Source organism: Micromonospora sp. LOL_021 (genome assembly GCF_048060215.1).
GTDB lineage: Bacteria > Actinomycetota > Actinomycetes > Mycobacteriales > Micromonosporaceae > Micromonospora_E.
Genome location: NZ_JBHMIN010000021.1, coordinates 1 through 56,279 on the forward strand (window position 1 = coordinate 1; position 56,279 = coordinate 56,279).

The 56,279-nt window shown below is 71.4% G+C and carries 51 protein-coding genes (1 of these 51 running past the window's edge); 20 read left to right on the plus strand and 31 right to left on the minus strand.

Annotation, left to right across the window (positions count from 1 at the left end; genetic code table 11):
* Window positions 1-2,272: Tex family protein (locus tag ACFHWT_RS15610; protein WP_416595324.1), on the minus strand; the 2,272-nt coding region annotated here is incomplete at its 3' end.
* Window positions 2,273-2,453: 181 nt separating this feature from the next.
* Window positions 2,454-3,140 (minus strand): GOLPH3/VPS74 family protein, encoded by a 687-nt coding sequence (locus tag ACFHWT_RS15615; RefSeq protein ID WP_416595325.1) that lies wholly within the window; start codon window positions 3,138-3,140, stop codon window positions 2,454-2,456.
* A gap of 215 nt (window positions 3,141-3,355) precedes the next feature.
* Between ACFHWT_RS15615 and ACFHWT_RS15620 the strand changes: the two genes are divergently transcribed.
* Window positions 3,356-4,951 carry a deoxyguanosinetriphosphate triphosphohydrolase family protein gene (locus ACFHWT_RS15620; protein WP_416595326.1) on the plus strand — a complete coding sequence of 532 codons (1,596 nt, stop codon included), beginning with the start codon at window positions 3,356-3,358 and terminating at the stop codon, window positions 4,949-4,951.
* Window positions 4,952-5,009: 58 nt separating this feature from the next.
* Here ACFHWT_RS15620 and ACFHWT_RS15625 read toward each other — a convergent pair whose 3' ends face one another.
* The 3 genes from ACFHWT_RS15625 to ACFHWT_RS15635 form a co-directional block, all read right to left on the minus strand.
* Window positions 5,010-5,342 (minus strand): zinc ribbon domain-containing protein, encoded by a 333-nt coding sequence (locus ACFHWT_RS15625; RefSeq protein WP_281554388.1) that lies wholly within the window; start codon window positions 5,340-5,342, stop codon window positions 5,010-5,012.
* Window positions 5,343-5,447: 105 nt separating this feature from the next.
* Window positions 5,448-5,846, minus strand: coding sequence for a PaaI family thioesterase (locus ACFHWT_RS15630; RefSeq protein ID WP_416595327.1), 399 nt, complete (start codon window positions 5,844-5,846; stop codon window positions 5,448-5,450).
* A 45-nt stretch (window positions 5,847-5,891) separates the two neighbouring features.
* A complete protein-coding gene (locus ACFHWT_RS15635; protein WP_416595328.1) occupies window positions 5,892-7,049 on the minus strand; it encodes an acyltransferase family protein in 1,158 nt (385 codons plus the stop codon).
* Window positions 7,050-7,308: 259 nt separating this feature from the next.
* On the opposite strand from ACFHWT_RS15635, the gene ACFHWT_RS15640 reads away from it, so the two are divergent.
* Complete coding sequence (locus tag ACFHWT_RS15640; protein WP_416595329.1) at window positions 7,309-9,630, plus strand: putative bifunctional diguanylate cyclase/phosphodiesterase; 2,322 nt, start codon at window positions 7,309-7,311, stop codon at window positions 9,628-9,630.
* Here the strand turns inward: ACFHWT_RS15640 and ACFHWT_RS15645 are convergent.
* A complete protein-coding gene (locus tag ACFHWT_RS15645; protein WP_416595330.1) occupies window positions 9,606-10,157 on the minus strand; it encodes a hypothetical protein in 552 nt (183 codons plus the stop codon). The two genes, ACFHWT_RS15640 and ACFHWT_RS15645, sit on opposite strands and share 25 nt — an antisense overlap.
* Window positions 10,158-10,361: 204 nt before the next feature.
* On the opposite strand from ACFHWT_RS15645, the gene ACFHWT_RS15650 reads away from it, so the two are divergent.
* Complete coding sequence (locus tag ACFHWT_RS15650; protein ID WP_416595331.1) at window positions 10,362-11,471, plus strand: hypothetical protein; 1,110 nt, start codon at window positions 10,362-10,364, stop codon at window positions 11,469-11,471.
* 5 nt (window positions 11,472-11,476) lie between these two features.
* On the opposite strand, the gene hrpA is transcribed toward ACFHWT_RS15650, so the two are convergent.
* The 3 genes from hrpA to ACFHWT_RS15665 form a co-directional block, all read right to left on the minus strand.
* Entirely contained in the window at window positions 11,477-15,451 is a 3,975-nt protein-coding gene (hrpA, locus tag ACFHWT_RS15655; protein WP_416595332.1) for an ATP-dependent RNA helicase HrpA, read from the minus strand.
* A 66-nt stretch (window positions 15,452-15,517) separates the two neighbouring features.
* The gene (locus ACFHWT_RS15660) at window positions 15,518-15,784 is read right to left on the minus strand and encodes a hypothetical protein (RefSeq protein WP_416595333.1); all 267 of its coding nucleotides are present in this window, start codon (window positions 15,782-15,784) and stop codon (window positions 15,518-15,520) included.
* Between the two features lie 495 nt (window positions 15,785-16,279).
* Window positions 16,280-16,702, minus strand: a complete 423-nt coding sequence (locus ACFHWT_RS15665; RefSeq protein WP_416595334.1) for a hypothetical protein — start codon at window positions 16,700-16,702, stop codon at window positions 16,280-16,282.
* A gap of 157 nt (window positions 16,703-16,859) precedes the next feature.
* Here ACFHWT_RS15665 and ACFHWT_RS15670 point away from each other — a divergent pair, with 157 nt between their 5' ends.
* The 3 genes from ACFHWT_RS15670 (at window position 16,860) to ACFHWT_RS15680 (ending at window position 18,880) form a co-directional block, all read left to right on the plus strand.
* A complete protein-coding gene (locus ACFHWT_RS15670; RefSeq protein WP_416595335.1) occupies window positions 16,860-17,678 on the plus strand; it encodes a helix-turn-helix domain-containing protein in 819 nt (272 codons plus the stop codon).
* A complete protein-coding gene (locus ACFHWT_RS15675; RefSeq protein ID WP_416595336.1) occupies window positions 17,638-17,835 on the plus strand; it encodes a DUF397 domain-containing protein in 198 nt (65 codons plus the stop codon). The genes ACFHWT_RS15670 and ACFHWT_RS15675 overlap by 41 nt, the downstream gene beginning before the upstream one ends.
* 358 nt (window positions 17,836-18,193) lie before the next feature.
* Complete coding sequence (locus ACFHWT_RS15680) at window positions 18,194-18,880, plus strand: hypothetical protein (protein WP_416595337.1); 687 nt, start codon at window positions 18,194-18,196, stop codon at window positions 18,878-18,880.
* Between the two features lie 23 nt (window positions 18,881-18,903).
* On the opposite strand, the gene ACFHWT_RS15685 is transcribed toward ACFHWT_RS15680, so the two are convergent.
* Together ACFHWT_RS15685 and ACFHWT_RS15690 are read right to left on the minus strand one after the other, a co-directional pair.
* The gene (locus tag ACFHWT_RS15685; RefSeq protein ID WP_416595338.1) at window positions 18,904-19,749 is read right to left on the minus strand and encodes an RluA family pseudouridine synthase; all 846 of its coding nucleotides are present in this window, start codon (window positions 19,747-19,749) and stop codon (window positions 18,904-18,906) included.
* 82 nt (window positions 19,750-19,831) lie between these two features.
* Entirely contained in the window at window positions 19,832-20,512 is a 681-nt protein-coding gene (locus tag ACFHWT_RS15690) for a hypothetical protein (RefSeq protein ID WP_416595430.1), read from the minus strand.
* 212 nt (window positions 20,513-20,724) lie between these two features.
* Between ACFHWT_RS15690 and ACFHWT_RS15695 the strand changes: the two genes are divergently transcribed.
* A complete protein-coding gene (locus ACFHWT_RS15695) occupies window positions 20,725-21,570 on the plus strand; it encodes an alpha/beta fold hydrolase (protein ID WP_416595339.1) in 846 nt (281 codons plus the stop codon).
* 40 nt (window positions 21,571-21,610) lie between these two features.
* Window positions 21,611-22,129, plus strand: a complete 519-nt coding sequence (locus ACFHWT_RS15700) for a hypothetical protein (RefSeq protein ID WP_416595340.1) — start codon at window positions 21,611-21,613, stop codon at window positions 22,127-22,129.
* Window positions 22,130-22,230: 101 nt separating this feature from the next.
* Here the strand turns inward: ACFHWT_RS15700 and ACFHWT_RS15705 are convergent, their stop codons facing one another.
* Together ACFHWT_RS15705 and ACFHWT_RS15710 are read right to left on the minus strand one after the other, a co-directional pair.
* Entirely contained in the window at window positions 22,231-22,431 is a 201-nt protein-coding gene (locus ACFHWT_RS15705; RefSeq protein ID WP_416595341.1) for a DUF397 domain-containing protein, read from the minus strand.
* Window positions 22,422-23,207 carry a helix-turn-helix domain-containing protein gene (locus ACFHWT_RS15710; protein ID WP_416595342.1) on the minus strand — a complete coding sequence of 262 codons (786 nt, stop codon included), beginning with the start codon at window positions 23,205-23,207 and terminating at the stop codon, window positions 22,422-22,424. Before ACFHWT_RS15710 ends, ACFHWT_RS15705 begins: the two co-directional genes overlap by 10 nt.
* Before the next feature lie 169 nt (window positions 23,208-23,376).
* Between ACFHWT_RS15710 and ACFHWT_RS15715 the strand changes: the two genes are divergently transcribed.
* Complete coding sequence (locus ACFHWT_RS15715; protein ID WP_416595343.1) at window positions 23,377-23,745, plus strand: hypothetical protein; 369 nt, start codon at window positions 23,377-23,379, stop codon at window positions 23,743-23,745.
* Window positions 23,746-23,759: 14 nt separating this feature from the next.
* On the opposite strand, the gene ACFHWT_RS15720 is transcribed toward ACFHWT_RS15715, so the two are convergent.
* Both ACFHWT_RS15720 and trmB read right to left on the minus strand, forming a co-directional pair.
* The gene (locus ACFHWT_RS15720) at window positions 23,760-26,279 is read right to left on the minus strand and encodes a DEAD/DEAH box helicase (RefSeq protein WP_416595344.1); all 2,520 of its coding nucleotides are present in this window, start codon (window positions 26,277-26,279) and stop codon (window positions 23,760-23,762) included.
* A gap of 53 nt (window positions 26,280-26,332) precedes the next feature.
* The gene (trmB, locus tag ACFHWT_RS15725; RefSeq protein ID WP_416595345.1) at window positions 26,333-27,016 is read right to left on the minus strand and encodes a tRNA (guanosine(46)-N7)-methyltransferase TrmB; all 684 of its coding nucleotides are present in this window, start codon (window positions 27,014-27,016) and stop codon (window positions 26,333-26,335) included.
* Window positions 27,017-27,131: 115 nt separating this feature from the next.
* Here trmB and ACFHWT_RS15730 point away from each other — a divergent pair, with 115 nt between their 5' ends.
* The 3 genes from ACFHWT_RS15730 (at window position 27,132) to gndA (ending at window position 29,922) form a co-directional block, all read left to right on the plus strand.
* Complete coding sequence (locus ACFHWT_RS15730) at window positions 27,132-27,629, plus strand: hypothetical protein (protein WP_416595346.1); 498 nt, start codon at window positions 27,132-27,134, stop codon at window positions 27,627-27,629.
* A 30-nt stretch (window positions 27,630-27,659) separates the two neighbouring features.
* Window positions 27,660-28,277, plus strand: a complete 618-nt coding sequence (locus tag ACFHWT_RS15735) for a class F sortase (protein WP_416595347.1) — start codon at window positions 27,660-27,662, stop codon at window positions 28,275-28,277.
* A 211-nt stretch (window positions 28,278-28,488) separates the two neighbouring features.
* Window positions 28,489-29,922 (plus strand): NADP-dependent phosphogluconate dehydrogenase, encoded by a 1,434-nt coding sequence (gndA, locus tag ACFHWT_RS15740; RefSeq protein ID WP_416595348.1) that lies wholly within the window; start codon window positions 28,489-28,491, stop codon window positions 29,920-29,922.
* A 106-nt stretch (window positions 29,923-30,028) separates the two neighbouring features.
* Here the strand turns inward: gndA and ACFHWT_RS15745 are convergent, their stop codons facing one another.
* Together ACFHWT_RS15745 and ACFHWT_RS15750 are read right to left on the minus strand one after the other, a co-directional pair.
* A complete protein-coding gene (locus ACFHWT_RS15745) occupies window positions 30,029-30,796 on the minus strand; it encodes an exodeoxyribonuclease III (protein WP_416595349.1) in 768 nt (255 codons plus the stop codon).
* A gap of 75 nt (window positions 30,797-30,871) precedes the next feature.
* Entirely contained in the window at window positions 30,872-31,789 is a 918-nt protein-coding gene (locus tag ACFHWT_RS15750; RefSeq protein ID WP_416595350.1) for a proteasome assembly chaperone family protein, read from the minus strand.
* A gap of 436 nt (window positions 31,790-32,225) precedes the next feature.
* Here ACFHWT_RS15750 and ACFHWT_RS15755 point away from each other — a divergent pair, with 436 nt between their 5' ends.
* Window positions 32,226-33,182, plus strand: coding sequence for a hypothetical protein (locus tag ACFHWT_RS15755; protein WP_416595351.1), 957 nt, complete (start codon window positions 32,226-32,228; stop codon window positions 33,180-33,182).
* A 92-nt stretch (window positions 33,183-33,274) separates the two neighbouring features.
* Here ACFHWT_RS15755 and ACFHWT_RS15760 read toward each other — a convergent pair whose 3' ends face one another.
* From ACFHWT_RS15760 to ACFHWT_RS15785, 6 genes are read right to left on the minus strand one after another with little or no spacing between them, the layout of a single operon-like run.
* Window positions 33,275-34,132 carry a GDSL-type esterase/lipase family protein gene (locus ACFHWT_RS15760; RefSeq protein ID WP_416595352.1) on the minus strand — a complete coding sequence of 286 codons (858 nt, stop codon included), beginning with the start codon at window positions 34,130-34,132 and terminating at the stop codon, window positions 33,275-33,277.
* A 38-nt stretch (window positions 34,133-34,170) separates the two neighbouring features.
* Window positions 34,171-35,139, minus strand: coding sequence for an NAD-dependent epimerase/dehydratase family protein (locus tag ACFHWT_RS15765; RefSeq protein WP_416595353.1), 969 nt, complete (start codon window positions 35,137-35,139; stop codon window positions 34,171-34,173).
* Window positions 35,136-36,269 carry a cytochrome P450 gene (locus ACFHWT_RS15770; RefSeq protein WP_416595354.1) on the minus strand — a complete coding sequence of 378 codons (1,134 nt, stop codon included), beginning with the start codon at window positions 36,267-36,269 and terminating at the stop codon, window positions 35,136-35,138. The genes ACFHWT_RS15765 and ACFHWT_RS15770 overlap by 4 nt, the downstream gene beginning before the upstream one ends.
* Window positions 36,262-37,728 (minus strand): class I adenylate-forming enzyme family protein, encoded by a 1,467-nt coding sequence (locus ACFHWT_RS15775; RefSeq protein WP_416595355.1) that lies wholly within the window; start codon window positions 37,726-37,728, stop codon window positions 36,262-36,264. Before ACFHWT_RS15775 ends, ACFHWT_RS15770 begins: the two co-directional genes overlap by 8 nt.
* A 25-nt stretch (window positions 37,729-37,753) precedes the next feature.
* On the minus strand, window positions 37,754-38,542 hold the full coding sequence (locus ACFHWT_RS15780; RefSeq protein ID WP_416595356.1) for a glycosyltransferase family 2 protein: 789 nt from the start codon (window positions 38,540-38,542) through the stop codon (window positions 37,754-37,756).
* Window positions 38,539-39,567, minus strand: a complete 1,029-nt coding sequence (locus ACFHWT_RS15785) for a 3-oxoacyl-ACP synthase III family protein (protein WP_416595357.1) — start codon at window positions 39,565-39,567, stop codon at window positions 38,539-38,541. Before ACFHWT_RS15785 ends, ACFHWT_RS15780 begins: the two co-directional genes overlap by 4 nt.
* 121 nt (window positions 39,568-39,688) lie before the next feature.
* Between ACFHWT_RS15785 and ACFHWT_RS15790 the strand changes: the two genes are divergently transcribed.
* The 4 genes from ACFHWT_RS15790 (at window position 39,689) to ACFHWT_RS15805 (ending at window position 42,690) form a co-directional block, all read left to right on the plus strand.
* Window positions 39,689-39,955, plus strand: a complete 267-nt coding sequence (locus ACFHWT_RS15790) for a hypothetical protein (protein WP_416595358.1) — start codon at window positions 39,689-39,691, stop codon at window positions 39,953-39,955.
* Between the two features lie 302 nt (window positions 39,956-40,257).
* On the plus strand, window positions 40,258-41,445 hold the full coding sequence (gene tuf / locus ACFHWT_RS15795) for an elongation factor Tu (protein ID WP_416595359.1): 1,188 nt from the start codon (window positions 40,258-40,260) through the stop codon (window positions 41,443-41,445).
* 168 nt (window positions 41,446-41,613) lie between these two features.
* Window positions 41,614-42,228, plus strand: coding sequence for an ATP-dependent Clp protease proteolytic subunit (locus ACFHWT_RS15800; protein ID WP_416595360.1), 615 nt, complete (start codon window positions 41,614-41,616; stop codon window positions 42,226-42,228).
* Window positions 42,229-42,255: 27 nt separating this feature from the next.
* Complete coding sequence (locus tag ACFHWT_RS15805) at window positions 42,256-42,690, plus strand: helix-turn-helix domain-containing protein (RefSeq protein ID WP_416595361.1); 435 nt, start codon at window positions 42,256-42,258, stop codon at window positions 42,688-42,690.
* Here the strand turns inward: ACFHWT_RS15805 and ACFHWT_RS15810 are convergent.
* Window positions 42,668-45,724 (minus strand): glycoside hydrolase family 9 protein, encoded by a 3,057-nt coding sequence (locus tag ACFHWT_RS15810; RefSeq protein ID WP_416595362.1) that lies wholly within the window; start codon window positions 45,722-45,724, stop codon window positions 42,668-42,670. The two genes, ACFHWT_RS15805 and ACFHWT_RS15810, sit on opposite strands and share 23 nt — an antisense overlap.
* A gap of 311 nt (window positions 45,725-46,035) precedes the next feature.
* Here ACFHWT_RS15810 and ACFHWT_RS15815 point away from each other — a divergent pair, with 311 nt between their 5' ends.
* Window positions 46,036-46,779, plus strand: coding sequence for a PP2C family protein-serine/threonine phosphatase (locus ACFHWT_RS15815; protein ID WP_416595363.1), 744 nt, complete (start codon window positions 46,036-46,038; stop codon window positions 46,777-46,779).
* 123 nt (window positions 46,780-46,902) lie between these two features.
* Here the strand turns inward: ACFHWT_RS15815 and ACFHWT_RS15820 are convergent, their stop codons facing one another.
* Window positions 46,903-47,694 carry a SigB/SigF/SigG family RNA polymerase sigma factor gene (locus ACFHWT_RS15820; protein ID WP_416595431.1) on the minus strand — a complete coding sequence of 264 codons (792 nt, stop codon included), beginning with the start codon at window positions 47,692-47,694 and terminating at the stop codon, window positions 46,903-46,905.
* 302 nt (window positions 47,695-47,996) lie between these two features.
* Window positions 47,997-48,233 carry a hypothetical protein gene (locus tag ACFHWT_RS15825; RefSeq protein ID WP_416595364.1) on the minus strand — a complete coding sequence of 79 codons (237 nt, stop codon included), beginning with the start codon at window positions 48,231-48,233 and terminating at the stop codon, window positions 47,997-47,999.
* Between the two features lie 550 nt (window positions 48,234-48,783).
* Here ACFHWT_RS15825 and ACFHWT_RS15830 point away from each other — a divergent pair.
* Window positions 48,784-49,773 carry a pirin family protein gene (locus tag ACFHWT_RS15830; protein ID WP_416595365.1) on the plus strand — a complete coding sequence of 330 codons (990 nt, stop codon included), beginning with the start codon at window positions 48,784-48,786 and terminating at the stop codon, window positions 49,771-49,773.
* Between the two features lie 35 nt (window positions 49,774-49,808).
* On the opposite strand, the gene ACFHWT_RS15835 is transcribed toward ACFHWT_RS15830, so the two are convergent.
* The 5 genes from ACFHWT_RS15835 to ACFHWT_RS15855 all read right to left on the minus strand — a co-directional run bounded on the left by ACFHWT_RS15835 (window position 49,809) and on the right by ACFHWT_RS15855 (window position 55,606).
* Window positions 49,809-49,943 carry a hypothetical protein gene (locus ACFHWT_RS15835; protein ID WP_416595366.1) on the minus strand — a complete coding sequence of 45 codons (135 nt, stop codon included), beginning with the start codon at window positions 49,941-49,943 and terminating at the stop codon, window positions 49,809-49,811.
* Between the two features lie 283 nt (window positions 49,944-50,226).
* Window positions 50,227-50,829, minus strand: coding sequence for a general stress protein (locus ACFHWT_RS15840; protein ID WP_416595367.1), 603 nt, complete (start codon window positions 50,827-50,829; stop codon window positions 50,227-50,229).
* A gap of 126 nt (window positions 50,830-50,955) precedes the next feature.
* Window positions 50,956-52,368, minus strand: coding sequence for a glycoside hydrolase family 6 protein (locus ACFHWT_RS15845; RefSeq protein ID WP_416595368.1), 1,413 nt, complete (start codon window positions 52,366-52,368; stop codon window positions 50,956-50,958).
* 165 nt (window positions 52,369-52,533) lie between these two features.
* Window positions 52,534-53,316, minus strand: coding sequence for a VOC family protein (locus ACFHWT_RS15850; protein ID WP_416595369.1), 783 nt, complete (start codon window positions 53,314-53,316; stop codon window positions 52,534-52,536).
* A 121-nt stretch (window positions 53,317-53,437) separates the two neighbouring features.
* A complete protein-coding gene (locus ACFHWT_RS15855) occupies window positions 53,438-55,606 on the minus strand; it encodes an ATP-binding SpoIIE family protein phosphatase (protein ID WP_416595370.1) in 2,169 nt (722 codons plus the stop codon).
* A gap of 144 nt (window positions 55,607-55,750) precedes the next feature.
* Between ACFHWT_RS15855 and ACFHWT_RS15860 the strand changes: the two genes are divergently transcribed.
* Window positions 55,751-56,279: the 5' portion of a mechanosensitive ion channel family protein gene (locus ACFHWT_RS15860; protein ID WP_416595372.1), read on the plus strand. It continues 359 nt past the right edge of the window; 529 of the gene's 888 nt are visible here — the first part of the coding sequence; it begins with the start codon at window positions 55,751-55,753; the stop codon falls past the right edge of the window.

Genomic DNA, 56,279 nt, shown 5'->3' on the forward strand with positions numbered 1-56,279 from the left:
GACGACAACTCGCCGGACGGAACCGGGGCGGTCGCCGATGAGCTGGCTGCGGCCGACGGCCGTCGCGCTGACTCGGTGCGCGGCCGGCACCCGGCTCGTCGCCCAGCCGCAGCGTCAACGAGATCCGTTTGCGGGCGACGTCCACATCGAGCACCTTCACCCGGACGATGTCACCGGGCTTGGCCACGTCGCGCGGATCCTTGACGAACGTCTTCGACATCGCCGACACGTGCACCAGACCGTCCTGGTGCACCCCGACGTCAACGAACGCGCCGAACGCGGCCACGTTGGTCACCACGCCCTCCAGCACCATGCCGGGCCGCAGGTCGGCCAGGGTCTCCACACCGTCGGCGAAGGTGGCGGTACGGAACGCCGGTCGCGGGTCGCGGCCCGGCTTCTCCAGCTCGGCGAGGATGTCGGTGACCGTCGGCAGACCGAACACGGCGTCGACGAACTTCTCCGGCCGGATCCGGCGCAGCGTCTTCGTGTCACCGATCAACGTCCGCAGGTCGCTGCCGGTGTCGGCGAGGATCCGACGGACCACCGGGTACGCCTCCGGGTGCACACTGGACGAGTCGAGCGGGTCGTCGCCGTCGCGGATGCGCAGGAAGCCGGCGCACTGTTCGAACGCTTTCGGCCCCAGCCGGGGCACGGTCCGCAGCGCCTCCCGGGACCGGAACGGCCCGTGCGTGTCGCGGTGCAGCACGATGTTCTCGGCCAACCCGGCACCGATGCCGGAGACCCGGGTCAGCAGCGGCGCCGACGCGGTGTTCACGTCCACCCCGACCCCGTTGACGCAGTCCTCGACCACGGCGTCGAGCGACCGGGACAGCTTCGTCTCGGAGATGTCGTGCTGGTACTGCCCGACGCCGATCGACCGAGGGTCGATCTTGACCAGCTCGGCGAGCGGGTCCTGCAGCCGGCGGGCGATGGAGACCGCGCCCCGCAACGACACGTCGAGGTCCGGCAGCTCCTGGGAGGCGTACGCCGAGGCCGAGTAGACCGACGCGCCGGCCTCGGAGACCATCACCTTGGTCAGCTTCAACCCGGGGTTCCGGGCCATCAGGTCGGCGACCAGTTTGTCGGTCTCCCGCGACGCGGTGCCGTTGCCGATCGCCACCAGGTCCACCCGGTGCGCGGCGGCCAACTTCGCCAGCGTGTCGATGGAGGCGTCCCACTGCCGGCGCGGCTCGTGCGGGTAGACCGTCTCGGTGGCCACCACCTTGCCGGTGGCGTCGACCACGGCCACCTTCACCCCGGTGCGTACGCCCGGGTCCAGACCCATCGTGGCCCGGCTGCCGGCCGGCGCGGCCAGCAGCAGGTCCCGCAGGTTGGCGGCGAACACCCGGACCGCCTCGTCCTCGGCCGCCTGCCACAGCCGCATCCGCAGGTCGGCGCCGAGGTGGATCAGGATCCGGGTACGCCACGCCCAGCGGACCGTGTCGGCCAGCCACTTGTCCGCCGGCCGGCCCTGGTCGCTGATGCCGAACCGGCCGGCGATGATCGGTTCGTAGCTGCTCGGCCCGGCGACGGCATCGGCCGGCACCTCCTCCGGCTCCATGGTCAGGTCGAGGACCTGTTCCTTCTCCCCCCGGAACATGGCCAGCACCCGGTGTGACGGCAGCCTGGTGAACGGCTCGGCGAAGTCGAAGTAGTCGGCGAACTTGGCCCCCTCGGTCTGCCGGCCCTCGCGTACCCGGGAGGTGAGCCGCCCCCGCGACCACATCCGCTCCCGCAGCCCACCGATCAGGTCGGCGTCCTCGGCGAAGCGTTCCACCAGGATCGCCCGCGCGCCGTCGAGCGCCGCCGCCGCGTCGGCCACACCCTTGTCGGCGTCGACGTAGCCGGCGGCAACCGCCCGTGGATCCTGGGTCGGGTCGCCGAGCAGCAGATCGGCGAGCGGCTCCAGGCCCGCCTCGCGGGCGATCTGTGCCTTGGTCCGCCGCTTCGGCTTGTACGGCAGGTAGATGTCCTCCAGCCGGGCCTTCGAGTCGGCCGCCATGATCTGCGCGGTCAGCGCCTCGTCGAGCTTGCCCTGGCTGCGGATCGACTCCAGGATCGCGTCGCGGCGCTCGTCCAGCTCGCGCAGGTAGCGCAGCCGCTCCTCCAAGGTACGCAGCTGCGCGTCGTCGAGCATGCCGGTGGCTTCCTTGCGGTACCGGGCGATGAACGGCACCGTCGCGCCGCCGTCGAGCAGTTCGACGGCGGACGCTACCTGCCCGGCCCGTACTCCCAGTTCTTCGGCGATCCGCTGATCAATCGCTGTGGTCACGTCGCGTGCCCCGCTCCAACTCCCCGGCTGCCGGGCGGGGGTGCTCCCGCCCGGCCCGATGCCTGGCCCGGCACCCGTCGTACTGCCGGTGCCGGGGACCACGGTGGGTGGTCCGGGGAGCATTCTGCCGGCTACCGGCAGTCGGTGTCGCGCCACCACGCGACCCGGTCGACGGCGCAGGTCACCAGGCGATCGACGTGTCCCGCTGCGGCCACAGCCGCACCGCCAGCCGGGACCGTGGCACCGGGTGGTTGATCGCGTCGACCACCGCCGTCAGCTGCGGGTCGAGCCGGCTCGCGATGGCCGCCAGTTGCCGACGCACCGTCGCCCCGTACATGGTCACGAACCAGCCTTCGGTGCCGGTGGCGCGGACGATCTGGGCCAGCGCGGCGGTCCGGGCGTCCACCGCGACGACCCGGCCGAGGGCGTGGCCGAGCCGGACCCGGGGGCCGACCGCGCGGACCGGATCCATCGCCGGGAACCGGGTCGTCATCCGGCGGGTCACCGGATGGCGGACCAGTTCGGTGCGCAGCACGCCGAGCGTCTCCAGGTCCTCGGCGACCACCCCGGGCAGTCCTGGTCGCATCAACGCGATCCAGTCCGGCACCGGTTGGCGTTGTTCCAGCCGCAGCTCGGCCAGCAGCGGGTCGGCGACCGGGTCACCGAGCGGCAGCCCGTCGACCGGGACCAGCAGGCCGTCGCGGACCTCGGCACGACCGGCGAGGATCAGCGTGACGATCGCGGTGCCGGCGAGCCCGGCACCGAGCAGATCCCGGCCGACCGTCGGCCGGCCGGTGCTGTCGTCGAGCGCAACCAGGAAGAACTCCTCGGTCAGCGTCAACTCCGTCGGAGTTCGAGCACGGCGCATCGAGTATTCCCCTGCGGCGGTTTCTGGTGCGCGAGCCGAGCAGGACCGCAGGAACGGCCCGGCAAGGTGGATGACCTTGCTGAAGCGGAACCTTACGACGCCGGACCAATCAGCTCAAGCCATTCCTTTGTTGGAAACTGGTGAATGTTCCTTCGACAGCGCCGAAATGCCACCCCGGACCAGGTACGGCACCGGTGCCGGGTTAGCGTCTGCTGGTGGACCCGGCACCAGCAGCAGTCCGGTCGGCCACCCCGCCGGCCGGGGACCGCCGCGCCCGCCGCCTGTTCGGCCGACGGGCCGCCGCCGCCAGCGATCTGGCGGCGAGTCCGTTCCGGGCCGACCGGGACCGGATCGTTTCCTCACCGTTCTTCGCCCGGCTCGGCGGCGTGACCCAGGTGATCAGCCCGGGCGGCTCCGGCCTGCTGGTGCACAACCGGCTCACCCACAGCCTCAAGGTGGCCCAGGTGGGCCGGGCCGTCGCCGAGCGACTGACGGCCGACGAACGGCACCGGACCCTGCTCGACGAGCTCGGCGGCTGCGACCCGGACGTGGTCGAGGCGGCGGCGCTCGCCCACGACCTCGGCCACCCGCCGTTCGGGCATCTCGGTGAACGGGTGCTGGACCGGGTGGCCCGGCACCGGCTCGGTCTGCCGGACGGTTTCGAGGGAAACGCCCAGTCCTACCGGATCGTCACCAGCACCGAGATCCGGGGCGAGGCGGCCGTCGGTCTGGACCTGACCGCGGCGGTGCGGGCCGCCATGCTCAAGTACCCGTGGACCCGGCGCACCTATCCGCAGCCGCATCCGAGCCTGCTGCGCCCGGCGCCGCGGGGTGCCGCGGTCGCGCCCGACGATCCGGCGGTCGGGTCGGTCAAGTTCGGCGCCTACACCACCGAGGCGGCCGACCTGCGGCAGGCCCGGGCACCGTTCGCCGGGGTGATCGAGCCGTGGCAGCAGACCGTCGAAGCGTCGATAATGGACACCGCCGACGACATCGCGTACGCCATCCACGACGTGGAGGACTTCCACCGGGTCGGCGTACTGCAGCAGGGCCCGGTCGCCGGTGAACTCGTCACCTGGCAGCGCTCCGCCGCCGAGCTGCGGGAGCTCGCCGACGCGGAGATCACCGCCAGCGCGCACCGCCCCGGCCGGTCCATCGAGCGGCTCCGCCGCCAGCTGCACCGCAAGGACAGCTGGATCGCCTCCGACGAGGCGTTCGCCGCCGCCGTCGAACACGTCCGTCAGGAGCTGGTGGACGGCCTGCTGATGGTGCCGTTCGACGGGTCGATCGAAGCGGAGGAGAGCATCAGCACGTTCTCCGCGCGGTGGACCCGGCGGCTGGTCGGCGCGATCGGCGTCACCGCCGACCCACCGGTACGCTCCGGCCACGTGCTGCTGGCCACCGCCCAGTGGCACGAGGTGCAGGTGCTCAAGTTCGTGCACCACCGGTTCGTCCTCGCCCGGCCGGACCTGGCGCTGCATCAGCGCGGTCAGGCCGATCTGCTGGCCACCCTGGTCGACGCGCTGCACGCCTGGGTGACCGACCCGGACGAGCAGGGGCGGCTGCCCCGCCGACTGCACGACCTGGTCGAGCTGGCCGAGGCGGAGCTGGCGGCGACCACCGGCACGGGCGCCATGGACGGGGCGAGCGGCACCCCGGGCCGCGGTCGGGTGGACGGCCTGGTCGCAGCCGCTCAGGGTCGGGCGATCGTCGACTACGTCGCCTCACTCACCGACGGCCAGGCGGTCGCGTTGCTGGGCGCGTTGACCGGCCGGTCCGGGCAGCTGTGGACCGACGCGTTCGTGCTGTGACCGAGCGTTCGTGCTGTGACCGGCCGGTTCGGGTGGTGAGTGCCGGTCCTGGCGGCGGTCAGTCCCGCCAGCCGTAGTCCAGCCCCACCAGGCTGGTGCCGACGGTGACCCGGGCCAGTACGCCGACCAGCGCCGCCCGCCGCTGGTCGCGACTGACCACGTCGGCGGCGTCGGCGTTCAACTGTACGTACCGCTGCCACACTTGCTGTTCGATCTCCTCGGCGTTGATCAGGGAACGGTCACATTCCGTGTCGGGGCAGGCATAGTGGCGGGTGCCGTCGTCGGTGCTGGCCGGAATCAACAGGCGGTCACCGCACCACAGCAGACCGCGCAGGATGTAGAGGTCGGAACCGGTCGTGTCACGGCGTGCAGGGTTGACCATGATGCCCATGTCTCATCGCCTCCTGCCAGTGTGTACGGACCGGAGAGCTGCCCGGTTCGCCGGATCGCCGCGGCAACGGGCGGGCTGTGGTGCCCGGGCGGGCAGCGGGCGGTGTCAGGAGCGGCGGCCGCCCCCCGGCCGGAGGTTCTGCAGCCGCACCTGACCCCGGGCGACCAGTTGTCCGTCACCGTCGGTGATGTGAACCTGCCACAGCTGTTGGCTGTAGCCGCGGTGGACCGCAGTACCGACGGCGAACAGTTCCCCGCCGGAGACCGCCTTCAGGAAGTCGGTCTGATTGGCCACCCCCACCACCCGGCCCTCGTCACCGAGCCAGGTCGCCGCGCCGATGCTCGCCGCGCTCTCCACCAGCGCGCAGTACACCCCGCCGTGCACGATCCCGAACAGCTGGTGCAGCGCCGGGGTCACCGGCAGCCGCAGCTCCACCCGCTCCGCGGAGATCTCTTCGGCCCGCACGCCGAGCTGTGCGTCGAACCCACCCACTGGCATGTCCATGGTGCCTCCCGTCGGCGGGCGGTCCCGCCTCGTCGGCGAGCGTAGTCAACCGGTGAGAGCGTCCTGCCGGTGATCCGGCCCGGTCTGCCGCCGGTCCCGCGTCGGCGGTTCCGGTGGTCCGGGCGGAGTTGCCGGCGGAGTCGGCCTGAGTCGACGCATCGCCGGCAGCTCGACCCACCGGTGCAGCGGCACCGCCAACAGGTAGGACCCGACCAGGAACGCCAGAGTCAACCCGACCGCCTGCCCGTTGGTCCACTCCCGGTCCCGGCCGACGAGGTGCATCACGGTCACGATCACCACCAGATGCAGCAGGAAGAACGCGTACGACACCTCGCCCAGGTGGACCGCGACTCGGTGCCGCCACCAGGACGGCCGGCCGTGCAGGTCGGCCAGTGCCGCCGCCGGGACCAGCAGGCCGATCGTCACGATCGTCGCCGCGGTGTCGCGGGTCTGCGCCGGCAGCCACTCGACGGCGAGGTAGTTCGCCACCCACAGGGCGGTGGCCACCGGTAGTCCCGGCCCCCGCCAGGCGCCCCGCCGCACCAGCAGTGCCAGCACGATGCCGAGCAGAAACTCCAGCATCCGTACCGGCGGGAAGATGTAGACGAACCAGCGGCGGTGTTCCGCCGCGATCAGCAGATCGGCCACCACCGGCATCAGCCAGACGGCGGCCGGCAGGGCGACGGCGGCGACCCGCAGCGCCGTCGTGCCGAGCCGGCGCAGTGCCGCGTACAGCAGGGGGAACGCCAGGTAGAACGCCATCTCGCAGGATAGCGACCAGGTGACCGGATTGATGCCCAGGTAGTACACGTCCGACGGATGCCAGGCCTGCGCCAGCGGCACCGAGAAGGCCAGCAGCCGCGGCCAGATGTCCGGCAGCCGTGCCGTCAGCACCATGCCGACGACGGCCGGTAACAGGGCGACCAGATGGGCCGGGTAGACCCGCGCCAGGCGTCCCCACCAGAACCGGCCCGGCCGGTAACCAGGGCGGACCGACCAGGTGAGGACGAAGCCGGACAGCACAAAGAAGAACGAGACGCCCAGGTCACCGCCGTTGAACAGGACGCCGGCGATCCGATCGTCCTGCGGGTCAGCCAACGGGATGAACGAGTAGGCGTGCACGCCGAAGACCAGCAGCGCCGCGGCGAACCGCAGTCCGGTCAGCGACGGCAGCCGGCCCGGCGAGGGAGGGGTGGCAGGCACCGGGCCAACATATCCACCGACTTCGCACGTCAAACCGGCGATATCCACCCGCGCCATACGCCAAGTGGACGATTGGCCGGCATCGCCGTGGTGACCATCAGTCGCGACCAATCGCCCCGCCGTGGCAGGCCCGGCCTGACCAGGCTGACTGCCCCGTCACCTTGGTATGGTGTCGGCCTGTTCGACGAATCAGCCGGTGAATGACATGTGCGCAGGGGCCATTGTGACGCGACCCGCGGCGCCGGGGACGGGACGGGCCTTGTCGTCGTCGTTGCCGGCACTGGTGTTCCTGGCGTTCGGTGTCGTCGCCGCTGCGCTCTACGCGGCGTTCGACACGCCGCTGATCGCCGGACCGGCCTTCACCGTCGCCGGGGTCGGTGGCGCGCTCGCCGTGACCCTGGGCCCCCGTTGGCACCGGGCCCAGCCCCGCTGGGCCTGGCGGCTGCTCGCCGTCGCCTGCGTGTGCTTCCTCACCGGGGCGCTGGCCCGGCCGTGGGCGGTCGAGCAGGACGGGCCGTACGCATTGACCGCCGACGCCGCCACCGTGCCGGGTTACCTGTTCATGCTGCTCGGCCTGGCCGGGCTGCTGCGCACCCGGGGCCGGCTGCCGTCACACGCGGTGATCGACGGTCTGATCGTCTTCATCGGTGCGGCGCTGTGCTCCGTACTGCTGCTGGCGGTGCCGGCGGGCAGCATCACCGACCGGCCGGCCCTGGTCTCCGCCCTCGCCGCGCTGTATCCGATCTTCGACGTGATCCTGATCCTGCTGCTGGTCAGCCTGGCCTTCACCACCGCCGTACGGCGGCCGAGCTACCTGCTGCTGGTCGCCTCCATGAGTCTGCTGGTGGTCGGCGACGTGCTGTACGCCATCATCGGAGTCTCCGGTCAGCTCACCGGATCCCGGCTGCTGGATCTGCCCTTCATGCTCGGCTTCCTGCTGATCGGCGCCGCCGCCCTGCACCCCTCCGTGGTCGACCTCGGCCAGGCGGCCCGGCTGCCGGTGCAGGCCTGGTCGTGGCAGCGGCTGCTGCTGATCGGCCCGGCGCTGGCCGCGCCGTTCGTGCTCACCGTCTTCGTCTCCGGGCGATCGACGGCCGACCGGCTGGTGCTCGGCGTAGGCGGTGCCGCCATGGTGGTGCTGCTGATGATGCGGGCGGTCTCCGCCGTCCAGGGGTACGCCGCCGCGCAACGCCGCTACGAGCACCGCGCCACCCACGACCCACTGACCGGCCTGCCGAACCGGTTGATGCTCGCCGCCGAGGTGCGCCGGCTGCTCACCGCCGGTCGGCCAGCGGACGCCGGGGTCTGGGTGTTCTTCCTCGACCTCGACGGGTTCAAGCTGGTCAACGACTCGTGGGGTCACCACGCCGGTGATCAGCTGATCGCCCAGGTGGCGGCCCGACTGCGGGCGGCGCTGCCGGCCGCGGCGACGGTCGCCCGGGTCGGCGGGGACGAGTTCGTCGTGGTCCAGTTGGGCAGCCGCGCGCAGGCCGTGGCGCTGGCCGACCGGATCATCGACTGCGTGCACGAACCGCTGCGGATCCGGCAGGTCGAGGCGGTGATCACCGCCTCGGTCGGGATCGCCGGGACCCAGCTCGACGATGGTGGCGGTGGCGACGATCCGCCGGTGACCGCCGACGCGTTGCTGCGTGACGCGGACACGGCCATGTACCAGGCGAAGGCGGATGGTCGCGGCCGCTGGGTGATGTTCGACGCGTCGATGCACGAGCGGGTCCGCGAGCGGGTGGAGATCGAACAGGCCCTGCGGATCGCGCTCAGCGAGGACGATCTGCGGATCGCCTTCCAACCGATCGTCGACTTGGAAAGCGGCAGCCTGATCGGCGCCGAGGCGCTGCTGCGCTGGGAACATCCGGTCCGGGGCAACATCTCACCGGCGGTGTTCATCCCGATCGCCGAGGACACCGGACTGATCGGCCCGATCGGACGGTGGGTGCTCGACCGGTCGTTGCGGCAGCTGTCGCAGTGGCGGGCGGACGGCACGGTGACGGCGGATTTCTGGATGTCGGTCAACGTGTCGCCCCGCCAGCTGCGTGACCCGGGTCTGATCCGGGCGTTGGACGATGCGCTCGACCGGCACCGGGTGCCGGCCTCCGCCGTCGTCCTGGAGATCACCGAATCGGTGATGATCGACCCGACCAGCGTCACCGGCCAGGTTCTGGCGGACCTGCGGCAGCGGGGGATCCGGATCGTCGTCGACGACTTCGGCACCGGGTTCTCCGCGCTGGGCTATCTGCGCAAGCATCCGGTCACCGGGGTCAAGGTGGACCGGGCGTTCGTCGCCGGCCTCGGCCATAGCGCCAAGGACGAGGAGATCGTCCGGGCGGTGGTGGCGATGAGTAGCGCCCTGCACCTGACCGTGGTCGCGGAGGGAGTCGAGACGCCGCTGCAGCAGGGCGTGCTGGCCGTCCTCGGCGTGCTGTTCGGGCAGGGCAGGCTCTGGGGAGAGCCGGTCGGCCCGGCTGAGTTCGCCCGACAGTGGGCAGGCCGGCCCGCCGACCCGGTGGACGGGCCGGCGGTGCCGGCTGCCGGGCAGGTTCAGGGGCGCGGCGGCAACTCGTAGAGCCAGAACGTCTGCTCGTCCAGCCGGGTCGCCCGCGCCCCCTCGGTCAACGACCCCAGGGTCTGATGGATCGCCCGGCTCAGCCCGATCTGGTCGTTGCGGCGGCAGATGTCCAGCGCCGCGACACCCTCGCTGTCCTGCACCCGTTGCCACATGTCGGCGATCACTGACTCGAAGATGCCGCTGCTGCGGTACTGCGGATGGACGGCGAAGAAGCCGATGTACCAGATCCGGCGCTGCGCGTACAGGTCCGGCCAGCGGTGGGCGAAGTAGTCCGGGGAGATCAGCGGCATCGAATCCAGCTCGTTGGTGAAGGTGGCGAGCGCGGTCAGCAGATCGGGGGACCGGTCGTCGCGCCCCAGATACTTCAGCACCCGGGCGTCGCTCAGCACCTGGTCGAACTCGGCCCGGTCCATCACGTGCCGTTGGACCGCGGTGACCCGGAGTTCGTCGAACGCGGTGGTGTACAACTGCCAGGTCGGTTCGGACAATTCGGGTGGGATGCTCGTTTCGACCTGAATGCGCATCACTGTCCTCCGGGCTCGCGCCGGGTAGGCGGGGGTGGACGCGAGCCCTGCCACCGAGTATGAGTGACCGCTGAGCCCAAGGTCAGGCTGCGGCCGGCATCCGAAACTTTCCGGCACCGGCATCGATCCGCCGAACGTCCGGCTGCGTACTGCTGTACGGGCACAACGGTGCGCCGTGCCCGCGAACGCCGAGGAGGGGCAGTCATGCAGCGACCGGCACAGGGGGGCGAACCAGCCGCGATCGAACTCGGCCCGGTGCAGCGGCCCGATACGGTCTGGCCTGGTCCCGCTCCCGGCCAGCCACGCGAACCGGACGACGAGCAGCCGGAACAGATCGACCGTCCCGACCACGACGACCACCACCTCGGCGGTACCGACCACGACGAGCCGGTGACCGCGCCGCCGCGCCTGTTGCCGCCGCCGCCGTGGCTGGCCCGGGAACTGGACCGACCGGAACCGGTCACCCCGGCGGTACCGTTCTTCGACCCGGAACCCGCCATGTCCGAGCCGACCGGTCGCGGTCCGCGCCGACTCGCGATGGTCGTCACCGGGCTGGTGACACTGTTCGTGCTCGCCGCGCTGGTCGGGGCCGGCGTCGTCGACGCGCTGCGGACCACATCGGACACCACGGTCGCCGACTCGCCGCCGCCGGCCGACGGTCCCGCAGTGGTCGACCCGGCCGCCGTCGATCCGGAACCTGCCACCGAACGCCTGGTGACCGGCCCGCTCGGCGAACTACAGCAGGCCGAGTTCGACCTGGTCAGTGGTACCACGACGGTCAACATCCGGGCCGCCGACCTCGGCGGCGACCTGTACCGGGTCCGGACCCCAATCGACGCGGACGTGCAACCACGGGTGATCGCCGACGGCAACCGGATCAAGCTGCACCTGGTGCCGAACGACCAGTCCGGCCCCGGTGTCGTCGACATCGAGCTGCACTCGTCGGTGCGCTGGCAGTTGCGGCTCACCGGCGGTGTCGCGGAACACACGATCGACCTGACCGGTGCCGAGCTGAGCGGAGTGGACATCGTCGGCGGGGCGGCCCGCATCGAGCTGTCCCTGCCCGCACCGGACGGTACCCTGCCGGTGCGGATGACCGGCGGCGCAAACCAGTTCCTGATCAACGCCCCGGATGGGCCGCCGGCCCAGGTCCGGTTCGGTTCCGGGGCAGCCAGCGCCACCATCGACACCCGCAGCCACGACGGCATCGCCCCCGGTGCCGTCTTCACCGGCAGCGGCTGGGCGGCCGCGACCGACCGCTACGACATCGACGCCGTCGCCGGACTGTCCGTGCTCACCCTGCAACGGAACTGACCAGCTCACTCGGCCTGCTCGGCCTCGTCCATCACCCGGTAGATCCGCTGCTCCGACACCGGGTACGGGGTACCCAACGCCTGGGCGAACACGTTGACCCGCAGCTCCTCGATCATCCAGCGGATCCGCCGGGCGGCTTCGGTGTTGTGCCGGGCCGGCGGCAACCCGTCGAGCATCTGCTGGTACTCCCGGCGTACCGTGTCGATCCTGGCCTGCTGGTCGCGGTCCCGGCGCGGATTCTGCGGCAGCTTCTCCAACCGGCGTTCGATCGCGGTCAGATAGCGCGGCAGGTCCGCCAGCCGGGCGTACCCGGTGGCGGTCACGAACCCCGGATAGACCAGGGCGGCGAGCTGCTCGCGGACGTCGGTGAGCGCCGCCACCAGCGCGAGATCGGTGGTACGGCCGAGCCGCTGCTGCACCGCGTACGCCGCCGCCAGCACCTGGCGTACCCGGGAGACGATCTCGACCGTGACGTCGACCAGCCCGGCGCGGACCTGCTCGCGCAGCGCGGCGAAGCCGTCGGCGTCCCAGGCCGGACCGCCCGCCTGCGTCATCAGCAGGTCCACCGCCGCCCCGGCGCAGTCGTCCAGCAGCTCCACCACGTTGCGGTACGGGTTGCGGCTCAACGCCAACTTGTCCTGGTTGGACAGCCGGCCGGAGACGAACTTCGCCGGGGACGGCAGGGTGAGCAGCAGCAACCGCCGGGTACCGGCCCACATCGACCGGTCCCGGACGGCGGCACTGTCGAACACCCGGACCGCGACGCTGGCACCCTCGTCGACCAGACCCGGGTACGCGGTGACCCGGTAGCCGACCCGGTCCTGCTCGACGCTGCGCGGCAGTGTGCCGATGGTCCAGTCGCGCAGCCCGCGTCGCTCCACGTCCGGCGCGGCAGCCGCCACCACCTTGCGTACCTCGGTAATCAGCTCGCGGCGCAGCGCGGCCAGGTCCTTCCCCTCGGCCAGCGGCTTGTCGTTCTCGTCGACCACCCGGAAGGTGACCCGCAGGTGCGGCGGCACCTTTGTCAGCTCCCAGGCGTCGTGCGGCACCACCACCCCGGTCAGCCGGCGCAGCTCCCGGCCGAGCGCGTCCAGCAGCGGCTCGGCACCGGGCGTGATGGCGGCCAGCACCGCGCGGGCGAAGTCCGGCACCGGCACGAAGTTGCGGCGCAGCTGCTTCGGCAGCGACCGGATCAGCGCCACGACCAGCTCCTCCCGCAACCCGGGCACGTGCCAGTCGAAGCTGTCGTCGGACACCTGGTTGAGCAGCGCCAGCGGCACGTCGACGGTCACCCCGTCGGTCCCGGCGCCGGGCTCGAAGCGGTACGTCAGCGGCAGGGCCATCCCGTCGGAGTGCCACTCGTCGGGGAAGTCCGCCGGGTCGATGCGGCCCTTGCCCTGGTTGACCAGCATGTCCCGGTCGAAGGTGAGCAGGTCGGGCCGGTCCCGGCGGGCCTTCTTCCACCAGGAGTCGAAGTGCCGGCCGGAGACCACCTCGGCCGGCAGCCGCTGGTCGTAGAACTCGAACAGGGTCTCGTCGTCGACCACGATGTCCCGGCGGCGGACCCGTTCCTCCAGCTCGCCGACCTCGTCGAGCAGCGCCCGGTTGTCGTGGAAGAACCGGTGCGGGGTGTGCCAGTCGCCCTCGACCAGGGCGTGCCGGATGAACAGCTCCCGGCTCAGCGCCGGATCGACCCGACCGAAGGTCACCTTGCGGCCGGCAACCAGCGGTACGCCGTACAGGGTGACCTTCTCGTAGGCCATCACCGCCGCCTGTTTCTTCTCCCAGTGCGGCTCGCTGTACGAGCGTTTCACCAGGTGACCGGCGAGCGCCTCGACCCACTCCGGTTCAATCTTGGCGACCGTGCGGGCCCACAGCCGGGACGTCTCGACCAGCTCGGCGGCCATTACCCAGCGCGGCGGTCTGCGGGCCAACGCCGAGCCGGGGAAGACCGCGAACTTGGCCCCCCGGGCACCCAGGTACTCCGGCTTGGCCGGATCCTTCACCCCGACGTGCGAGAGCAGGCCGGCCAGCAGCGACTGGTGTACGGCGGCCGGCGCGGGCGGCTCCCCGCCCCGGTCGACCGGTACGTTCATCGACCGCAGCACCTGCCGGATCTGACTGTGGATGTCCTGCCATTCGCGGACCCGCAGGTAGTTGAGGAACTCGGCGCGACACATCCGCCGGAACGCGCTGCCGGACCGCTCCCGCTGCTGCTCCCGCAGGTAGCGCCACAGGTTGAGCAGCGCGACGAAGTCGGATTCCGGATCGGCGAACCGGGCGTGTGCCTGGTCGGCCTGGGGTTTCTGCTCCGCCGGCCGCTCCCGGGGGTCCTGGATGGACAACGCGGCGGCGATCACCCCGACCTCGTCGACGCAGCCGTTGCCCTCGGCGGCGAGGACCATCCGGCCCAGCCGGGGGTCCACCGGCAGCTGCGCCAGCCGCCGGCCAACCTGGGTCAGCCGGGGCGGCATGCCCGGTGCGGGTGGCTCGATGGCACCCAGCTCGTGCAGCAGCGCGACGCCGTCGGTGATTTGCCGGCGGTCCGGCGGCTCGACGAACGGGAAGGCGGCGATGTCGCCCAACCCGATCGACGTCATCTGCAGGATCACCGAGGCCAGGTTGGTCCGCAGGATCTCCGGATCGGTGAATTCCGGTCTCGACTCGAAGTCGGCCTCGTCGTACAGCCGGATGCAGATGCCGTCCGAGGTACGCCCGCAGCGGCCCTTACGCTGGTTGGCTGACGCCTGCGACACCGGCTCGATCGGCAGCCGCTGCACCTTGAGCCGGTTACTGTAGCGGGAGATCCGTGCCGTACCCGGGTCGATGACGTACTTGATGCCCGGCATGGTCAGCGACGTCTCGGCGACGTTGGTCGCCAGCACCACCCGCCGACCCGGGTGCGGCTGGAAGATCCGGTGCTGCTCGGCGGCGGACAACCGGGCGTACAGCGGCAGGATCTCGGTGTCGCGCAGCCGGGGCCGGTTGGCGACCAGCTTGCCCAGCGCGTCGGCGGCGTCGCGGATCTCCCGCTCGCCGCTCAGGAAGACCAGGATGTCACCGGGGCCCTCGGCGGCGAGCTCCTCGACCGCCGCGCCGATCCCGTCGACCTGGTCGAGCGTCACGGTGCCCGGGGTGGCGTCGGGGTCGTCCGGGTCGACGGTCTCCCGCAGCAGCGGCCGGTAGCGGACCTCCACCGGATAGGTACGCCCGGACACCTCGACCACCGGCACCGGTGGCCGGCCCGGCTCGCTGAAATGGTCGGCGAAGCGCTGCGGGTCGATCGTCGCCGACGTGATGACCACTTTCAGGTCGGGGCGGCGGGGCAGCAGTTGCTTGAGGTAGCCGAGGATGAAGTCGATGTTCAGGCTGCGCTCGTGCGCCTCGTCGATGATCAACGTGTCGTACTGGCGCAGCATCTTGTCGTGCTGCAGCTCGGCCAGCAGGATCCCGTCGGTCATCAGCTTGACCAGGGTCTGGCCGCCGACCTGATCGTTGAACCGGACCTTGTAGCCGACCACGTCGCCCAGCGTGGTGCCGAGCTCGTCGGCGATCCGGTCGGCGACGGTACGGGCGGCCAGCCGGCGCGGCTGGGTGTGCCCGATCAGCCCGCGCACCCCACGACCCAGCTCCAGGCAGATCTTCGGGATCTGGGTGGTTTTGCCCGAGCCGGTCTCGCCGGCCACGATCACCACCTGGTGGTCGCGGATCGCCTCCGCGATGTCCCTGGCGCGTTCGCTGACCGGCAGCCCGTCCGGGTAGCTGACCTGCGGCACCGCATCCCGCCGCCGCTGCACCGCCTGCCGGGCCGACGTGACCGCTGTCGCGATCTCGTCGAGCGCCGCCTGCCGGGCCTGCGGATCGCGGACCTTGCGCACCCCGTCGAGGCGCCGCCGCAGCCGCCGCTCGTCGCGAAGCGTCAAATCGGGGAGGAGTTTCAGCAGTTCAGGGGCGGAGCGCGCGGCGGAGGGCGGGTTCATGGCGTTGACCACGATACCCGCCGCTGCGCGCCCGGTCGCCTGGGTTTCCGGCCACCTGTCCCTGGTTCAGGCCACCGCGTCGAGCAGGCGCTCCAGGGTGGTACGGGTCGGTAGGTGTGCCAGCAGGTGCCGGACGCTGCGGTCGGCGTACCGCTGCTCCTCGGTCGTCCCCGCCGCCAACGCCGCCTCGACCTGCTCGTAGATGTAGTTGCCCAGACCGGTCGCCGCGTCGGCCAGGGTCGCGGCCGGGTCGACGTCACGCAGCCCGGCCAGCAGTTCCTTGGCTTGTTGCCGCAGGTGGTCGAGGTGTGGGTTGTCGGGGAGCGTCTTCACGGGAAACCTCGCTCTGCGCCGGACTCGCACGGGCGGATTCAGAGCTCCGGCGTCCGTCGCTCGAACCTCGGACCTGGGGTGGGCTTCGAGCCTTCCGGCGAGTCTCGGCGCGATCCCCGACGCGCTGCCGGTGAGTTTAACCGGCCACGGCGCTGCCGTCGACTGCCCCGCGCGCTGTCCGTCGCTTTCTGCCCGCCGCTTCCCCGCCCTGCCGCTCCGCGATGTGAGGCTGAGATACGTTGTCCGGCGTGGAATAGGTATCTCAGCCTCAAATGGATGCGCCAGGGACCGTGTGGACGTCGGGAATGGCCCGGGGTGCTCCGTCGCCCGCCCATTCGGTGGTGCTTCCCGGGCAGGGACTGCGGCCGGTCGGCCGCGCTGGACCGGCCGTCGTGGCGGACCCTCCCGGACGGGGGGCTGGGGAGAGGACCGCCATGGGACCGGTCGCGGCGAGCGGGGGAGCGGAGCACCCCGGGTGTCTTCGCGGACGACGGATCACTCGTCGTTGACGTCTTGAGGCGGGTGCGGATAGCCGGCCGGCATCAGGCCGGAGAGTTGCAGCACCGCTCGGACCCGTCGTGCCGAGCTCGGGTCCCACCGGTCCAGGATGGCGAGGGCGCGCAGCGACGGCCGGCACGGCGCGACCACCCCGCCGCACCGGTGGCACTCGCCGGTGGTCCGGTTCGGGATATGGGTACGGGCGGTCTCGTTGGCCTGTCGGATCGCCGCCTCCAGCGCGGCGGAGCGTGGCTGGACGCCGTTGAGCTGGAACGGCCAGTCGCGGTCCGGGTCGATCTGCCCAGGGGTCCGCTTCGGCAGCGAAGGCCGGTTCGGGGTCGGGTCGACGTCGCGTGGCGTACCGATCGAGGTGTACCGGGCGAGCCGGGGTGTCCCGCCGATTCCGTCGTTCCTGGGCACTGTTCCCCCTACGTGGAGAGTGCGATTCGGGTGTCCCGGAGGGAACGCTTGCCGGTCATTCCCTCCGGGTCTGACTTCCACCCTGGACTATCTGTAGCCCGGCCAGGAAGATGTGTGGCGGTAATAGGGTCACTACTTCATCAGCGTGGGGGAACAGATGGCGAATGTGAATGAGTTTCGGCATGTCCTGCGGTTGCGGCGGACCGAGAACGGACTGTCACAGGACGCGCTCGGCTCACAGGTGCACGTGACCGGATCGCAGATCGGCCACTACGAGACGGGGCGCTCACTGCCGCCCGACGACCTGGCGGTGCACCTGGACCGGGTGCTCGGCACCGGCGACGAGCTGCGCCGGTTGGCCGAACAGGCGCGCGGCGAGGCGGTCGCCCCGTGGATGCGCCCGTGGAAGCTGAACGAGTCCCGGGCGGTGCAGCTGCGCTGGTTCGAGCATTCGCTGATCCCGGGGCTGCTGCAGACCGAGGCGTACGCCCGGGAGGTCATCTCCGCCGGCACGCACACCGAGGTGCAGATCGAGGAGATGACCAGGGAGCGCATGGAGCGGCAGACAGCGGCGCTGGAGCGGGCACACCCGCACCCGGTGCCGCTGACCGCGATCATCGGCGAGGCCGCGCTGCGGGTCGGCCCTTCGGCGCTGATGAAGGACCAGCTGGAGCATCTGGTCGACATCGGCCACCGGCAGACCGTGCACGTGCGCGTCCTGCCGTTCTCTGCCGGGCTGCATCCAGGGCTGGCCGGGGCGTTCGTGTTGGCGACCCTGCCGGACGGCGCAACGGCGGCGTACATTGACGACCAGATGGCGGGGCGGGTCTGCGAGACCGCCGACAAGCTCCGGCATCTGGTGCTCGCCTGGGAGATGATCTGCGCGCGGGCACTGCCCTGTGACCAGTCCCGTGACCTGATTCTGAGAGTGATCGATGAGCATGAGCGAGCCGGCGTGGCGCACGTCCACCCGTAGCAGCAGCAACGGCGGCGCCTGCGTCGAGGTCGCCGACAACCTGCCCAACCGGGTCCTGGTCCGGGACAGCAAGGACCGCGCCGGCGGGACGCTCACCTTCGCCCCGTCGGCCTGGTCCCGTTTCGTCGCCTCGACCAAGCGCCCCACCACCGCCTGACCTGACCGGTCCGGCCCATCAGCAGTTGGGCACCAGTGTCTGTCCGAGTGTGATCCTCTTACGGGACCGAAATCTCGTCAGATGATCACACTCGGACGCACACCTCACTCCCGCCGGGACTCCAATCGAAGTCACGCCGCGCGGGCGGGTCGACTCGGCGGCCGGTGCCGTTCCTGCGGTGATGATGATCAGACGTGACAGCTATCGCAAGGTCGCCTGTCTGGTTTGGACGAAGGTCGGGCGTCTGTCGTTCGCCGAGCATCGCCGTTACTGTGGCTCCCAGGGATCCCACGTGGAAGTTGATCATCTGATGTGCCTGGAGGCAGACCGTGACGTGGCGATCTGAGGAGTCCAACGCATGACGGCTGGCGTCCATGACGGGTCGGAACCGGAAGCGGCCTTACCTGCGTCGCGGGTCCTGGACCTGCTGCACAAGGCAATCGACATGCAGAGCCCACTGGTACGCAAGAACATCGTCCGTGCCCGCCAGCGGAACCCGCAAGCAACACCGGCACAGGTGATCCGCAATTTGGAGCGCATGTATGTCAGCGCATTGACCGGAACGGGTGCGGCAGTCGGGGGAGCGGCGGCTGCACCGGGTGCCGGCACGGGAGTCGCACTGGCGTTGTCCGCCGGGGAGGCGCTCTCATCTCTCGAGATGAGTGCTCTTTTTGCGCTCTCGGTCGCTGAAATCCACGGGGTCGCCATCGACGAGGTTGAGCGTCGTCAGACGATCGTGCTGGGCATCATGCTCGGCGGGAGCGGCTCCGCCACCATAACCAAGGTCGCCGAGCGCACGGGGCAGCATTGGGGGCGTCAGATCGTCGCGAAGGTGCCTGTCTCGACATTGCGTCAGATCAACGCGATCCTGGGCAGGAACTTCGTCACGAAGTTTGGGACCAAGCAAGGAATCATCGTTCTTGGTCGGGTGGCGCCGTTCGGAATCGGGGCTGCGATCGGCGGTGGTGCCAACGCCGCCCTCGCCGCTCTGGCTGTGCGAGCGAGCCGGCGCGCATTCGGCCCGCCTCCTACCTCGTGGCCGTGACCCGAGCACGTAATACCGCCGGGTCAGGTCTGGGCGCGGAGCCGCCGGTACGCCGCGTCCAGCTCCGCGACGGTGGGTGCGCCGGCGGGCAGTGGCTGCCAGAAGTCGGGGTCCGGCGGTGCTGTCACGTCGACCCGCTTGCCGGCTGTGGTGTCGAAGCCGAGCCGCCAGGCGTGCAGATGGGTCCGTACCCCGTTGGCGGCGGCGGCCCGGTCGAACAGCGGGTCGCCGACGATCGGGTGCCCGATCCAGGCCAGGTGCACCCGGATCTGATGCCGTCGGCCGGTGAGCGGCGCGACGGCGATCAGCCGGTGCGTGGCGTCGGCTACTGGCGTACCGGATCCGGTGGTGACCCCGTCGGACCCGGCGGTGACGGCGGTGATCCGGCTCTGCGACGGATAGCTCTTGACGTGGTCGAACTCGGCCCCGGCGGCGAGCGACCAGCGCGCGGTGGCGGCGTCGAAGCCGATGTCGGCGCGGTTGCCGGCGACCCGGACCCGGTTCTTGCGGCCCACGCTCAGCGGCAGGTCGACGACGCCGACGTCGGGCAGCGGCGCGCGAGCGGCATCGGCATCGGTGGCGGCGGCCGACACCACAGCCAGATAGACCTTTTCCACGGTACGGCGGTTGAACTGCCGGGTCAGGTCGCCGTGGTGGCGCAGCTGTTTGGCGAACAGGATCGCCCCGGAGGTGTTCTTGTCGATGCGGTGCACCGGGAAGACCGGCTCACCGGCCTCCTCGGCGAGGCGGGCCAGGTCGGTGCCGTGCCGTTCGCCCATCACCGCGACACCGGGAGGTTTGTTCAGCACCAGGGCGGTGTCGTCCTCGAACAGGACGGCACCGGCGCGAAGTTCGGTCCACAGGTTCACCGGTGGCCGAGGATACGCCGCACGTGGCGGCGTACCCCCGGCGCACCCTGCGCTCGCATCAAGAGGCGATGCGCCGGACGGCTCAGCCGGCGGTGGACCAGATGGCGGTGAACGCGGCGGCCTCACCGGCCAGCCAGCGCTCCACCTGGTCGGGGCGGGAGGTGACATCCGGACGTCGGAAGGTGGTGCCGCGCCGCAGGTCGACGAGGACCGGCTCGGCACGCGGCAGCACCTGGTCCATGTGCCGGGCCATCAGGTGCAGGGTCGCGGTGAACGCGTCGGGGCTCGGTGGCTGGTCGTCGAAGTGGATCCGGACCGCTTCGGCGTGCCCGTCGGCGTACCGCAGGCCGAAGTGGGGGTTGATCTTGACGGGGAGGTTGCCGACCATGCCGAGCGCGTCGTGGGTCTGCGCCAGCTCCACCTGGCTCAGGTCTCCCAGCGTCTCCAGGTAGCGCTGCGCGCCGGGCACGAGGGTGGCGTACAGCGGCTGCCAGCGCTGCGCGACCTGCCCGACCACGGCGGCCAGGTGGCTGCCGCCGGTGCGGAACCGGATGTCGGCCTTGAGCGCCTTGACCAGCTGCCCGTGCGGGTTGAACCCGGAACGGCTGACCCGCTGCCGGCGCAGCCCGCCGACAAAGGACGCCTTCGCCGGCCCGGATTGCCCGACATAGCGGGTGAAACCGAGCAGAGTCGCGTACGGAACCGGGGCGGGGTTGGTCGGTGCTGCGGTGGGGGTCGAAGCGGTGGCAGGAGGGGGTGCGATCACGGCGTTCCTTCCCAGGTCAGGAGCCGGATTAGTACACCCATTCTAATCGAGAAGTGACGCTGCGCCCAGCGTTTGATCACGCTGCGCCGCGTTTGTGGGCTGCCGGCTGGCCTCGGTGCGGCACCGTGTGATGTGGTGCCGGTTGACAGGGCTGGCTAATGTCGTTAGCTTTGGGGCTATCAAATTTAGCTGTCAGCCTGGAGGTTGCGATGACCGCGTACCTGTCCCTCGACGGCGGGCGCATCGCCTACGAGGTCACCGGCGACGGCCCACTCGTGGTCCTCGCGCCCGGCATGGGCGAGAGCCGCACGGCGTACCGGTTCGTCGTCGCGCAGCTGGTCGCGGCCGGCTACCGGGTCGCCGCCACCGACCTGCGGGGCACTGGCGAGTCCAGCATCGGCTGGCCGTCGTACTCCCGTACCGACATCGCCGGTGACCTGGTTGCGCTGATCCGGCACCTGGGCGGCCCGGCCGTGCTGGTCGGGCACTCGATCTCCGGCGGGGCGGCCACCATCGCCGCCGCCACCGCACCCGAGCTGATCACCGCCGTGGTCGAGCTCGCGCCGTTCACCCGCAAACAGTCGATCAGCCTCGGTGACCTGCGCGTCAAGCGGTACCGGCAGGGCATGAGCCGGCTGCTGGGGGCGGGCATGTTCGGCAGCGTCAAACAGTGGCTCGGCTACCTCGACGTCGCCTTCCCCGGGCAGCGGCCGGCCGACTGGGCCGAGCAGCTGGCTAGGACCGAGGCCCGCCTGCGCGAGCCCGGCCGGATGAAGGTGCTGCAGAAGATGGGCCAGTCCAGCCCGGCCGACGCCGGTGCGCAACTCGGCAACGTCCGCTGCCGGGTACTGGTCATCGAAGGGACGATCGACCCGGACTGGGCCGACCCGCGTGCCGAGGGCGAGGCGATCGTCGCGGCGCTGCCTGCCGGCCTGGGTACGGTGGCGATGATCGACGGAGCCGGCCACTACCCGCACACCCAGTTCCCCGACGAGGTGGTCGCGCTGATGCTCCCGTTTCTGGCCGAGACGGCCGGTGCCGAGGGCCGGCCCTGACGGGTCTTCACCAGCCAGTGCCGGATGACAGTATCGACAGATGGACAGCTCGGCGACCCGGGGCAACATCCGTACCGTCGCCGGTCTCGCCGGTGTCGCGCTGGCGCTGGCTGTGGTCGTCAGCCTGGTGCCGCGCGACGAGCCGGAGCCGGCTGAGTCGTGGCGGCCACCCGCCGGTCACGTCATCGTGGACACCGTCGACCTTGGTGACGACCGCGCGTTGCGGCTCTGGGTGAAACCGGGCAGCTGGTACGTGCAGCGCCTGGCCGACGGCGAGCACGAGGCATTCACCGGCGCCGGGGGCGGGGGTGATCGGTTCACCGTCGCCGAGGTGTTCGAGGCGTACGTGGGGACGGTTCCCCTGCCGGACGCGCATGCGGTCCTGGTGCGGTCGTGGGGAGGCGTGGCCGTCCGCGTGGGGGTCCACAACGGGGTGTTCATCGTCGCGAATTCAGTGGCAGCGCCGGACGATCGGGAGTTGCTGGTGACCTCACTGGGCCCGGCCGACGCCGTTCTTGCCGCCGAGGCGTCCGTCCCGATCGCCGGGCGGGCCCGGTGAGGTCACCGTCATGATCACTTGACGTGCTGCAGGGCAGCTACCGGCGTGTCGGCCGAATTTTGCGCAAGTGATCACTCAGCTCTGGTCGCGGCGCAGCACGGCTAACGTGTGTCCGTCCGGTCGGCCGTCGCCAGGTCGAGGAAGGCCGACCAGGCGGCCGGTGCGAAGGTCAGGGTGCCGCCGTCGCGGTCCTTGGTGTCCCGGACCAGCACCCGCCCGGGCAGGTTCTCGGCGACCTCCACGCAGCTTGTGCTGTCGCTGTGCGTGCTCTTGTGCCACCGGGGCGCGGTGCTTATGTCCATCTCTCAGCCGTCCTCATGATCAGATCTAGGCTCTGCGGGCCAGATAGAGCGTAGTCGCGGATGCTCTCCCAGGTGCGTTCAAGGCTGGTCGCGTCGTCCGGATTTTCGATCACCCGGCCCTGCAGGTACCCCTCCAGGTAGCCGACGGATCTGCCGTCCACGGTGGCGATGACGAACGGTCCGTCCAGCCCGGGGTACGCCCCGGCGTCGGCCGGCACCACCTGGACCCTGATGTTCGGCTGCTCGCAGGCGGCGACCACCGCCGTCAACTGTTCGTGCATCACGCACGGGTCGCCGACCCGCCGGTGCAGGACGCTCTCGTCAATGACCGCGACCAGCTGGCAGGAGTCGGGCTGTCGGTAGAGGATCTCCTTACGGCCGAGCCGGGTGGCCAACGCGACGTCCATCGCCTCGCCCCGCTCGCCGTACGCGAGCAGCACCGCCCGGGCGTACGCCTCGGTCTGCAGCAGTCCGGGCAGCGCGAGGGGCTGGAAGACCCGGATGAGCGTCGCCTTGCCCTCCTGCTCGATGAACGGTCGGTACCAGACCGGGGCGCGTTCACCGACGACGAATTCGCGATAGAATTTCACGAACGCGGTGCCGAACGCCCGGTCCACCGCGCCCAGATAGTCGGGCAGTGCGGGCCGTTCGCCGCGTTCTATCGAGCCGACGTGCGACGTCGAAAAGTGGATGCGCTCGCCCCATGCTTCCTGGGTGAGGCCGAGCATTTCGCGGACGCGCCGCAGCTCACCTACCAGATACTCGCTCCCGCTCACAATATCTTCACATCCCTCAATTTGCCGCGACTGGCCCATCTGATCTTGTGCCAGTCATCAGGCAGCTACGCTCGGTCGCCGACCATCTTCCGCTGGTCGGTCCGAACAGTCCAGGGTGGAAGCAAGTGAGGCCCGCTCAGGGCGACAATTCCACCCAGGAGGAACGGAAATGCGAAACGACGGCATCGGCGGAACGCCGCGCCTGGCCCGGTACACCTCGATCGGTACGCCGCCGCGCGGCCGACTGACCGGGCCGAACCCGAACCGCTCGCCGTCGGCGCGCCGCAGCACGACCGAGTCGGTCGTGCTCCGGGCCCGCGACATCGTCACCACCCACCTGCCGAGCCGCGTCGGCGAATGCCGGGTGTGCGGCGCTGCGGCCATGTGCGAACCGTTCGCCAAGGCGATCGCGGTCCTGGACCGCTGGGATCCGGTCCGGGCCCGCCGGGTCAGGTCGGTGCTGGAGTACGCCGGCCTGTGGCCGGACAGCCACCTGCCGGCGGCTGCGCGGGAAACCGACGACGGCAGTCAGACCTGACCGACGACGGACGGTCAGAGCTGACCGACGGCGGTGACGTGCAGCACCGCGCTGCCCGCCTCGTCCGAGGCGGCGAGGTCCACCTCGGCGCTGATCCCCCAGTCGTGGTCCTCGGCCGGGTCGGCGAAGATCTGCCGGACCAGCCAACGCTCCCGCTCCTGCGTGATCAGCAGCAGCGCCGGTCCACGGGCGTCCGGTCCGGTGCCGATCTCGTCGTACTCGTCGAAGTAGGGCTCCAGCGCGTCGGCCCAGGCGTCGGCGTCCCAGCCGGAGTCGGCGTCCAGCTCGCCGAGCTCGTCGTAGCGGCGCAACGCGGCCAGCTCCACCCGGCGGAACAGCGCGTTGCGGACCAGCACCCGGAACGCCCGCGGGTTGCCGGTGACCGCCGGTGGCCGGTCGTCGGCGACCACGGCGGCCTCGGGGTCGTCGGTCGGGTTGCGTAGCCGCTCCCACTCGTCGATCAGGCTGGAGTCGACCTGGCGGACCAGCTCGCCCAGCCACTCGATGAGGTCGATCAGCTCCTCGGTCTTGGCGTCGTCGGGCACCGTCTGGCGCAGCGCCCGGTACGCGTCGGCCAGGTACCGCAGCACCAGGCCTTCCGACCGGGACAGCCCGTAGAAGTTGACGTACTCGACGAAGGTCATCGCCCGCTCGTACAGGTCGCGGACCACCGACTTGGGCGCCAGCTCGTAGTCGGCCACCCACGGATGCCCCTGCCGGTACGTCTCGTACGCCATCTCCAGCAGCTCGGCCAGCGGCTTCGGGTGGGTGACCTCGTCGAGCAGTTCCAGGCGGGCCTCGTACTCGATGCCGTCGGCCTTCATCTGCGCGACCGCCTCGCCGCGGGCCTTGTGCTGCTGCGCGGAGAGGATCTGCCGGGGGTCGTCCAGCGTCGCCTCGATGATCGACAGCACGTCGAGCGGGTACGTCGGCGACTCCACGTCGAGCAGTTCGATCGCGGCCAGCGCGAACGGCGACAGCGGCTGGTTGAGTGCGAAGTCGAGTTGCAGGTCCACGGTGAGCCGGACCCGGCGGCCCTCGGCGTCCGGCTCGGGCAACTGCTCGACCACCCCGCCGGCCCGCAGCGCCCGGTAGATGGCGATCGCCCGGCGGATGTGCCGGCGCTGCGCCGCCCGGTCCTCGTGGTTGTCGGTCAGCAGATGGCGCATCGCGGCGAACGCGTCGCCGGGTCGGCTGATCACGTTGAGCAGCATCGCGTGGCTGACCCGGAAGCTGGAGGTCAACGGCTCCGGCTCGGCCTCGACCAGCCGTTCGAAGGTCGGTTTGCCCCAACCGATCGACCCCTCCGGCGGCTTCTTGCGGACCACCTTGCGCCGCTTCTTCGGGTCGTCGCCGGCCTTGGCGAGCGCCTTCTCGTTCTCGATGACGTGCTCCGGGGCCTGCACCACCACGGTGCCCAGGGTGTCGAACCCGGCCCGGCCGGCCCGCCCGGCGATCTGGTGGAACTCGCGGGCCTTGAGCAGCCGGGTGCGTACCCCGTCGTACTTGGACAGGCCGGTGAACAGCACCGTGCGGATCGGCACGTTGATCCCGACGCCGAGGGTGTCGGTGCCGCAGATGACCTTGAGCAGCCCGGCTTGGGCCAGGGTCTCCACCAGTCGGCGGTACTTGGGCAGCATGCCGGCGTGGTGCACCCCGATGCCGTGGCGGACCAGCCGGGACAGGGTGCGTCCGAAGCCGGAGGAGAACCGGAAGTTGCCGATCGCCGCGGCGATCGCGTCCTTCTCCGCCCGGGTGCACACGTTGATGCTCATCAGCGCCTGGGCCCGTTCCAGCGCCGCCGCCTGGGTGAAGTGGACCACGTACACCGGGGCCTGGTGGGTGCTGAGCAGCTCTTCCAGGGTCTCGTGCAGCGGTGTCGTCGCGTAGGTGAACATCAGCGGCACCGGCCGCTGCGCCGAGGAGACCACGGCGGTGGCCCGTCCGGTCCGCCGGCTCAGGTCGTCGACGAACCGGGTCACGTCGCCGAGCGTCGCCGACATCAGCACGAACTGGGCCTGCGGCAGCTCGATCAGCGGCACCTGCCACGCCCAGCCCCGGTCCGGCTCGGCGTAGAAGTGGAACTCGTCCATCACCACCTGGCCGACGTCGGCGGCGGACCCGTCGCGCAACGCCAGGTTGGCCAGGATCTCGGCGGTGCAGCAGATGATCGGCGCGTCGGCGTTGACGCTGGCGTCACCGGTGAGCATCCCCACCTCGGACGCGCCGAAGATCTCGCAGAGCGCGAAGAACTTCTCCGACACCAGCGCCTTGATCGGCGCGGTGTAGAAGGTGACCCGGTCGTCGGCCAGAGCCGCGAAGTGCGCGCCGGTGGCGACCAGGCTCTTGCCGGAGCCGGTCGGAGTGTTCAGGATGACGTTCGCCCCGGAGACGATCTCGATCAGCGCCTCGTCCTGGTGCGGGTACAGCTCCAGGCCACGGCCGGCCGCCCAGCCGGCGAACGCCTCGTAGACGGCGTCCGGGTCCGCGCCGCGCGGCAGCAGGTCGGTCAGGGTCGGGGCGGTCTGCGTCATGTCGGTCAATCCTGCCTGCCGCCGCCGGCGGCCGCCAACGTGGGTGACGCCCGTCAGCCGTCGGGCGTACCCCCGACGCGTTCGAAGACCAGGTCCAGCGCCGGTCGGCCGGCGCGGACCCCGCGCCGTTCGAACTTCGTCTCCGGCCGGTACGCCGGCCGGGGCGCGTACCCGTCGTGCAGGTTGCGCAGCTGCGGGTCAGCGGTCAGGGTGGCCAGCATCGCCTCGGCGTACGGCGCCCAGTCGGTGGCGCAGTGCAGCCGCCCGCCGGGCCGCAGCCGGGAGCGTAGCAGCGCCACGTGCTCGGGTCGGACCAGTCGCCGCTTGTGGTGGCGGGCCTTCGGCCACGGGTCGGGGAAGAACGCGTACACCGCGTCCAGGCTGCGTTCGGGCAGGCAGCGGCGGGCCAGGTCGAGGGCGTCGCCGGTGGCGACCCGGACGTTGGTCAGCGCGTGCTGTTCGATCAGCGCCAGCAGGTTCGCGATGCCCGGGGTGTGCACCTCGACGGCCAGGTAGTCGCGGTCGCGGTCGGCCGCCGCCATCGTCGCGGTGGCGTCGCCCATGCCGAAACCGATGTCGAGCACCACCGGTGCCGTCCGGCCGAACAACGCCGCCGGGTCCAGCGGCGCCGGCAGGTCGTCGACGACGGTCCGGTACGCGTCGGAGAGCCGGTCGAGCGCGTCGTGGTGTCGGCCGCTGAGCCGTCCCCGGCGCGGGTGGTAGGTGCGGATGCTCACGTGGCGACAGCCTATATCCGACACCGACTATCTCCGACACCGAGCGTGTCCGGGCTGTCATCCAGGGCTGTGTGGTGAGAGGATCCCGGCAGCGTCGCGGAGAGGATGGTGACCGATGTCCGTACGCCGTTCACTGGCCACCGCAGGGCTGGGCGTGACCCTCGCGGTCGTCGCCGGGCTGCTCGGCGCGGCCCCGGCCCGGGCCGCCGACGTGTTCGTCGATCTCAATCCGAGCACGGTGGAGTCCGGTTACCTGGTGGGCATCCGGGCCAGCTGTACCGACAACACCGCGCCGGCCACCGTCGAGTCGGACGCGTTCGGCACGGTCGAGGTGCGTCCGCAGTTCGACGAGCTCACCGCGGCGGTGACCGTGCCGGCCGAGACCGAAGCCGGCAGCTACCGGGTACGGTTGACCTGCCCGGACGACCGCTCTGCGGCCACCACGTTGTACGTGCTGGATCCGACCCGGCCCAGCCGTGGCCCGGCCACCGGATTCGGCGGCACCGCCGGTGACGACGGTGCCGACGGCCTGCTGACCGGGGTCGGTGTGGTCGCGCTGGGCGCCGGTGCGGTGCTCGGCGTACTGACCCTGCGTCGGCGCCGGTCGGTTTGACCGGGCGCGCGGCAGGGGAGGGGACGGGCCGTGGCGAAGGGCGGTGGCCGGGGCTGGACCGGGCCGGCCGCGATCGTGCTGGTGCTGGTCGGGCTCTTCGCGATCGGGTCCGGCGGCGACGGCAACTGGCGGGACATCCTGGCCGGCGGCAACAATCCGCCGCCCCGGGAGTTCCCGGTGCTGGAGCCGAGCCGGCCGATCCGGATCGCCGTCCCGTCGCTCGACATCCGCGCCCCGGTGCACTCGGTCGGGCTCGCCGACGACGGGTCGATCGCCGTACCGGCGCTGCACCGGCACAACCAGGCCGGCTGGTACGACGGAGGGCCGACTCCCGGTCAGTTCGGGCCGGCGATCATCGTCGGGCATGCCGACACCCGGGACGGGCCGTCGGTCTTCCATGATCTGGCCGATATCGAGCCGGGGGCGACCGTCGAGGTGACCCGCCGGGACCGGGTGGTGGCCGTCTTCGAGGTCAACTCGGTCGAGCACTTCGGTAAGGACGAACTGCCAGTTGAGCAGGTGTACGGCGACTACGCCCGGCCCGGCCTGCGGCTGATCACCTGCGGTGGCGAGTGGCTCGGCAACGGCATTGGGTACGCGGACAACATCGTGGTGTTCGCCTCCCTGGTGCAGACCAGGGCCAGCTGAGGCGTCAGCCGGGCCTGTGACAGCTGCCTGCGGGTCGGCGGGTGAACCGTTGCCGGACGGACGCCGTACCTCTGGTCGTGCCCGCTGCGGTCCCACTCCGGGGCGGCCCGTGCGGACGATCCTCCACCACCGCCGGCCGCCCCGGAGTGTCCCGCCATCCGGAAGGCGGAAAGATAGCCAGCACACCCAGCAGCAGCACCGAGGAGGATTCATGAGCCAGACGGCGCAGATCGGGGTCACCGGTCTGGGGGTGATGGGCCGTAACCTGGCCCGTAACCTCGCGCGGCACGGCCATGTGGTGGCGGTCCACAACCGGTCGGTCGGCCGGACCAAGGAGATGATGGCCGAGTTCGGCCACGAGGGCACCTTCCTGCCGGCGGAGAGCCCCGCCGATTTCGTGGCCTCGTTGGAACGGCCCCGCCGCGTGGTGATCATGGTCAACGCGGGTGCCGCCACCGACGCGGTGATCAACGAGTTCGCGCCCCTGCTGGAGCCGGACGACATGATCATCGACGGCGGCAACGCCCACTTCCTGGACACCCGGCGGCGGGAGGCGGAGCTGCGGGAACGCGGCCTGCACTTTGTCGGCACCGGCGTCTCCGGCGGCGAGGAGGGCGCCCTGCACGGGCCGAGCATCATGCCCGGTGGTTCGGCCGAGTCGTACGCCGCGCTCGGTCCGCTGCTGGAGGACATTTCGGCCAAGGTCGACGGCACGCCGTGCTGCGTGCGGATCGGCCCGGACGGTGCCGGCCACTTCGTCAAGATGGTCCACAACGGCATCGAGTACGCCGACATGCAGCTCATCGGTGAGGCGTACGACCTGCTGCGCCGCGCTGGCGGGCTCACCCCGGCACAGATCGCCGACGTGTTCCGCAGCTGGAACTCCGGTCGGCTCTCCTCGTACCTGATCGAGATCACCGCCGAGGTGCTCGGCCACAACGACGCCGTCACCGGCAAGCCGTTCGTTGACGTCGTGCTGGACCAGGCCGGCCAGAAGGGCACCGGCCGGTGGACCGTACAGGGTGCCCTCGACCTCGGGGTGCCGGTGAGCGGCATCTCCGAGGCGGTCTTCGCCCGGTCACTGTCCGGCCACGCCGACATCCGGGCCGCCGCCGCCGATCTGCCGGGCCCGGTGGAAAGCTGGGCCGGGTCGGCCGACGAGCTGATCGCCGACGTCGAGCAGGCGCTGTACGCGTCGAAGATCGTCGCGTACGCGCAGGGCTTCCACCAGATCCAGGCCGGCAGCGCCGAGTACGACTGGGACATCGACCTCGGCGCGGTGGCGCGGATCTGGCGCGGCGGCTGCATCATCCGGGCTGCGTTCCTGGACAAGATCCGGGCTGCCTACGACGCGGCGCCGCAGCTGCCGACGCTGCTGACCGACGGGTACTTCGCCGAGGCGCTGGCCGGTGCCCAGGCGGGCTGGCGTCGGGTGGTGGCGACCGCCGCGCAGATCGGGGTGCCGGCTCCCGGGTTCGCCTCCGCGCTGGCCTACTACGACGGACTGCGCGCGCCCCGGCTGCCGGCTGCCCTGATCCAGGGGCAGCGGGACTTCTTCGGCGCGCACACCTACCGCCGGGTCGACGCCGAGGGCAGCTTCCACGTGCTGTGGGCCGACGACCGCAGCCAGGTCGAGTCTCGCTGACCCGACCCGGCCGACTGACCCGGTCCGGCTCGCCGTGGCTGACGGAGTACGCCAGCCACGGCGACCGGCACCGGCGGCCCGGGGTCAGTGACCCGGCACCGGCGGCTCAGTCCAGGTCGACGACGACCGGGGCGTGGTCGGACGGGGTCGGGCCCTTGCGGGCGTCGCGGTCCACGAAGGCCGATCGGACCCGCCGGTTGACGGTGCCGCTGGCGTAGACCAGGTCGATCCGCATGCCCATGTTCTTCGGGAACATTCCGGCCCGGTAGTCCCAGTAGGTGTACGGGTGCGGGCCCTTCATCGGCTGCGGCACCACGTCGACCAGGCCGAGGGCGAGCAGATCGGCCAGCGCGGCCCGTTCGGCCGGGGTGACGTGGGTGGAGCCGGCGAACACCGTCGGGTCCCACACGTCCGCGTCGGTGGGCGCGACGTTGAAGTCGCCGCAGACGAGCAGATCGGTGGCGGCCTCCGCGGCGAGCGCGCGGCGCAGCCCGGCCAGCCAGTCCAGCTTGTACGTGTAGTGCGCCGAGTCGGGGCTGCGCCCGTTCGGCACGTACACCGACCAGACCCGGACCCCGGCGCAGGTCGCTGCGACGGATCTGGCCTCCGGCAGCGGAAAGCCGGGCTCGGCGTCGAACCCGGTCCGGACGTCGTCGAGCCCGACCCGGGACAGTACCGCCACGCCGTTCCAGCGTCCGTCGCCGTGCGCCGCGACCGCGTAGCCGAGGTCACCGACCTCGGCGGTCGGGAACGCGGCCGCCGCGCACTTGGTCTCCTGCAGACACACGACGTCCGGGGCGGTGTCGGCCAGCCAGCCGAGCAGCCGGTTCAGCCGGGCCTTGACCGAGTTGACGTTCCAGGTGGCGATCCGCACCCGGCCAGCGTGCCACAGCACCGACCGGCTGCACCGGACCGGGCGGATCAGCTGGGGCGGGCCGCCCTGAGCCGGTCAGCCGGGCAGGTCACCGGGTCGGGTCTGCTCGGCGAGGAAGCGCTCCAGCTCCGCGCCCAGCTCGTCGGCGGTCGGCAGCGGCCCGCTGGACTCGGCGAGCAGATTGGTGCCGGACCGACCCCGGGTGAAGCTGTCGTACTGCTCCTCCAGCGCGCTGACCAGGGATCCGGCCTCCTCGGTCTGGGCGACCTGCCGGTCGATGTCCTCCCGGACCGCCTCGGCGGCGCTGTGCAGCTGCTCGGTGGGCAGCAGCAGACCGGTGGTCCGCGAGACGGAGTTGAGCAGCAGCTCGGCGGCGGCCGGGTACTCGGCCTGGGCCACGTAGTGCGGGACGTGTACGGCGAAGCCGACCGCGTCGTGGCCCTGCTGACCGAGGCGGTACTCCAGCAGGTGTCCGGCGCTGCCCGGCACCTGGACCCGCTGCAGCCAGGGTTCGTAGCCGCTGATCAGCTCGCGCCGGCTGGCGTGTGCGGTGACCCCGGTCGGCCGGGTGTGCGGCACCGCCATCGGGATGGCGTTCAGCCCGATCGTGGTGCCGACGTTGAACCGGCGGTTCACCGCGATCGCCGCGGCGGTGAACCGTTCCCACTGCAGGTCGGGCTCGGGGCCGCCGAGTAGCAGGAACGGCGTGCCGGCGTCGTCACGCATCAGGTGGACTTCGAGCCGGGGCTCCTCGTAGTGCTCCCAGTGGTCCTCGACGAAGAGCATCACCGGTCGACGGGACCGGTAGTCGAGCAGCTGGTCGATGTCGAAGGTGGCCACGACCTCGTGCTCGAGCGAGGCGAGCAGGTGTTCACGGGCGAGTCGGGTCGCGTTGCCGGCGTCGACGAAACCCGTCATCGCCTGGATCAGCACCGGCTGACCGAGCTCGGGCACCTCGTCGACGACGTCGTAGAGCTCGTGTGGGTCGAGCACCGGGCGCAACCTCCTCAGAACGGTACGGCGAGTACGGCATCTCCAATTGCGGCAACGCTAGTCCCATGCCGGCGCATTCCGGGTTCCGGGCGTCGATCCGACACGGTGGACTACTCACAGTTCAGTAGCGGACACGACAAGTCAACCGTTGCCGGTCGGCTCTTGCCTGTCCGGGGGATGTCGCATCCGGCAGGACGGATGATGCCTGCTGGCCGGACGGGGGAGTGGTGGGGTGAGGGCGGGAGGTGATCAATTAACAGGTGATAAATGCCGTAGTAAACAGTGAAGAGCGAAATTTCGTTTACCAGCGGTTTGACGTGATCGGCCGGCCGTGCTGACCCTGCTGAGGGATCGTCCGATTACTCGGCGAGAGAGTGTGGCACCCATCACAAAATTACCCTAGGTAATCGGGGTTTGGCCTGCCTAGCCTCGTCGAATGCCTGACGACGACACCACAAGGAGCGAGGACACCACCCTGAGTCGCGATGACCGTTCGGCCGATGTCCCCTCGGACAGCACGTCGACCGGTGCGACCCGGGCCATCGCCCGGTGGGAGCGCCTTCGCAACCGGCTACCCGCCCTGCCGTACCCGAATTCCGCCCGGCCAACCTTTCAATCGCTCGGAACCACCCTGCGTAACCGTCCTGGTGCCCGGACGGCGCTGGCCGCCGCCGTCGTCTGCGCCCTCGGCGTGGTCGCGGCGGTCGAATCGACCGCCGAGGCGCCGGAGCCGACCGGGCCGGCTCCGGCCGCCGCCGAGGCCGACCTGCAGCGCCGGGCCGACGCGGCTGACGGTGCGTCCCGGGCCCAGCGTCCCGAGCCCGGTAACGGGGATCCGGCTGCTGCCGCGGCAGCCCAGGCCGCTGAGGCCACTGAACCGGCACCGACCGACCCGGACGTCGCCGCGGCGGAGGCCACCGAGCCCGCCCCGGAACCGACCTCGACCACCGTCGCCCCGGTCGCCGGGCTGTCCCAGGTGCAGATGGACAACGCCACGGCCATCGTCGACGCCGGCCTGGCGTTGCAGCTGCCGCGCCGGGCGATGGTGATCGCGGTGGCCACCGCGATGCAGGAGTCGACCCTGCTCAACCGGGCCAGCGAGGTGCTGCCGGAGTCCAAGAACTACCCGCACCAGGGCACCGGCTGGGACCACGACTCGGTCGGGCTGTTCCAGCAGCGCACCAGCACCGGCTGGGGAGCGGTGGCCGACCTGATGAACCCGACCTACTCGGCGACCCAGTTCTATCTCGCCCTGCAGCGGGTGGCCGGCTGGGAGCAGTTGCCGTTGACCGTCGCCGCCCAGGCGGTGCAGGTCTCGGCGTACCCGGGGCACTACGCCAAGCACGAGGCCGCCGCCGACGCCGTCGTCACCGCGGTCCTCGCGGCCCGCTGAGTACCGTTTGACCCGTTTCGCCTGTCCCGTCCCACTGACCGACCGGAACACCGGTCCCGACCTTCGACGTCGTACGCCGCCAGCGGCCCTGGTCACCCGGCCAGGCCGCTGGCGGCGTACGCCACCTCGGCCAGCAGGTTCTGTCCGTCGGTGTCCGGGTGGAAGTAGTCCAGCCGGTTCAGCTGGTCCACGGTGAACCGGGTGTCGTGCACCGCTCCGTCGTCGAACCGGCACCGGTCGCCGTACGCCCGGCAGGCGCCGGCCAGCTCCCGGTTGTACGCCGCGACCCGGTCGCGCACCGCCGCCCGGCGCTGTGTCGCGGCCTCGTCGGTCGCCGTCGCGTCGGCCAGCAGCGACGGGCACACGCCACGGTCCCAGGCCCGCACCACCCGTTCCTCGCCGTGCCCGATCTCCCACAGCCGGTACAGGTCGGGGATGCTCAACACCAGGACCTGCGCCTGCGGCAGCCCGTCGCCCAGCACCCGCAGAGCCCGGTCGACGTCGTCACGGAACGCCGCCGCCGGGGTCATGTCCTGCGGTGTCGCCCGGCACGCGTCGTTCGCGCCGATCAGCACCGTCACGTACTGGGCCGAGACGTCCACCGCCGACGCGGCCTGGTCGGCCAGCGCCGCCGCCCGCGCCCCCGGCACCGAGAAGTCGTGCTCCTGCCCGCTCATCGCCGGATTGACCTCGGCGATCCGCTGGTAGAGGCTATCCACCCGGAAACCGTCGCCGGTGGACCACGAGTTGCGCCGGCAACTGGTCAGCAGGACGCAGGATCCGTACCCGGCGGTGATCGAGTCGCCGAGCGCGGCCATCGACGACGGCAGGTCGGTGCTCGGTGGCGGGGGCGAGGTCGCGCCCGGCTCGCCGCCGTCCTCGCCGGCTTCGCAGGCCAGCGCCACTAGGGCGCAGACGGCGGCGGCACCGGCCACCCAACGTCGGTGCATCCGGACCTCCAACGAGACGGAAAGCGACGGTGAGGTAACTATATGCGTCGGCGTGGATCTGGCGACAGCCACCGGGCCGCACCGGTCGACAGCTCCGCCAGAAAATCGGGCAGGGACCGCCGGGGCACCCACCCCTGGCGGTACGCCCGACCCAGATCCAGCACCGTGCCGAACGCCAACTGCTCCACCGCGTACCTCGTCAGTCGGCCGGTGCCCGGCAGCCCCAGCCGGGCCGCGCCGCCGGCCAGCGCCGCCGCGCCCAGCGCCACCGGCACCGGCACCCGCAGCGGCCGCGCCGGCCGCCCGGCCGCCGCCAGCACCCCGGTGACCACGGTGTCTCGTGAGTACGGTGCCGCATCGGCCACGTTGTACGGTCCCGGTGGCCAGTGCAGCGCCGCCAGGCAGGCGTCGGCCAGGTTCTCCACCGCCGTCAGGCTCATCGCCACGTCCGGGCCGGGCACCGGCACCCGACCCCGCCGGACCGCAGCCAGCAGCCGGGGCAGCAGATGCGGGTCGCCGGGCCCGTAGACCGCGCGGGGACGCAGCACCACCGCGCCGGCCGCCAGCGCCAGCCGCTCCCCGTCGGCCTTGGTCCGCCCGTACCCGGTGCGCTGGCCGTCGGTCGGGTGATCCTCCCGGATCGCGGCGCGGTGCCCACCCGGCCGGTAGACGCTGGCGCTGCTCACCCAGACCACCGGCCGGTCGGCCGCCACTCGCAGCAGCCGGGCCGTGCCCGCCACGTTCACCGCGTGGTACGTGGCCTCTGCCGCCGCGCCCGGCAGCGGATCCCCGACCGCCGCCGCCAGATGTACGACGGCGTCGACGCCCCGCAGGTCCGGCAGCTCCCGGGCGGCGTCCCACGGCACGTGCCGGCCCACTGGGCCGGGTCGGCGGCCCACCGCCACCACCTCGGCGCCGGCTGCGGCGGCGGCCCGCGCCACCGCCGACCCGCAGAAGCCGCTGGCCCCGGTCACCGCTACCCGCAGCCCGGCCAGTCGGGTGTTCACCGGGTCGCCCGGACCGTCAGCCGGGCCCAGCCCGGCAGCGCCGACCGCCGGTCCACCCGCGCGCCGGTGACCACCGGCCGGTACGGCGCCAGCGCGGCGAGCACGTCGTCGAGCTGGGCGTGGGCCAGCCGGGCACCCGGGCAGTGGTGGGGGCCGGTGCCGAACACCAGATGCCCGACCGCCGCCGGCACCGGCGCGCCCGGATCCGGGTGCGGCGCACCAGCGCGGGCCGCGTACCGGGCGACCAGCAGCAGCCGGTCGCCGGGCCGCAGCCGGGTACCGGCCCGCAGCGGCCGGGTGTCGGCCAGTTCGGCGGTACCGGCCACCACCCGGGGCAGCACCGGGCTCGGCGCGGTCACCCGCAGCAGCTCCGCCACCAGCGCCGCCCGCGAATCGGCACGGTCCGCCGCCGGCCACAGCCGATCGTCGGCGCACCAGGCGACAGCCCGGGGGATCGCCGCCACCGTCGTGTTGATCGAGGCGACGGCCAGCATGCCGGCTCGGGCTGCCTCGTCCGCCGGCCCGCCGAGCAGCCGGGTCAGCTCGGCGGCGGCCGACGCGGTGGCGGCGCGGTCCCGGCGTGCCCGGCCCGGCCAGCGCAGCCCGGGCAGATGCCCCCGGGCGGCGAGCGCCGCCGCGGACCGGGCCGCTGCCGTCAATGCGTGCGCCGGCACCGACACGTCCAGCATCGCGGCGGTGCTCGCCCCGGACAGCTCGGCCACCAGGCCGACGACATCCACCTCGGCCCCGTCGCCCAGTGGTGCCAGCCGCCGCCGCAGCACGTCCAACCAGACCGGCCGCAGCCGGGCGACCCCGTCGGCGCTGAACACCGACGCGGCATCCCGGCGGGTCCGCCGGTGCCCGGCGCCGTCCTGGTCGAACAGGAACCCGTCGCCGCCGGTGGCCCGGCGCGCCGCCCCGGCGGTGGTCCGCTCGGCCGAGCGGTCCAACGGAACCCGACGCAGCGCGTCGGCGAACGGCACCGCGTCGTGCACCAGCACGATGCGGCCGATCCGGCGCACCGGCACCCGTCGGGTCGCCGCCAACAGGGCGAACAACACCGGGTGGCTGCCCAGGTAGACCCGTCGGTCCCGGCGGCGGCCCCGCCGGGCCGGGCGCGGCTCAACCATCGCCGGTCATCCGCGCCGCGACCTGTGCCGCCGCCCGCCGGTCCGGCTTACGGGACCGCCCGGCCAGCGGAACCCGGGCGAACACCACCCGGTCCGGGCGGGCCGACCCCATCCGGTCCAGCACCGGCCGCAGCGCGGCCCGCAGCCGGGCCCGGTCGGCACCCGGCTCCGGCTGCACCACTGCTACCAGCTGCTCGTCACCGTCGTCGGCCGGCACGCCGACCAGCACCGCCAGCGTCACCCCGGGTACGTGCAGCGCCGGCTCGTACAGCCCCGGGTAGATGTTCTCCGCCGCCCGCAGCACCATGTCCTTGCACCGGCCGGCGAGCACCAGTCGATCGCCGTCGAGCCGGCCGACGTCGCCGGTGGCCACCTCGGTCATCGGCGGTTCACCGAGGTACCGGTCCGCCTGCCCCGCACCGGACAGCCACACCTGCCCGGTGTCGTCGACCCGGGCGGACACCCCGGGCAGCGGCCGGCCCACCAGGTCCCCGTCGGCGGCGTACCCGCGCTTTTCGGCCTCCTCCACGGCGGCGGCCGGGAACAGCTCGGTCAACGCGTACACCCCGTACGCCCGGTCCGCGCCGGCCCGCTTGACCCGGCCCAGCAGGGCGCTGCTGACCGGGGCCGAACCGCTGAACACCTGCCCGGTCAGTCGGGGCGAGTGATTGAGCACCGCGCGCAGCTGCGGCGGTGTCAGGTAGGTCGCCTGCGGCCGCAGCCGGGTCAGCTGCCGGGCCAGCAGCGCCGGCGACCGGGCCGGCAACGCCACCGGCGCGCCGGCTGCCAACGCCGGCACCAGCACGAAGAACGTGCCGCCCAGCACCGGTGCGTCGGGCTGCGGCCCGACCAGCCCGGTCACCGCCCGCATCCCGGCGGACAACCCGGACCGGGTGTGCACCACCGCCCGGGGCCGGCTGGTCGTCCCCGAGGTGAACACGATCACCGCGTCGCCGTCGCCGTCGAACGCCGCCGGCGGCGGGCCGGCCCCCGGCGGCAGCGCCGGCGCGCAGCCCGGCAACCGGCGGCCGACCGTACGGACCGGGGCGATCCGCGTCAGGTCCGGCAACGCCAGGTGCGCGCGGCGGGCCAGCGGGCCGGCCCAACCGGCCACCGCCTGCGCCGCCGCGTCGGCCAGCACCAACGCCGGCTCGGCCACGGCGAGCCGGGCGGTCAGCACATCCGGGCCGGCCGTCGGGTCCAGCACCGCCACCCGCACCCCCAGGTGGTACGCGGCCAGCAGCACCGCCAGCGACCGGGGGCCCGGGCGTACCGCCAGACCGAGGGTGTCCCCGGCGGAGAGCCCGTGCCGGGCCAGCGCGGCGGTGTACCGGTCGGTGAGCTTGGTCAGGTCACCGGTGGTGGCCCGGACCCGGGACCGGCCGGTCAACGCCGTGGCGGTCAGCACCGCCGGTCGGTGCGGGTCGGCGCGCAGCACCGTGGCGAGTTGATCCAACATCAGCGGTCCCGCTCCCGGTCGGCGCTCATCGGGGATCCTCGGTCACCGGGCCGGCACCCCGGTCCAGGTACCAGGCGGCGGTGCGGCGCAGGCCGTACGCCCGCAGCCGCCGGGTCGAGTTCTCCACCACCATGTCCCTGCGGTGGGCGATCGCCGACGTGGTGCGGCGTACCCGGTTGAGGAAGGCACGGTCGGTCGGTGACGGCCGGCGCGGCATGCCGCCGCACGCCTGGTACAGCTCGGCGGTGACCGCCATGTTGTTGCCGGCGTGCATTCGGTACGGCGCCAGGTAGCCGCCGGTGCGCCGGTGCGCCGGGCGCAGCCGCCCGAACGTCGCGGCGAGCAGCACCAGCACCCGGAACCCGGCCCGGCCGACCGGGCCGTGTTCGTCGCGGCGGGCCCGGATCGCCCCGCAGACCAGCTCGGCCCCGCCGGCCAGGCCGGCACGTGCCGCCGCCACCCAGCCGGGCCGCGGCAGACAGTCCGCGTCGGTACGGGCCAGCCACTTGGCGCCGTGCGCGATCGCGTACCGGAAACCGGTGTCGACCGCGGCACCCACTCCTTTCTGTGGTTCCCGCAGCAGCCGGACCGGAAACGGCGCCTGGGTCGCGAAGTCCTCGACCACTGCGGCGGTGCCGTCGGTGGAGCCGTTGTCGACCACCACCAGGGTGAAGTCCCGGTCGGTCTGGTCGTCCAGCGCGGCCAACGTCGCCCCGATCCGGGCCTGCTCCTGGTACGCCGGCACCACCACCCACAGCGGCCCGGTGCCGGCCGCCGCCCGTGCGGCGGGTGGTTGCTCGACCGCCCGGGTCACGGTTTCTCCCAGACCATCGTCATCACGCTGACCCCGCCACCCAGGCCGATCGCCAGCACTCGGTCACCGCTGCGCAGCCCGGCGTCGACCCGGGCCAGCTGCACGCCGAGCGTGGCGCTGGCCAGGTTGCCCAGCTCGTCGACGGTGACCTCCAGCTTCTCCTTCGGCACCCCGGTGACCTCGATGAAGCGTTCCAGATACGGCACGCTCACCTGGTGCACCAGGACGCGTTCGTAGTCGACCCAGTCCCAGCCGGTGCGCCGCCGGACCCGATCGAGGATGTCGGTGCCGATCCGTTCGAAGACCGACCGCAACGCGTGCCCGTCGCCGTGGAAGTAGGTGTGCTCGTCACCGCGCGGGTGGCGGGAGCCGCCGCCGAAGATGCCGCCGACCGACCAGTGCCCGGACCGGGTCTCGGTGTCGACGTCGACGATCCCACCGCGCCGGACCGGCTCGACCAGCACCGCCGCCCCGCCGTCGCCGAACGTGTAGCCGGCGAACGACGACCGGGCCTGCGCCATGCTGTCCAGCCGGTGACGCATCACCCGGGTCGGCGTCTCGCCAGTGACCACCAGCGCCCGCCGCGCCCGTCCGGCGACGATCATCGAACGGGCCAGGTCGATGCCGTTGATGAAGCTGTTGCAGGCGTTGCTGACGTCGACCGCGTGCGCCGAGCCGCCCAGCTCGGCCTGGACGATGTGCGCGGTCGCCGGCTCGACCATGTCCCGGCTGGCCGAGGCGAACACCAGCAGGTCGACGTCGTCGCAGGTGCGCCCGGCGGCGTCGAGCGCCCGCCGGGCGGCCCGCACCGCGAACGTCGAGGCGTACTCGTCGTCGGCGGCGACCCGGCGCTGTCCGATTCCGGTCATGGTGGTGAACAGTCCGGGTGGCAGTACGACGTCGCTGGCGGCGGCGACGCGGTCCTGCAGTTCGGCGGTGGTGAGGGTACGGTCGGGCAGGCTGACGCCGACCCCGGTGATGCCGACCCGGGAGACGGGCCACTCCGGTCGCGACGAAACGTTCATCGGTTCAGCTTCCTGCCGGACCGGGCCGGTCCGGATGAGTAGGGGTGCTCAGCCCGACCTGGTGGCGGGCCGGCGTCGGTGGCGAGGTTACGGACCGGTGCCTGCCGGGTACAGCCCGGGGATGGCCACGAAGTCGCAGCCCAAGAGGGCCCGGGGTACCGTCGGTCACGCGTACAGCGCGTTGAATCTGCGGCTGGCGATGGCCGGCTTCGGACTGGTCTTCTGCACCGTGCTCGGTGCGCTCGCCTGGCGGGCCGACCTGACCGCCGGCGCGATCATTCTGTGGGTGCTGGCCGTGATCGCCGTGGTCGACCTGGTCGTCGTCCAGCGCCGCCGCCGGGCCCGCCGACGGGAGCGACCGGGCGTACGGCACTCGCTGTTCGAGTGAGCCGGAATTCGGTGGCCCCGCCCGGCGTTGCCGGCTAGCGTGACCGCCATGTTCGGCACCGTCGGCGCTGTATGGCCCGCAGGTCTTCACCTGCCGGGCGCCGCCGTCGTGTGCGCATGGCTGGCTGATACCCGAGGCTGACCCTCCTCCCGCTGCGGCAGAACCATGGAGGAGGGTGGCCCGGTCCTCCGGCGCTGCCCGTCGACGGGTGCGTCGGGCGGCGTGGTTCTGACGCGTCGGCGGTCTGGCACCCGCGCGCGTTTCGTCGTCCGCCAATTCGTTACCCACCCCGGAAGATCATCATGGCCAAGAGTCAGTTCGTGCGGGCGAAGCCGCACCTCAACATCGGCACCATGGGCCACGTCGACCACGGCAAGACCACCCTGACCGCCGCGATCACCAAGGTTCTCGCCGACCGCGACCCGGCGGCCAACCGGTTCGTCTCCTTCGACGGAATCGACCGGGCGCCGGAGGAGGTCTCGCGGGGCATCACCATCAACATCTCGCACGTCGAGTACGAGACCGCGACCCGGCACTACGCCCACGTGGACATGCCCGGCCACGCCGACTTCGTGAAGAACATGATCACGGGGGCGGCGCAGGTGGACGGGGCGATCCTGGTCGTCTCCGCGCTCGACGGGGCGATGCCGCAGACCCGCGAGCACGTGCTGCTGGCCCGCCGGGTCGGGGTGCCGTACCTGGTGGTGGCGATGAACAAGGCCGACGCGGTCGACGACCCGGAGCTGCTCGACCTGGTCGAGCTCGAGGTCCGCGACCTCGTCACCGAGTACGGGTTCCCCGGCGAGCAGGTGCCGGTGGTACGGGTGTCGGCGCTGCGGGCGCTCGAGGGGGACCCGCACTGGGTGGGCTCCATTGTGGAGCTGCTCGACGCCGTCGACCGGTACGTCCCGGTGCCACCCCGCGAGTTGGGCGAGCCGTTCCTGATGCCGATCGAGAACGTGCTGACCATCTCCGGTCGGGGCACCGTGGTGACCGGCGCGGTCGAGCGGGGCACCCTGCGGCTCGGCGACCCGGTGGAGGTGGTCGGACTCGGTCCGACCCTGTCGACCGTGGCGACCGGGCTGGAGACGTTCGGCAAGTCGCTGGACACCGCCGAGGCCGGCGACAACGCCGCCGTACTGCTGCGCGGGATCAAGCGGGACCAGGTGCAGCGGGGTCAGGTGGTGGCGGTGCCCGGCAGCGTCGCCGGGCACCAACGGTTCCGGGCCCGGCTGTACGTGTTGACCACCGCTGAGGGTGGCCGGCACACGCCGTTCTTCGCGAACTACCGGCCGCAGTTCTACTTCCGTACCACGGACGTGGTCGGGTCGGTGCGGCTCGCCGACGGCACGATGGCCATGCCAGGCGACACCGTCGAGGTGACGGTGGAGCTGGGCAAGCCGGTCGCGATGGACGTCGGGCTCGGTTTCGCGGTCCGCGAGGGCGGCCGTACGGTGGCCGCCGGCACGGTGGCCGAACTGCTCGACTGAGATCTGGGTACGGCCCTTCGGTCCAACCGAAGGGCCGTACCCACAGTGGATGCCCGCCGACGGCTTTCTGCTCACAGCAGATCTCCTGTCAGCAGAAAGGGCAGCGGTCCGGTCCGCCGCCGGTCGATGCTGGTAGCCATCATCACCGTGATCGAGAGGGCGTCACAGATGCGGCACACCAGTCCCGCGATGGCTGCGGACGGCGCGACCACCGGCTTCGGCGACCAGGTCTTCCAACAACTGCTCAAGGAGCGGGTGATCTTTCTCGGCACCCAGGTCGACGACACCTCGGCCAACACGATCTGTGCGCAGATGCTGCTGCTGGCGGCCGAGGACAGCGAGCGCGACATATTCCTCTACATAAATTCGCCGGGTGGCGTGATCAGCGCCGGCATGGCCGTCTACGACACGATGCACTACGTTGGAAACGACGTGGCGACCGTCGGCCTCGGTCTCGCCGGGTCGATGGGTCAGTTCCTGCTCTGCGCCGGTGCGCCCGGCAAGCGGTACGCCCTGCCGCACACCCGGATCATGATGCACCAGCTGTCCGGCGGGATGGGTGGCACCGCCGCCGACATCGCCATCCAGGCCGAGAACATGCTGCACATCAAGCGGACGACGATCGAGCGGATCGCGTTCCACACCGGGCGCACCCGCGAGGAGATCGAGCGGGACTCCGACCGGGACCGGTGGTTCACCGCCGAGCAGGCCCGCGAGTACGGCATCATCGACCATGTGATCGCCACCACGGCGCAGCTGTCCACCGGTGGCGCCTCCAGCTGACCGGGCGAGCCTGGACGGAGACTTTCGATGCTGCTGCGACAGGTCATCGGGCGGGTGTTGCGTCGGCTCCGGCAGGACCAGGGCCGCACCCTGCAGGACGTCGCCCGAGCCGCAGGCCTGTCCACGGCGTACCTGTCCGAGCTGGAGCGCGGACGCAAGGAACCGTCCTCGGAGATGTTGGCGTCGATCTGCCGGGCGCTCGGCGTCGCGCTGGAGGAGCTGCTGGCGCAGGCGATGCAGGAGCTGACCCGCAGCCGTCCGATGGCCACTGTCCGCTGGCGACGATCCGTCCGGCCCTCGGGCGGCTCTCCGTCGGCCACCCGAGGGCGACGGGGACGGGCGGGTCCGTCCGCCGGCCGGCCCGGCGAGCGGCGGGCCAGCCGACTGGTGGCCGACCCGCCGCTCACGGCGCAGCGGCGGGCCAGCCACCAGCACATGATCAGGAGCAGGCCACCCCGTTGACGGTGATCAGCTCCGGTGCCGGGTTGGCCCCGCCGGCGGTGGTGGCGTTCAGCCCGAACATCGCCGTCTCGCCGGGCTCCAGCCGGCCGTTGTAGGTTTCGTTGCGGGCCGTCACCGTCGCCCCGCTCTGACTGACCTCGGCCATCCACGCCTCCCGGAGCCGCTGGTCACCGGTGAACGCGAAGCGGACCGTCCAGCCGTCGACCGTGGCGTCCCCGGTGTTGGTGATGTCGACCTGGGCGGTGAAGCCTCCGCCGCCCGCCCACTCGCCGTAGTTGACGTACTCGGCCCGGCAGCTCAACGGCGCCGGTGCCGGCGCCGCGTCGCCCTGGTCGGCCAGGAAGGAGGCGATCCAGCTCAACGCCGAGTTCCAGTTGATCGCCACCTCGTTCGTCGCGTACGACTCGATGTCGTCGACGTAGCAAAACATCGGGGCGCAGCCTTCCAGCAGGTCCCTGGCGAACGGGTCGTCCAGGTTGGCATTGGCGCCGCCGGCGATCGACCCGGCCGGCGGGATCGGCAGGTCCGGGTCGAGCTGGTTGCCGAAGATCCGGCTGTGCTGGTTGCGCGGGTAGACCGTGCCCCAGCCGGTGACGTAGGAGTGGTTCAGCGCGTTGCGGCCGAAGATGTAGTCCATCGCCTGCACGGCACCGTCGCGGTAACCGGTGTCCCCGGTCATGTCGTACGCCGTGGCGAGCACCACCGCGTTGTTGATGATGTTGCTGTTGGCACCCCAGAAGTAGGCGCCCCGGTTGCCCGGCATCGGCAGGCCGTACGCCTGGTCGGCCAGGGTGGCGAGGTAGGAGTCGGCGGCGGCCACCACCGAGGCGCGGATCCGGTCCCGGTCCTGCGGGGCGAGCCCGTTCGGCACAGTGGCCAGGTCGAGCCGGCCGAGCGCGGCGGTGGAGCCCCAGCCAAAGCCGGTCGCGTCGAAGACGTCCCGGGTGTGGTGCGGCGAGGCGGTGACGTCGTCGAGGTAGCTCTGCTCGCCGGTGGTCAGGTACATCTCGGCCGCCGCCCAGTAGAACTCGTCGCTGACGTCACCGTCGCTGTAGGCGCCACCACCGTTGCCGTCGGCCGGGTCGGCGAGCCGGTCCGGGTTGGCCTTGGCCGCCGCGTACGCGGTCGTCGCCGCGGTCCGGCACTGGTCGGCGAACGCGGTGTCGTACGGGGCGTACAGCCGGGCGCACTGAGCGGTGACGGCGGCCAGGTTCAGCGTGGCCGCGGTGGACGGCGGGTGCAGCTCCCGCAGCTGCGGGTCGTCCTCCGGCTGCAGCGGCAGGCCGGTCCAGTTCCGGTCGTGGATCTTGTGGTGCGCCATCCCGGCGAGCGGTTCACCGGCCGGCACCTGCATCCGCATCAGGAACTCGAGCTCCCAGCGGGCCTCGTCGAGGATGTCCGGCACGCCGTTGTCCCGCTCGGGCACCCGCAAGGTTCCGTCGTCGAGCCCGGCCCCGCCGTCGGCGCTCGGCGCGGTCTTGGTCCGCTCGAACGCGCTGAGCAGCTGGTAGGTGGCGATGCCGCCGTTGACCACGTACTTGCCGTGGTCGCCGGCGTCGTACCAGCCGCCGCGTACGTCCAGCCGGTAGTCGCAGACGCCGGGCTGGCACGGTACGTCGATGTCGCCCTGGTTGGGCGCGACGCCGACGTGGCCGGCCGGGCGGGCGTACTTCTCGCCGACCAGGTCCCCGTCGATGGCGATGCCGCTGCGCTGGATGTAGAAGAACTGCAGCGCGTCGGAGCGCAGCTGCTGGTAGATGTCGCCGGAGATGGCGAACGGGTAGCTGGTCTCGCCGTCTGCGACCAGGGTGAATCCGGTGCCGGTGCCCCGGTACGCGGAGAAGTCGACGCTGTGCGTCTGCTCACCGGAGGCACTGTCCAGCCCGCGTACGGTGCTGGTGCCGCTGGCGACGACGGCCCCGTCGGCGTCGTGCAGCTGCCAGTCGAGCGGCTCGGTGGCGTCGGTGACGACGGTGGCGTTCTTGGGCCCGCCGGGTAGGTAGCCGACCTGGTTGACCCGTACCCGTGGGCCGGTGTCCGGTACGTACGGCGGCTCCTCCTCGCCACCGCGCAGCGAGACGTCGTCCAGGCAGAAGGTGTACTCGTCGGCGTTGCCACCGACCTGGAAGGCGAGCTGGGCCCGTTCGGTGTCCTCGCTGGCGACGAAGGTCGCCTCGACCCGCGACGGCTCGGCGGTCAGTGCCAGGTCGCGGCCGAAATATCCGGTGTACGGGTCGGCGCCGAGCTGGACTACCGCCCGTACCGCGGCGGCCGGTTCGGCAGACACCGTGAAGCCGATGGCGTACTCCTCGCCGGCGATCAGCGGCAGCCCTTCCTGCAGGATGCCGGCGTCCCACGGGTTGGCCAGCCCGGTCGGGACGGTGGCGCAGAGCCGTCCCTCGACCACCCCGGTGCCGGTGGTGCCGTAGCTGATCCAGCTGTCGGTGCCGTTGCTGAAGTCGCCGTTGGTGATCTGCTCCGGCCCGCCGGGTGGGGGACCGGAGCTGTCGTCGCTGAGCAGCGAGACGTCGTCCAGGCAGAGGGTGTAGTCGGCGGCGCCGCCGCCGAGTTGGAAGGTGAGGGTGCCGTCGGGTGAGTCGAGGTTGGCGGTGAAGTCGTAGGTGAACATCTCGGCGTCCGGCCCGAGGTCGAGCTCGCGGCTGAGCACGGTGGTGTACGGCTCCGTGTTGAGCTGGACGTTGGCCCGTACGGTCGCGGGAACGTCGCTGGCGGCTGTGAAGACCAGGCGGTACGCGGCACCGTCGATGAGTTCGATGCCGTTGTGTCCGATGCTGGCGTCCCACGGGTTGGTGGTGCCGCCGGGCACGCTGGCGCACAGTTGGCCGTCGGTGGCGGCCAGGGCGACGTTCTCGGTGCCCCACCAGGGGGCTGTTCCGTCGTCGAAGGTGCCGTTGACGATATGTTCGCGTTCCTCGGCGTACGCCGTCGTCACGGTCAGGGTGGTCAACGCCAGGACGCTGGCACTGGTGCCGGCGAGCAGCGCGACCGTCCGGCGTCGTCTGGATCGGGTCACGGGGTTCCTTCCGCGCGTGGGTCGGACTGCCTGGCCGGGGCAGCCGATGGTCGGACCTGACGTCGGTCCTCCCGAACCGCACCGGAGGCAGGATTGGGAGCGCTCCCATTGATCCTAGACGATGTTGCCAGGGCGTTACCGGAGTGTCAATCACGTCATGCGCGACGGGTTGCGCGACCGGCGCTAGGCGTCTGACATGCGGCATTTATTAGCTTATGTCCAATGGTCGGACCCGATTCTCCATGATCTTTAACATCTGCATGCTGATCTACTAGAGACATTTCGGCCCTGTTCCTGGCAGGCTGCCAGCCATGACCCTGAAGCTGCGTTCCGCGGCGGTGACCGACCGCGGCCTGATCCGGAGCGGGAACCAGGACTCCGTGCACGCCGGCGACTGGCTCGTCGCCGTCGCCGACGGCATGGGCGGGATGGCCGCCGGGGATCTGGCGAGCAAGATCGCGATCGAGGCGATCGCCCCGCTGGATGCGGCCGTCGCGGACGATGAACTGGTACCGAGGCTGCAGGCGGCGGTCGCAACCGCCAGCGCCGGGATCCGTCAGGCGATAGCCGAGGACCAGGCGCGGGAGGGGATGGGAACGACGCTGACCGCCCTGCTGTTCGCCGGGTCCGGCGCGGCGATCGCGCTGGCGCACATCGGCGACTCGCGGGCGTACCTGCTGCGGGGCGGCGCCCTGGAGCAGGTCACCCGGGACGACACGTTCGTGCAGATGCTGGTCGACGAGGGCGTCATCACTGCGGAGCAGGCTGCCAGCCATCCGCGTCGGGCGGTGGTCACCCAGGCGCTGCAGGGGGAGAACGTCAACCCCGCCTACCAGGTCTTCGAGCCGCAGACCGGCGACCGTTGGCTGCTGTGCAGCGACGGGCTGTCGAACGTGGTACGGGCGGAGAGCATCGCCGAGGTCCTGGCCACCTACGCGGACCCGCAGGCGGGCGCGCAGCGGCTGGTCGACCTGGCGATCCGGGCCGGTGGACCGGACAACATCACCGTGGTCATCGGCGACATCACCGAGGTCACCGGCGACATCGCCGGGTAACGACAGCCGAGATGCCGTCAGCGGCCGGCCCGGGAGGTCGGGGCCGGCCGCTGACGCTGAGAAGCCATGGGCGCGGGGCGCGAACGGCGGCCGGGCAACGGCCTGACCCACCGATCGGCCCGATCAGTACGTCGACTGCAACTGCCCGCGGAGCTTGGTCAGCGCCCTGGCGAGCAGCCGCGACACGTGCATCTGGGACACGCCGATCTGATCGGCGATCTGCGACTGGGTCAGGTTGCCGTAGAAGCGCAGGGTGAGGATGCGCTGCTCGCGTTCGTCGAGGGTGGCCAGCGCCGGGCCGAGCGCGACCCGCAGCTCCGCCAGCTCGTACTCGCGGTCCTCGGCACCGAGCATGTCGGCCAACTCGGTGGCGCGCTCGCCGTCGCCGGTCGGCGTGGACAGCGACACCGCGTTGTACGCGCGGGCACCTTCCAGGCCCTCGAGCACCTCCTCCTCGGTGATTCGCAAATGTGCGGCGATGTCGGCGACCGTCGGCGACCGGCCCAGCGTCTGCAGCAGGGTGCTGTTCGCCTCCGAGATGCTCAGCCGTAGCTCCTGCAGCCGGCGGGGCACCCGGATGTCCCAAGTCCGGTCCCGGAAGTGCCGCTTCAGTTCACCGATGATCGTCGGGATCGCGTAGCCGGCGAAGTCGACGCCGCGCGCGGGGTCGAACTTGTCGATGGCCTTGATCAGGCCGACGGCCGCGGTCTGAGCGAGGTCGTCGGTCGGCTCACCCCGGCCGCTGTAGCGCTGGGCGAGGTGCTGGGCCAGCGGAAGCCACGCCTCGATGGCCCGGTCACGCAGCGCCTCCCGGGACGGGTGCCCGGTCGGCAGCGCCGCCATCGCGGCCAGCAGCTCGGTCGCGCTGTCCTCCGGCGCGGTCGTCTGCCGGTCCAGTATGGCCGGAGCGGTCACCGCTCGGTCCACTGTCACCGTCCGGCCCACTGTATTCGGCTCAGCAACTGTCGTCGTCTCGGCCACCGTGCGGTGTCCGGTCAGCGTCGCGGTCATGGCGGTCCTCCCTGCACCTCGTCCGCGGATATGGAAAGTGGTGCGCTTTGATGCGTCCGCTAGGGTCTTTCGGCCTCCAACACTAACCCGGTCGGTCAATCAAAAGCTAGCCGAAAGTACGATGTATTTATCGCCCGTAATTCAACAAGTCGGACATTTCACCGACGGTGAGCACCGTCTCCGGTCGTCGGTTACCCCGTCCGCGGTCAATGAAGCGTCACCAGCGCCTCATGATCGTCGACCGGTAGGTCGCCCGGGGCGACCGCGAAGACGGACATCCCGGTCAGCGCCGACACGCCGTCGAGGGCGGTCGCGGAGGCGACATCCGCCGCGTCCCGGCCGGTCGCGATCCGCACCATGCTGGGCCGGGGCGCCAGCCGGGTCGGGTCCCAGACGTACCACTGGTCACCGACGGCGGCCTCGGCGACCAGATGGACGTCCATCGGAGCCAGGCCGGGTGCGTAGACCGCGACCAGCGCTCCAGTTGGCTGGCCGCCGACCCGACCGCGGCCGGGGCCGGGTCCGACTCCGGGCGCGGCGGCGTGGTGGTCGCGCGGTACGACACCGTGAGATCTCCGACCGGTGCCCGTACCAGATGCTGACGGCCGCCCGTCGGCCAGCTTCCGTCGATCTCCGTCACGGCAACGTCGTCGCCGTCCGCGGTACCCGCCACCAATCGCGGCGGCGGTGCCGGTCGGTACGCCGTGACCTGCAGTGCCAGTGTGGCTGCCGCTTCGATGTGGTAGCTGAGCCGGCAGCCGATCTCTCCTGCCGCGGGAGTCGCCCTCTGGTAACCCATCGCCCATTGGCACCCGCTGGACGCAATCGTCGCACCGGCTGCCGGGAGCGACCCCGGTCACTTCCGGGCAGATGGTTGAACCCTTGATCAAAGCGTACGCTGCAAGCGGTGACCCGGTCGGGGTCGGTGACACCGTTCATCCATCCCACCTACCGGCAGAGCCACGTGCACCGCAGTTTGGAATCGAGGACCTGATGCCCGCCATCACCGTGGACGACGTACTCGCCCTGCCCCGGGTGCCGGCCCACGATCCGGCCGCCGGCACGATCCGGCCGGTACACCGGGTCACCACCGCCCTCAGCGGCTTCGAGGGCGAGGGATTTCCCGTGCGCCGGGCGTTCGCCGGCGTGCCGATGACCGAGCTCGACCCGTTCCTGCACCTGGATCAGATGGGTGAGGTGGAGTACGCGCCGGGCGAGCCGAAGGGCACCGCCTGGCACCCGCACCGCGGCTTCGAGACCGTCACGTACATCATCGACGGGATCTTCGACCATCAGGACTCGCACGGTGGTGGCGGCACGATCACCGACGGGGACACCCAGTGGATGACCGCCGGTTCCGGACTGTTGCACATCGAGGCGCCACCGGAACACCTGGTGGTCAGCGGCGGGCTCTTCCACGGTCTTCAGCTGTGGGTCAACCTGCCCCGGTCGAAGAAGTTCGCACCGCCCCGGTACCAGGACATCCGGGGCAACCAGGTCGCCCTGCTCAGCACCCCGGACGGCGGAGCGCTGATCCGGGTGATCTCCGGCTCGGTTGCCGGGCACGACGGTCCCGGCTCCACCCACACCCCGATAACCATCAGCCATCTGACGGTGCAGCCGGGGGCGCAGGTGGACCTGCCCTGGCGGGCCGACTTCAACGCTCTGGTGTACGTCCTGGGCGGTCGGGGATCCGTCGGCCCGCAGCTGCGGCCCGTGCACACCGGTCAACTGGCTGTCCACGGACCGGGCGACACGCTCCGGATCGCAGCCGACGCCCGGCAGGACAGCCGCGCGCCGCAGCTCGATGTGTACGTCATGGGCGGCCGGCCGATTCGGGAACCCATCGCCCGGTACGGGCCGTTCGTGATGAACACCCGGGCGGAGCTGCTCGCCGCGTTCGAGGACTACCAGGCCGGCCGGCTGGGGGTGGTACCGGCGGCAACCGTTCCGCACGGCACCGGCCAGCAGCCGCCACGTTGAGCCTCGCCGACGCGCTGCCGGCCGGGCACGGCGGGTCAGGAGACCAGGAACACCCCGAGCACCCCCAGCACCACCATCACCAGGACCGCGAGTAGCAGTCCCTGTTCACTTCGGACGGTCTGGTCGGAGTAGGTCTGCTGGGGATCCGGGGTGACGATCTCGGTGCTCATCGTGCCTCCTCAGCCTGCTGCCCTGGCATCTTGACAATGACGGTAGGCAGCAGGTCTCGTCCGTGAATCCCGGAGCCGTGCCACCTACGGGTGTCGCCGCACCAACCGGGTACCCGGCCCGCCCCACCCAAACACCGTCCCGGGAAGAGCAACGTGGTGGGGTGCCGGAGGCACGAGCAGGTGGTTGGGTGCCGCAGTCTCATGGGCAGATGGCGGGGCGGGACCAGCACGTGGGTGCTGTTCCCGCCCCGCTCGTGAACACCTGCTGGGGGACCGGTCCTCGTCAACGGGAGGGGCGTTCGGCCGGCTCGCCCGCCTCCCGCATCACCTGGTGGGCCCGGTCGGCATATTCGGCGTCGACCGTTACCCCGTACTGGCTGGCCTGTAGCAGGCTGCGGGAGGAGAAGTCCCGCCGGCCGCCGGTCATGGCGTGCGCCACCGCACCGAACACGGCACCCCACGCCGCACCGATCACCACGGCGGTGACGATGATGCCCAACCAGTTCACCACCGCGAAGATGCCGATCAGCAGGCCGATGAACAGCCCGAACCAGGCACCGGTTCCCGCGCCGGCCAACGCCGCCCGGCCGGTGGTGAGTCGGCCGGTGACCTCCTCCACCAGCCGCAGGTTGGTGCCGACGATGGCGGTGCGTTCCACCGGGAACCGGTTGTCCGACAGCCGGTCGACGGCGCGCTGCGCGGAGGCGTAGTCCGGATAGCTGGCGACGGTCACACTGGTCCGTGCGGGACCGCCGTCCTGTGGCGCGGCACCGGGCGCGGTGGCTGGTCCGGCTGGTCCGGCCGGCAGGTTGCTGGCCGGGAAGTTGGCGGTGTCGCCGAACATGCCCGGCGACGGATTATCCGTACGGGTCGTGGATCTGGTCATGAGCGCGTCTCCTCTCCCGGAGGGTGTGCCCGGTGAGCCGCCCGGGTAACCCGGTCCCCGCACGGACTTCGGCCCCTCCCGATGCCGGGAGGGGCCGAAGTGCGCCTGGGGATCCTGACTTGGGCGTCAGCTCGCGCAGGCCGCGCCGTTGAGGGTGATGTTGCTCAGCGGCGGCAGGGTGCTGCCGGAGAAGGTCCCCTGGAAACCGATGCTGACGGTGGCACCGGAGGCCAGCGAGCCGTTCCAGGCAGCGTTGCGGACCGTGATCTGGCTGCCGGACTGGGACCAGTCACCGTTCCAGCCGTTGCTCAGGCTGACGTTGGTTCCGGCGGTGAAGGCCAGGGTCCAACTGCTGACCGAGCCACCGGTGTTGGTGACCCGGATATCCCGGGTGAAGCCGCCGGGCCACTGGTTCGTGGTGTAGCTGACGCTGCAGGCGCCGGCCGGCGGGTTCGTGGTGGGCGGCGGAGCGGTGGTCGGCGGGGGTGCTGTGGTGGGCGGCGGTGCCGTGGTCGGCGGTGCCGTGGTCGGCGGTGCCGTGGTTGGCGGTGCCGTGGTCGGCGGGGGTCCGGCCGCGATCGCCAGGTCGTACGCCCGCTGCGGCACGAACTGGCCCGCGTTGGCGATGCAGCCGTCGGCCTCGCCCGGCAGTTTCACCCAGAGGTACGCGTCGATCTTGCTGTCCCCGGTGTTTGTGGTGCTCGGCGTGCCGATGGCCCGACCCTCCGGGTCGCACCACTCGGAGCCGAGCGGGCCGTTGCCGTTGCGGCTGGTGTCGATCACCGCGTTGAGGTGGTTCGCGCCGGTGGCGCTGATGACCGCCTTGACGTAGTTGGTCGCCTCGCTGGTGCTGCGGTAGTTGGACACGTTGGTGGAGATGCCGTGGGCGCTGTTCGCCACGTCGGCACCGACCAGCAGATTGGCCATCATCGACGGGGGGTGCCAGGCCGAGTTCCCGGCGTCGAAGTAGATTCGGGCCTGCGACGATCCGGCCTTGAGCGCCCTGCCGGCGTAGGCCAGCGAGGCGCGTACCTCGGCCTGCTGCGACTCGTTCATGCAGGTGCCCATCAGGGCGAGCACGTCGGGCTCAACCACGATGTACGCGGGCCGGTTACCGAGCCCGGCGGCGACCTGGTCGACCCACTGCCGGTAGGCGCTGTGGTTGGGCGCGCCACCGCTGCTGTGGTTGCTGCAGTCGCGGTTGGGGATGTTGTAGACCACCATGATCGGGATCTTGCCGGCCGCCGCGGCGGCACCGACGAAGGCGTCGACCTGGTTGCGTACCTCGCTGGGGTTGTACTGGGTGAACCAGCGGCCCTGGGGCACCGAGGCGATCCGGTCACGGATGACGTTCGCCCGGTAGTCACCGGGGTTCGCCGCCACCCAGCGGGCGGCCGAGGTGTCCGGGTCGACGTAGAAGACTGATTCGGCCGCTTCGGCGGACCTGGGCTGCAGCAGCCCGACACCGACCGCGGTGGCCACCGTGAACGCCATGACGGCGGCGGTGCCGACTGCGGTGAGCGCAGATCTTCTGCGCATGCGTGCTCCCTCCGGGTAGGGACGATATATTGAGAGCGTTCAGTGGAAGCGCTCCCATGGATATCGACCACCGTACGGGGATGTTGCTGATATGTGAAGAGCCTGTGACGCCAACTGTTCCAAAGGTGGCATAAAGTGAAATATCTGACCCGGTGGTAGCCCGGGTCAGTCGAGCGGCGGGCGGAACTCCGGGCGCAGCGCGATGATCCCGAACACGGCACCGAACGTGTCGGTCAACTGCGCGTAGGTGCCCGGACCAGCCTGGTACGGACCGAAGGAAATCGATCCGCCGAGCGCAAGGCACCGCTGCACCGCAGCTTCGCAGTCATCGACCTCGAAGGTCGTCCGCCAGTGCGCCGGGACCTGCGGCGGGTACATCTCGCCCATCTCGATCAGCCCGGCCACCTCGCTGGTCTCCCGCAACCACTCCTGATACCCGGAACCTTCGCTGTAGATGCTGGGTCGCGTGGTCCACCCGAACACCGAGCCGTAGAACGCCCCGGCACCCGCCACGTCCCGGGTGGCGAGTTCGTTCCAGCAGGTGGCACCGGGTTCGCTGGTCACCTGTGCGCCAGGGAGGGCGCCCCGCTGCCAGAGCCCGAACACGGCGCCCTGCGGATCGGCGATCAGGGCGCAGTGGCCCCGGTCGGCGACCGGGGCGGGTGGCGAGAGCGTCGATCCGCCGGCCCGGTCCGCACTCTCGATGGTCGCGGCCAGGTCGTCCGAGGCGAGGTAGGTCAGCCAGACCGCCGGCTGGCCTGCGGCGAGGGCCGGGGCGAGCCCGGCGATGGCCATGTCTCGCAGGTGGAACTCGGCACCGGTGCTGTTCGGCACGTCGACCGGCTTCCATCCGAACAGTTCGTGGTAGAAATCGCTCGAACTCGCGGTGTCGCTGGTGCGTAGTTCGGACCAGCAGGGGGTTCCCGTGGCGTAGCCTCTGATTCGCACCGCTTTGTACCTCTTCGCGTCGTTTATCCGATTGGCGTAGTCAGTTACCGTACGCCACGGAGACGTCCGCCGCGACTCGGCCGAATGGCCCAATTGATATCACCGTGGGTAAACATCGGGGTTACGAGTTGATCGGCAACATGATCTCGAACCACACGGTCGAACCGCGTACCGAGGGGTCGGTGCCCCAGGTGTCGCTCAACTGCTCGATCAGACCCAGACCCCGGCCACGGCTACTCAGCGTGTCGATATGTGCCCGACTGACCGTGCCCCGGGTGCCACTGTCAGCTACCGAGACGAGCAGTCGCTCCTGACTGAGATCGATCTCCACCCGCGCCTCGGTGCCGGCATGCAGCAGGGCGTTCGTGGTCAGCTCGCTGGCGCAGAGCACCGCCGGACCGATCACCGATTCCGGAACCTGCCACCCGGCCAGCTGGTCGGCCAACCAGTGCCGCACCCGGCTCGGTGCGATCGGCTCGGCAGGAACCAGCAACCCCGCTGACCGGCTCCCCGCGGCCGCGTGCTCCACCGCGAGCACCGCCACGTCGTCGTCAGTGGTGCCCGGCACCGCCGCACTGGCCACCGCGCAGAGGTTGCGTGGATCGCTGGTGCTGGTCCCGGCGACGGCTGCGGCCAGCGCGGACATCCCGATGTCGAGATCCTGACCGCGTCGTTCCACCACGCCGTCACTGAACATCAGCAGCGTGTCGCGGGGGCGCAGCTCGACCCGGGTCGGCCGCCGTGGCCCGGCCAGACCAAGCGGCGGTCCGGGCGGCACCGGGACGAACTCGGCGCTCGCCGTGGTCGACGACCAGCGTCGGATCAGCGGAGCGGGATGACCAGCGCTGGCCACCGTCAACCCGCCGGTCGCCGGATCCAGCACCCCGTACAGCACGGTCACGAACAGCTCCTCGTTCCGGCTCTCCGCGCCCAGGCTGTGCACCAGCCGGTCCAGTCCGTTCAGCACCGCCGTCGGTTCCGGGTCGGCCAGCGCGAGCCCGCGCAGCGCGGCCCGGACCTGGCCCATCAGCGCCGCTGCCCGCACGTCGTGCCCGACGACGTCGCCGAGCACCACGGCCAACCCACCGTCGGGCAGCCGGAACGCGTCGTAGAAGTCCCCGCCGGCCGAGTTCCCGTCCACCCCCGGGTCGTAGCGTGCGGCCAACCGCAGCAGCGGCAGGTCCGGCAGCTGCTCCGGCAGCATGCTGCGCTGCAGCAGTTGAGCCGTACCATGCTGGGTCTCGAACCGCCGGGCCCGCTCGGCCGCCTGGGTGACCAGCTCGGCGACTGCCGAGAGCAGCGCCCGTTCGGCCGGCGCCCACGAATGTGGCTCGCGGTACCCGAAGGTGATCCCACCGTGTAGCGATCCGGCCCGCAGCGGCAGAGCGGCGAGCGCCGTCACCAGCTCGTCGTGCCGGTCCGTGGCGTACCGGGCGAGCGGCCGGCCCTCCCCGGCGAACCGGGGGACACCGGTGCCGGCGACGCTGGCCAACGGGGTGGGAGCGTCCCGGGGGATGCGGCGCCACACCGGCGGCAGCCGCTCGTCGGCTTCGTCGAGCAGCTCACCGCGGACCCGGCGGACCACCCGCCATCCGCCACCGTCGTCGATGCCGAGCGCCACCTGGTCGACGTCGAGCGAGGCCAGTCCGTACCGCAGCGCGACCCGGGCGACGTCGTCGAGGGTGAGCGTGCCGGCCAACGCCGAAGTCAGCTCGCTGAGACTCTGCAGTCGGTGGGTGATGGTGCCGGTCTCGGTCGCGACCGAGAGCATTCCGACGATCCGCCCGTCGCTGCCGCGGACCGCGGAGTAGCCACGGGTGAAGGCCGTACCGCCGAACGGGCCGGACTCGCCGGTGCCGAACGGTGCCACGGCCTCCGACTCGAGGAACGGCTCGCCGGTGCGGTAGACCCGTTCGACCACGTCGCCGACGCCCGGCCGGTGCCACGCGTCGGCGAACACTGCGGCGGCGGGCTGGGCGAACGCCTCCGGGTGCTTGGCGCCGAGCAGCTCCGCGTAGGCATCGTTGTAGATCATCAGGAAGTCGTCGCCATACACCAGGGCCATCGGCACCGGTGAGGCGAGCACCAGCTCGACCGCTGCCCGTACCGCCGGATCCCAACCGTCCGATGGACCGAGCGGCGTGCTCGCCCAGTCGTGCCGGTCGACGAGCCCAGCCGGTACGGCGCTGTCCGGTGCGACGCCGGCCGGGTTGGTGCCGGCCGGGTTGGCTGAACGCGCAGCCGGCACCCCTGACGGGGTGTCCCGGGTCTGCCCGGCGGTGCCTGCCATGGGTGGCAGCCTATCCGGGGGCTGCTGTCGGCGGGTGGCGTGGACCGGCACCAGGTGGGTATGCGGGCCGGCGGTAGGCGATGCAGCGCGTCCGTACGACAACGAGGCGACGCATCGGTAGATGAGCCGGAAAGGGGGGACCGGATGTCCTCGACGTACGCGTCGGCGCAGGTCGACATCGGCAACGCGCTGACTGACATGTGGCGGTCCGTGATACTTTTCGTGCCCCGGGCCATCGCGTTCATCGCGATTCTGGTGGTCGGATGGTTGATCGCACGGGCAGTGCTGAAGGGCGTCGACAAGGCGCTCGAACGGGTCGGGTTCGACCGGGCGGTGGAGCGCGGCGGCATCGGCAAGGCCCTGGAACGGACCCGGTACGACGCCAGCGACATCCTGGCCCGGTTGGCGTACTACGCGGTGCTGCTGTTCACCCTGCAGTTCGCGTTCGGAGTCTGGGGGCCGAACCCGATCAGCGACCTGATCAGCGCGGTCGTGGCGTGGCTGCCGCGGGCGTTCGTCGCGATCGTCATCGTGGTCGTCGCCGCTGCCATCGCGACCGCAGTACGTGACCTGGTGTCGGGTGCGCTCGGCGGGCTCTCCTACGGCCGGCTGCTGGCCACCGCCGCGTCGGTGTTCATCGTCGCGCTCGGCGTCATCGCCGCGCTGAACCAGG

Bases quoted from the DNA above. Each gene is read 5' to 3' on its own strand.
- ACFHWT_RS15840 (WP_416595367.1), bottom strand. From the start codon at position 50,829: ATGACCAGATCCACGACCCGTACGGATAATCCGTCGCCGGGCATGTTC.
- ACFHWT_RS15830 (WP_416595365.1), top strand. From the start codon at position 48,784: ATGCCCGCCATCACCGTGGACGACGTACTCGCCCTGCCCCGGGTGCCG.
- ACFHWT_RS15855 (WP_416595370.1), bottom strand. From the start codon at position 55,606: ATGGCAGGCACCGCCGGGCAGACCCGGGACACCCCGTCAGGGGTGCCG.
- ACFHWT_RS15670 (WP_416595335.1), top strand. From the start codon at position 16,860: ATGGCGAATGTGAATGAGTTTCGGCATGTCCTGCGGTTGCGGCGGACC.
- ACFHWT_RS15835 (WP_416595366.1), bottom strand. From the start codon at position 49,943: ATGAGCACCGAGATCGTCACCCCGGATCCCCAGCAGACCTACTCCGAC.
- ACFHWT_RS15615 (WP_416595325.1), bottom strand. From the start codon at position 3,140: ATGCGCCGTGCTCGAACTCCGACGGAGTTGACGCTGACCGAGGAGTTC.
- ACFHWT_RS15775 (WP_416595355.1), bottom strand. From the start codon at position 37,728: ATGTTGGATCAACTCGCCACGGTGCTGCGCGCCGACCCGCACCGACCG.
- ACFHWT_RS15715 (WP_416595343.1), top strand. From the start codon at position 23,377: ATGCGAAACGACGGCATCGGCGGAACGCCGCGCCTGGCCCGGTACACC.
- ACFHWT_RS15785 (WP_416595357.1), bottom strand. From the start codon at position 39,567: ATGAACGTTTCGTCGCGACCGGAGTGGCCCGTCTCCCGGGTCGGCATC.
- ACFHWT_RS15805 (WP_416595361.1), top strand. From the start codon at position 42,256: ATGCTGCTGCGACAGGTCATCGGGCGGGTGTTGCGTCGGCTCCGGCAG.
- ACFHWT_RS15705 (WP_416595341.1), bottom strand. From the start codon at position 22,431: ATGGACATAAGCACCGCGCCCCGGTGGCACAAGAGCACGCACAGCGAC.
- ACFHWT_RS15675 (WP_416595336.1), top strand. From the start codon at position 17,638: ATGAGCATGAGCGAGCCGGCGTGGCGCACGTCCACCCGTAGCAGCAGC.
- ACFHWT_RS15625 (WP_281554388.1), bottom strand. From the start codon at position 5,342: ATGGGCATCATGGTCAACCCTGCACGCCGTGACACGACCGGTTCCGAC.
- ACFHWT_RS15790 (WP_416595358.1), top strand. From the start codon at position 39,689: ATGGCCACGAAGTCGCAGCCCAAGAGGGCCCGGGGTACCGTCGGTCAC.
- gndA (WP_416595348.1), top strand. From the start codon at position 28,489: ATGAGCCAGACGGCGCAGATCGGGGTCACCGGTCTGGGGGTGATGGGC.
- ACFHWT_RS15700 (WP_416595340.1), top strand. From the start codon at position 21,611: ATGGACAGCTCGGCGACCCGGGGCAACATCCGTACCGTCGCCGGTCTC.
- hrpA (WP_416595332.1), bottom strand. From the start codon at position 15,451: ATGAACCCGCCCTCCGCCGCGCGCTCCGCCCCTGAACTGCTGAAACTC.
- ACFHWT_RS15650 (WP_416595331.1), top strand. From the start codon at position 10,362: ATGCAGCGACCGGCACAGGGGGGCGAACCAGCCGCGATCGAACTCGGC.
- ACFHWT_RS15825 (WP_416595364.1), bottom strand. From the start codon at position 48,233: ATGGACGTCCATCTGGTCGCCGAGGCCGCCGTCGGTGACCAGTGGTAC.
- ACFHWT_RS15695 (WP_416595339.1), top strand. From the start codon at position 20,725: ATGACCGCGTACCTGTCCCTCGACGGCGGGCGCATCGCCTACGAGGTC.
- ACFHWT_RS15800 (WP_416595360.1), top strand. From the start codon at position 41,614: ATGCGGCACACCAGTCCCGCGATGGCTGCGGACGGCGCGACCACCGGC.
- ACFHWT_RS15720 (WP_416595344.1), bottom strand. From the start codon at position 26,279: ATGACGCAGACCGCCCCGACCCTGACCGACCTGCTGCCGCGCGGCGCG.
- ACFHWT_RS15815 (WP_416595363.1), top strand. From the start codon at position 46,036: ATGACCCTGAAGCTGCGTTCCGCGGCGGTGACCGACCGCGGCCTGATC.
- ACFHWT_RS15730 (WP_416595346.1), top strand. From the start codon at position 27,132: ATGTCCGTACGCCGTTCACTGGCCACCGCAGGGCTGGGCGTGACCCTC.
- ACFHWT_RS15845 (WP_416595368.1), bottom strand. From the start codon at position 52,368: ATGCGCAGAAGATCTGCGCTCACCGCAGTCGGCACCGCCGCCGTCATG.
- ACFHWT_RS15755 (WP_416595351.1), top strand. From the start codon at position 32,226: ATGCCTGACGACGACACCACAAGGAGCGAGGACACCACCCTGAGTCGC.
- ACFHWT_RS15630 (WP_416595327.1), bottom strand. From the start codon at position 5,846: ATGGACATGCCAGTGGGTGGGTTCGACGCACAGCTCGGCGTGCGGGCC.
- ACFHWT_RS15645 (WP_416595330.1), bottom strand. From the start codon at position 10,157: ATGCGCATTCAGGTCGAAACGAGCATCCCACCCGAATTGTCCGAACCG.
- ACFHWT_RS15770 (WP_416595354.1), bottom strand. From the start codon at position 36,269: ATGGTTGAGCCGCGCCCGGCCCGGCGGGGCCGCCGCCGGGACCGACGG.
- ACFHWT_RS15760 (WP_416595352.1), bottom strand. From the start codon at position 34,132: ATGCACCGACGTTGGGTGGCCGGTGCCGCCGCCGTCTGCGCCCTAGTG.
- tuf (WP_416595359.1), top strand. From the start codon at position 40,258: ATGGCCAAGAGTCAGTTCGTGCGGGCGAAGCCGCACCTCAACATCGGC.
- ACFHWT_RS15680 (WP_416595337.1), top strand. From the start codon at position 18,194: ATGACGGCTGGCGTCCATGACGGGTCGGAACCGGAAGCGGCCTTACCT.